General features: G+C 51.6%; 51 protein-coding genes and 1 other annotated feature (2 of these 52 cut by a window edge). Of the genes, 42 read left to right on the forward strand and 9 right to left on the reverse strand.

From position 1 onward, the window contains the following. Positions 1-980, reverse strand: partial view of an acetoin utilization protein AcuC gene (locus AC0YNX_RS02380; RefSeq protein ID WP_475814047.1) — the 5' portion only. It extends 199 nt beyond the left edge of the window; the window shows 980 of its 1,179 coding nt (coding positions 1-980); its start codon is at positions 978-980; its stop codon lies off the left edge, out of view. A 42-nt stretch (positions 981-1,022) separates the two neighbouring features. Then, complete coding sequence (locus tag AC0YNX_RS02385) at positions 1,023-1,655, reverse strand: GNAT family N-acetyltransferase (RefSeq protein ID WP_475814048.1); 633 nt, start codon at positions 1,653-1,655, stop codon at positions 1,023-1,025. A 181-nt stretch (positions 1,656-1,836) separates the two neighbouring features. Between AC0YNX_RS02385 and acsA the strand changes: the two genes are divergently transcribed. After that, positions 1,837-3,561: an acetate--CoA ligase gene (acsA, locus tag AC0YNX_RS02390; RefSeq protein ID WP_475814049.1), complete on the forward strand. Its 1,725-nt coding sequence runs from the start codon at positions 1,837-1,839 to the stop codon at positions 3,559-3,561. A 105-nt stretch (positions 3,562-3,666) separates the two neighbouring features. Here acsA and AC0YNX_RS02395 read toward each other — a convergent pair whose 3' ends face one another. Then, positions 3,667-6,813, reverse strand: a complete 3,147-nt coding sequence (locus tag AC0YNX_RS02395) for a transglycosylase domain-containing protein (RefSeq protein ID WP_475814050.1) — start codon at positions 6,811-6,813, stop codon at positions 3,667-3,669. Positions 6,814-7,000: 187 nt separating this feature from the next. Continuing rightward, positions 7,001-7,286: a binding site (T-box leader), on the forward strand. A gap of 48 nt (positions 7,287-7,334) precedes the next feature. Here AC0YNX_RS02395 and tyrS point away from each other — a divergent pair. The 4 genes from tyrS to AC0YNX_RS02415 all read left to right on the forward strand — a co-directional run bounded on the left by tyrS (position 7,335) and on the right by AC0YNX_RS02415 (position 13,005). Then, positions 7,335-8,591: a tyrosine--tRNA ligase gene (gene tyrS / locus AC0YNX_RS02400; RefSeq protein ID WP_475814051.1), complete on the forward strand. Its 1,257-nt coding sequence runs from the start codon at positions 7,335-7,337 to the stop codon at positions 8,589-8,591. A 169-nt stretch (positions 8,592-8,760) separates the two neighbouring features. Then, positions 8,761-9,294: an NfeD family membrane protein gene (locus AC0YNX_RS02405; RefSeq protein WP_475815156.1), complete on the forward strand. Its 534-nt coding sequence runs from the start codon at positions 8,761-8,763 to the stop codon at positions 9,292-9,294. A gap of 29 nt (positions 9,295-9,323) precedes the next feature. Continuing rightward, complete coding sequence (locus AC0YNX_RS02410) at positions 9,324-10,877, forward strand: flotillin family protein (RefSeq protein WP_475815157.1); 1,554 nt, start codon at positions 9,324-9,326, stop codon at positions 10,875-10,877. A 157-nt stretch (positions 10,878-11,034) separates the two neighbouring features. Beyond that, complete coding sequence (locus tag AC0YNX_RS02415; RefSeq protein WP_475814052.1) at positions 11,035-13,005, forward strand: glycoside hydrolase family 127 protein; 1,971 nt, start codon at positions 11,035-11,037, stop codon at positions 13,003-13,005. 50 nt (positions 13,006-13,055) lie between these two features. On the opposite strand, the gene rpsD is transcribed toward AC0YNX_RS02415, so the two are convergent. Then, entirely contained in the window at positions 13,056-13,655 is a 600-nt protein-coding gene (gene rpsD / locus AC0YNX_RS02420) for a 30S ribosomal protein S4 (RefSeq protein WP_475814053.1), read from the reverse strand. Positions 13,656-14,009: 354 nt separating this feature from the next. Between rpsD and AC0YNX_RS02425 the strand changes: the two genes are divergently transcribed. The 5 genes from AC0YNX_RS02425 to AC0YNX_RS02445 all read left to right on the forward strand — a co-directional run bounded on the left by AC0YNX_RS02425 (position 14,010) and on the right by AC0YNX_RS02445 (position 18,690). Beyond that, a complete protein-coding gene (locus AC0YNX_RS02425; RefSeq protein ID WP_475814054.1) occupies positions 14,010-15,866 on the forward strand; it encodes a sensor domain-containing diguanylate cyclase in 1,857 nt (618 codons plus the stop codon). Between the two features lie 159 nt (positions 15,867-16,025). Further along, positions 16,026-16,766, forward strand: a complete 741-nt coding sequence (locus AC0YNX_RS02430; RefSeq protein WP_475814055.1) for a hypothetical protein — start codon at positions 16,026-16,028, stop codon at positions 16,764-16,766. A gap of 71 nt (positions 16,767-16,837) precedes the next feature. Continuing rightward, complete coding sequence (locus AC0YNX_RS02435; RefSeq protein WP_475814056.1) at positions 16,838-17,953, forward strand: aminopeptidase; 1,116 nt, start codon at positions 16,838-16,840, stop codon at positions 17,951-17,953. A 71-nt stretch (positions 17,954-18,024) separates the two neighbouring features. Further along, a complete protein-coding gene (locus tag AC0YNX_RS02440; RefSeq protein WP_475814057.1) occupies positions 18,025-18,264 on the forward strand; it encodes an HPr family phosphocarrier protein in 240 nt (79 codons plus the stop codon). 141 nt (positions 18,265-18,405) lie between these two features. Beyond that, a complete protein-coding gene (locus AC0YNX_RS02445) occupies positions 18,406-18,690 on the forward strand; it encodes an Fpa/YlaN family protein (protein WP_475814058.1) in 285 nt (94 codons plus the stop codon). Between the two features lie 77 nt (positions 18,691-18,767). Here the strand turns inward: AC0YNX_RS02445 and cax are convergent, their stop codons facing one another. Continuing rightward, on the reverse strand, positions 18,768-19,829 hold the full coding sequence (cax, locus tag AC0YNX_RS02450; RefSeq protein WP_475814059.1) for a calcium/proton exchanger: 1,062 nt from the start codon (positions 19,827-19,829) through the stop codon (positions 18,768-18,770). 281 nt (positions 19,830-20,110) lie between these two features. Between cax and AC0YNX_RS02455 the strand changes: the two genes are divergently transcribed. Next, positions 20,111-20,491 (forward strand): Asp23/Gls24 family envelope stress response protein, encoded by a 381-nt coding sequence (locus tag AC0YNX_RS02455; RefSeq protein WP_475814060.1) that lies wholly within the window; start codon positions 20,111-20,113, stop codon positions 20,489-20,491. A 55-nt stretch (positions 20,492-20,546) separates the two neighbouring features. Here AC0YNX_RS02455 and ftsW read toward each other — a convergent pair whose 3' ends face one another. Beyond that, positions 20,547-21,779 (reverse strand): putative lipid II flippase FtsW, encoded by a 1,233-nt coding sequence (ftsW, locus tag AC0YNX_RS02460; protein WP_475814061.1) that lies wholly within the window; start codon positions 21,777-21,779, stop codon positions 20,547-20,549. A gap of 6 nt (positions 21,780-21,785) precedes the next feature. Next, entirely contained in the window at positions 21,786-22,130 is a 345-nt protein-coding gene (locus tag AC0YNX_RS02465; protein WP_090573059.1) for a YugN family protein, read from the reverse strand. Positions 22,131-22,407: 277 nt separating this feature from the next. Between AC0YNX_RS02465 and AC0YNX_RS02470 the strand changes: the two genes are divergently transcribed. From AC0YNX_RS02470 to AC0YNX_RS02510, 9 genes are all read left to right on the forward strand, one after another. Next, a complete protein-coding gene (locus tag AC0YNX_RS02470) occupies positions 22,408-23,556 on the forward strand; it encodes an amidohydrolase (protein WP_475815158.1) in 1,149 nt (382 codons plus the stop codon). 99 nt (positions 23,557-23,655) lie between these two features. After that, positions 23,656-24,105, forward strand: a complete 450-nt coding sequence (locus AC0YNX_RS02475) for a CBS domain-containing protein (RefSeq protein ID WP_475814062.1) — start codon at positions 23,656-23,658, stop codon at positions 24,103-24,105. 125 nt (positions 24,106-24,230) lie between these two features. Beyond that, entirely contained in the window at positions 24,231-25,976 is a 1,746-nt protein-coding gene (locus tag AC0YNX_RS02480) for a DNA repair helicase XPB (protein ID WP_475815159.1), read from the forward strand. Then, on the forward strand, positions 25,973-27,832 hold the full coding sequence (locus AC0YNX_RS02485) for a helicase-associated domain-containing protein (RefSeq protein ID WP_475814063.1): 1,860 nt from the start codon (positions 25,973-25,975) through the stop codon (positions 27,830-27,832). Before AC0YNX_RS02480 ends, AC0YNX_RS02485 begins: the two co-directional genes overlap by 4 nt. Positions 27,833-27,955: 123 nt before the next feature. Next, on the forward strand, positions 27,956-28,444 hold the full coding sequence (locus AC0YNX_RS02490) for a YlbF/YmcA family competence regulator (RefSeq protein ID WP_475815160.1): 489 nt from the start codon (positions 27,956-27,958) through the stop codon (positions 28,442-28,444). 30 nt (positions 28,445-28,474) lie between these two features. Next, on the forward strand, positions 28,475-28,738 hold the full coding sequence (locus AC0YNX_RS02495) for a YlbG family protein (RefSeq protein WP_475814064.1): 264 nt from the start codon (positions 28,475-28,477) through the stop codon (positions 28,736-28,738). Between the two features lie 182 nt (positions 28,739-28,920). After that, positions 28,921-29,358 (forward strand): hypothetical protein, encoded by a 438-nt coding sequence (locus AC0YNX_RS02500; RefSeq protein ID WP_475814065.1) that lies wholly within the window; start codon positions 28,921-28,923, stop codon positions 29,356-29,358. Positions 29,359-29,486: 128 nt separating this feature from the next. Continuing rightward, the gene (locus tag AC0YNX_RS02505; RefSeq protein WP_475815161.1) at positions 29,487-30,398 is read left to right on the forward strand and encodes a selenium metabolism-associated LysR family transcriptional regulator; all 912 of its coding nucleotides are present in this window, start codon (positions 29,487-29,489) and stop codon (positions 30,396-30,398) included. Then, positions 30,389-31,234, forward strand: a complete 846-nt coding sequence (locus AC0YNX_RS02510; protein ID WP_475814066.1) for a PHP domain-containing protein — start codon at positions 30,389-30,391, stop codon at positions 31,232-31,234. Before AC0YNX_RS02505 ends, AC0YNX_RS02510 begins: the two co-directional genes overlap by 10 nt. Before the next feature lie 79 nt (positions 31,235-31,313). Here the strand turns inward: AC0YNX_RS02510 and AC0YNX_RS02515 are convergent, their stop codons facing one another. After that, complete coding sequence (locus tag AC0YNX_RS02515) at positions 31,314-33,158, reverse strand: Rqc2 family fibronectin-binding protein (RefSeq protein ID WP_475814067.1); 1,845 nt, start codon at positions 33,156-33,158, stop codon at positions 31,314-31,316. A gap of 155 nt (positions 33,159-33,313) precedes the next feature. Between AC0YNX_RS02515 and AC0YNX_RS02520 the strand changes: the two genes are divergently transcribed. The 20 genes from AC0YNX_RS02520 (at position 33,314) to spoVM (ending at position 55,782) form a co-directional block, all read left to right on the forward strand. Beyond that, the gene (locus AC0YNX_RS02520) at positions 33,314-36,109 is read left to right on the forward strand and encodes a calcium-translocating P-type ATPase, SERCA-type (protein ID WP_475814068.1); all 2,796 of its coding nucleotides are present in this window, start codon (positions 33,314-33,316) and stop codon (positions 36,107-36,109) included. A gap of 121 nt (positions 36,110-36,230) precedes the next feature. Continuing rightward, positions 36,231-37,256, forward strand: a complete 1,026-nt coding sequence (locus AC0YNX_RS02525; RefSeq protein ID WP_475814069.1) for a MerR family transcriptional regulator — start codon at positions 36,231-36,233, stop codon at positions 37,254-37,256. Between the two features lie 83 nt (positions 37,257-37,339). Then, on the forward strand, positions 37,340-38,038 hold the full coding sequence (locus AC0YNX_RS02530) for a class I SAM-dependent methyltransferase (RefSeq protein ID WP_475814070.1): 699 nt from the start codon (positions 37,340-37,342) through the stop codon (positions 38,036-38,038). Between the two features lie 590 nt (positions 38,039-38,628). After that, positions 38,629-39,459: a diaminopimelate epimerase gene (gene dapF, locus AC0YNX_RS02535; protein ID WP_475814071.1), complete on the forward strand. Its 831-nt coding sequence runs from the start codon at positions 38,629-38,631 to the stop codon at positions 39,457-39,459. A 29-nt stretch (positions 39,460-39,488) separates the two neighbouring features. Continuing rightward, entirely contained in the window at positions 39,489-41,351 is a 1,863-nt protein-coding gene (locus AC0YNX_RS02540; protein ID WP_475814072.1) for a bifunctional homocysteine S-methyltransferase/methylenetetrahydrofolate reductase, read from the forward strand. A gap of 308 nt (positions 41,352-41,659) precedes the next feature. Next, positions 41,660-41,920 (forward strand): extracellular matrix/biofilm regulator RemA, encoded by a 261-nt coding sequence (gene remA, locus AC0YNX_RS02545; RefSeq protein WP_020615370.1) that lies wholly within the window; start codon positions 41,660-41,662, stop codon positions 41,918-41,920. A gap of 14 nt (positions 41,921-41,934) precedes the next feature. Beyond that, entirely contained in the window at positions 41,935-42,552 is a 618-nt protein-coding gene (gene gmk, locus AC0YNX_RS02550; protein WP_475814073.1) for a guanylate kinase, read from the forward strand. A 13-nt stretch (positions 42,553-42,565) separates the two neighbouring features. Beyond that, positions 42,566-42,775, forward strand: a complete 210-nt coding sequence (gene rpoZ / locus AC0YNX_RS02555) for a DNA-directed RNA polymerase subunit omega (RefSeq protein WP_475814074.1) — start codon at positions 42,566-42,568, stop codon at positions 42,773-42,775. A gap of 91 nt (positions 42,776-42,866) precedes the next feature. Next, positions 42,867-44,090: a bifunctional phosphopantothenoylcysteine decarboxylase/phosphopantothenate--cysteine ligase CoaBC gene (coaBC, locus tag AC0YNX_RS02560; protein ID WP_475814075.1), complete on the forward strand. Its 1,224-nt coding sequence runs from the start codon at positions 42,867-42,869 to the stop codon at positions 44,088-44,090. Further along, positions 44,087-46,609 carry a primosomal protein N' gene (priA, locus tag AC0YNX_RS02565; RefSeq protein ID WP_475814076.1) on the forward strand — a complete coding sequence of 841 codons (2,523 nt, stop codon included), beginning with the start codon at positions 44,087-44,089 and terminating at the stop codon, positions 46,607-46,609. The genes coaBC and priA overlap by 4 nt, the downstream gene beginning before the upstream one ends. A 28-nt stretch (positions 46,610-46,637) precedes the next feature. Beyond that, entirely contained in the window at positions 46,638-47,123 is a 486-nt protein-coding gene (gene def, locus AC0YNX_RS02570) for a peptide deformylase (protein ID WP_475814077.1), read from the forward strand. 4 nt (positions 47,124-47,127) lie between these two features. Next, positions 47,128-48,072 (forward strand): methionyl-tRNA formyltransferase, encoded by a 945-nt coding sequence (gene fmt / locus AC0YNX_RS02575; RefSeq protein WP_475815162.1) that lies wholly within the window; start codon positions 47,128-47,130, stop codon positions 48,070-48,072. Then, positions 48,069-49,571, forward strand: coding sequence for a 16S rRNA (cytosine(967)-C(5))-methyltransferase RsmB (gene rsmB, locus AC0YNX_RS02580; RefSeq protein ID WP_475814078.1), 1,503 nt, complete (start codon positions 48,069-48,071; stop codon positions 49,569-49,571). Before fmt ends, rsmB begins: the two co-directional genes overlap by 4 nt. Positions 49,572-49,704: 133 nt before the next feature. Continuing rightward, a complete protein-coding gene (gene rlmN / locus AC0YNX_RS02585) occupies positions 49,705-50,751 on the forward strand; it encodes a dual-specificity RNA methyltransferase RlmN (protein ID WP_475814079.1) in 1,047 nt (348 codons plus the stop codon). A 6-nt stretch (positions 50,752-50,757) separates the two neighbouring features. After that, entirely contained in the window at positions 50,758-51,513 is a 756-nt protein-coding gene (locus AC0YNX_RS02590; protein ID WP_475814080.1) for a Stp1/IreP family PP2C-type Ser/Thr phosphatase, read from the forward strand. A 5-nt stretch (positions 51,514-51,518) separates the two neighbouring features. Next, positions 51,519-53,693 carry a Stk1 family PASTA domain-containing Ser/Thr kinase gene (pknB, locus tag AC0YNX_RS02595; protein ID WP_475814081.1) on the forward strand — a complete coding sequence of 725 codons (2,175 nt, stop codon included), beginning with the start codon at positions 51,519-51,521 and terminating at the stop codon, positions 53,691-53,693. Continuing rightward, positions 53,614-54,606, forward strand: coding sequence for a ribosome small subunit-dependent GTPase A (rsgA, locus tag AC0YNX_RS02600; RefSeq protein WP_475814082.1), 993 nt, complete (start codon positions 53,614-53,616; stop codon positions 54,604-54,606). Before pknB ends, rsgA begins: the two co-directional genes overlap by 80 nt. A gap of 1 nt (position 54,607) precedes the next feature. Continuing rightward, the gene (gene rpe, locus AC0YNX_RS02605; protein ID WP_475814083.1) at positions 54,608-55,252 is read left to right on the forward strand and encodes a ribulose-phosphate 3-epimerase; all 645 of its coding nucleotides are present in this window, start codon (positions 54,608-54,610) and stop codon (positions 55,250-55,252) included. A gap of 12 nt (positions 55,253-55,264) precedes the next feature. Next, complete coding sequence (locus AC0YNX_RS02610) at positions 55,265-55,537, forward strand: hypothetical protein (protein ID WP_475814084.1); 273 nt, start codon at positions 55,265-55,267, stop codon at positions 55,535-55,537. 164 nt (positions 55,538-55,701) lie between these two features. Continuing rightward, complete coding sequence (gene spoVM, locus AC0YNX_RS02615) at positions 55,702-55,782, forward strand: stage V sporulation protein SpoVM (RefSeq protein WP_010345573.1); 81 nt, start codon at positions 55,702-55,704, stop codon at positions 55,780-55,782. A gap of 108 nt (positions 55,783-55,890) precedes the next feature. Here spoVM and rpmB read toward each other — a convergent pair whose 3' ends face one another. Beyond that, a complete protein-coding gene (gene rpmB, locus AC0YNX_RS02620) occupies positions 55,891-56,079 on the reverse strand; it encodes a 50S ribosomal protein L28 (protein ID WP_475814085.1) in 189 nt (62 codons plus the stop codon). Positions 56,080-56,299: 220 nt separating this feature from the next. Between rpmB and AC0YNX_RS02625 the strand changes: the two genes are divergently transcribed. Next, a complete protein-coding gene (locus AC0YNX_RS02625) occupies positions 56,300-56,659 on the forward strand; it encodes an Asp23/Gls24 family envelope stress response protein (protein ID WP_475814086.1) in 360 nt (119 codons plus the stop codon). 16 nt (positions 56,660-56,675) lie between these two features. Next, on the forward strand, positions 56,676-57,671 hold the 5' portion of the coding sequence (locus AC0YNX_RS02630; protein WP_475814087.1) for a DAK2 domain-containing protein. 849 nt of this gene lie beyond the right edge of the window; the window shows 996 of its 1,845 coding nt (coding positions 1-996); its start codon is at positions 56,676-56,678; its stop codon lies off the right edge, out of view.

Genomic DNA, 57,671 nt, shown 5'->3' on the forward strand with positions numbered 1-57,671 from the left:
GGGTGATTGGTCATCTCGAGCCATACGAGCGCCCATGCGCGCGGAACGACGCGCCAGATGTCGTAACCGCCGCCGCCGACGGCGATCCAGCGTCCGTCTGTATAACGATGTGCAAGCTGATGGATAAGTGCGGGCATTGCTTGATAAATTCGCATACTGCAATGAATATGCGACAGCGGATCATAGGCATGAGCGTCACAGCCATGCTGGCTGACGATAACATCCGGCTTGAACGCATCTATGACCTTCTCTATCGTTGTGGCGAAGCTTGCAAGCCAGGATTCATCCTCGGTGTACGGTTCGACGGGCACATTAATGGTCGTCCCGTAGCCAGCGTCTATGCCGCGCTCGGATACGAATCCGGTGCCTGGGAATAAATATTTGCCTGTCTCATGAATCGAATAGGTACAGACATCAGGGTCGGCATAGAACGTCCACTGAACGCCGTCGCCATGATGGACGTCCGTGTCGATATAGAGGACGCGCGCGCCGTACTGCTTCCGAATGTGGGCGATCGCGATGGCCGCGTCATTATAAACGCAGAAGCCTGCTCCGCGATCTGGAAAAGCATGATGCAGCCCTCCAGCCATGTGATACGCGTGCTGGGCTTGCCCGCTCATCACAAGATCTGCCGCAAGGACCGAGCCACCAACGATGGCTGCTGTTGCATCGTGCATACCGGGGAAGAAGGGCGTATCCTCCGTATTCAGCCCGTATTGCTCAGCTCGATTGATGGCTTCAGCAGCAGGTTTGTCAGTGCTCAAGCTGCGCACGGCTTCAATATAATCAACACGATGGACGAGCTGCAACTGCTCGTCATCCGCAGGAGCAGGCTGTCTGCATTGTGTATCAGTCAGCGCACCTACTGCTTCGAGAAGGCTGTGCGTGAGCGTCAAGCGCATCGGGTCGAACGGATGGTCTTTATTAAATTTATACCGACTTGCATCTTGATGATGGATATATACGGCATTGTCCGTCATAATGCGTTATTCGCTTCCTTTCTACGTTTGCTGCACCAGCTGCTAATACATAAAGCGTTGTCTGAAGCGAACACGGTCGAATTGTTCGATCGAGCTAAGCGGTACTTCACGTCCGATTCGTACCATGAGGCAGTTAGCCGGATGGGCACAGATCTCAGGATCATCGGTCGCCACCCATTCCATGTCGACGGACTTCATCAGCCGCTCCATCATGGCGCGGTATTCCCACACGCTGAGGCCTGTTCCTTCCAGGTCCCAGTGCCAATAATATTCGGTTGTATACACAATGACATTTTCCAGTTGATCATAGGCAAAAGCGTTCTGGATCATTTTCTTGCCGAGACCAAGCGAGCGGTAATCGTCCGCTACTTCTACGGCGCCGAGCTCGACGAGATCCGTCATGCCGCCTTCAGACCAGCGCTCCAGCTCGTCCGGATAGTGAAAGGTGACATAGCCGACGATGACTTCACCGTCTCTTGCCGCGATAATGCGGCCTTCCGGCAGTTCCGCAATTTCAACCAGCGCTTTGTGCTGCTCAACTGGTCTTCGGAATGCATCGAGCTGCGGGTGAAGGGTGAGCCCGGTCAGCGCTTCAGCGGGGAGCGGCCCTTCGATGATAATATCGCGTTCGATGTTCGGGACAACCTGCGCATGAATTCTTTTGCGATGCTCCAACAAGTGATGGCTCCTTTCCCGTTCTACACTACTTATAGCAAAAAAAACAAGACATGAAAAGAATGGTTCAACGTAAGCAAGCATGATATAATGTGAAAGCGTATTCCTAGTAAGAGCGTCATTACGGGGGCTGCTCCCGCTAGAAACGGTTGTTTGCAAATTGGGTAGGAGGATGATGGAAATGTCAAACATGCATCAAGAACGGATTCCGGTGACGGCATCTGGCTCCAACATGACAAGCTATGAAGAAACCTATAATGCGTTTAGTTTTGATCAGCTTGAACAGCAGTTCTCCTGGCATGAAACAGGCAAGGTCAATATGGCTTACGAAGCGATCGACCGTCACGTTGCAGAAGGCCGAGGCGATAAAGTCGCCCTCTACTATAGCGATAACAGCAGAGACGAGTCTTATACGTACCAGGAACTATCCAAACAATCGAACCGTTTCGCGAATGTGCTTCGCGGACTCGGAATCGGGAAGGGCGAGCGCGTATTCATTTTTATGCCGCGTACGCCGGAGCTTTACTTCAGCTTAATTGGCTCGCTTAAAGTCGGCGCAATCGTTGGGCCGCTCTTTGAGGCGTTCATGGAGACGGCGGTTAGAGACCGTCTGATTGATAGCAGCGCTACGGCGATCATTACAACGCCGGCACTTCTCTCACGTATTCCGCGCAGCGAGCTGCCTGATCTGAAGCATGTCATCGTATTCGGCGACAATGTGGAAGCAAGCGAAGGCATCGTTGATTTCAAAGCCGAGATGGCAGCAGCTTCGGATGAAGCAGAGATCGAATGGCTCGGCCGCGAAGATGGTTTGCTGATCCACTATACATCCGGATCGACAGGCAAGCCGAAGGGTATTTTGCATGTGCAAAATGCGATGATTCAGCATTATTTTACAGGGCGGGTCGTGCTCGATCTACAGCCTGATGATATTTATTGGTGTACAGCCGATCCAGGCTGGGTTACAGGCACGTCGTACGGCATCTTCGCACCATGGCTTAACGGTGCGACGAATGTAATCCGCGGCGGTCGTTTCAGCCCTCAGGATTGGTACTCGACAATTGCACGCTACGGCGTAACGGTATGGTACAGCGCACCAACTGCGTTCCGTATGCTGATGGGTGCAGGCGACGATGTTGTGAAACAGTTCGACCTGTCGAGCCTGCGCCACGTGCTTAGTGTTGGTGAACCGCTCAATCCGGAGGTTGTACGTTGGGGACTTAAAGTGTACAACCAACGTATTCACGATACTTGGTGGATGACAGAGACCGGCGCGCAGCTGATCTGTAACTATCCAAGCATGGAGATTAAGCCAGGCTCGATGGGCAAGCCGATTCCGGGCGTGAAAGCAGCCATTATCGACGATAGCGGCAATGAGCTTCCACCATATCGGATGGGTAACCTGGCTATTCAGACGCCATGGCCTTCCATGATGCGCAAAGTATGGAACAACCCAGCCAAGTACGAGGAGTACTTCCGTATTCCAGGCTGGTACATTTCTGGTGACTCCGCATATCGCGACGAAGATGGATACTTCTGGTTCCAAGGCCGGATCGACGATGTTATTAATACGGCAGGCGAGCGGGTAGGTCCGTTCGAGGTCGAGAGCAAGCTGGTCGAGCATCCAGCCGTTGCTGAGGCCGGCGTAATCGGCAAACCTGACCCGATGCGCGGAGAAATCATTAAAGCGTTTGTCGCGCTTCGTGAGGGCTTCACGCCGTCTGAGGAGCTGAAGGCGGATATCGCCAAGTTCGTCAAAGAAGGACTGTCCGCGCATGCTGCACCGCGTGAGATCGAGTTCAAGGATAAGCTGCCGAAGACACGCAGCGGCAAGATTATGCGCCGTGTTCTGAAAGCTTGGGAATTGAACTTGCCGACTGGCGACCTGTCGACAATTGAGGACTAATCAGCGTTAGCTGATTAGTGCAATAAAGCGTTAGCTGATTAGTGCAATAAACAATAAGCGAGGGCAGCATCCTAGGATGCTGCCCTCGCTTATTTATTTTACATTCTATTGCACACTTGCCGTCGCAGAGGCGGCGGATTCGCCGGCCTCATTGACAGCAGTGACGCGGAAGAATCCGCTCGTCATTGGCGATACATATTCAAATCTGGCTTCATTCGTAGAGCCGATTTTTTTGTATCTGCCTTTCTCGCTAGTGCTGAAATACACATCATACTGTGTGACCTGTTCAGACGTCGCATTATCGGACCAAGTTAGCTTGATGCCGATATCGGTACGCTCGATTTGGACATTCATTGGCGCAGCCGGTTGTGTAAGTCCTGTTGGCTGTTCGTTCCCCGTGCCTTGGTCTCCGTTCGAGTTACTGCCATCGCCAGGCAAGATGATGCTTGGGTCGTCGCCCGTATTCAGTGAGCCTGATTGTGAGCCGCTAGGCGTCTGTGCAGGAGGCGACGTCGTGCCGTTACTGCTGACAACTAAGCTAGGCGCGGATTCCTTGCCCGCTACGTCAACTGCAGTTATGTAGTAGCTGTACACGCCAGCGCCAACATAATTAACGAATCTTGTTTCTTCACCTGTAAGAACAGGTTTGTTCGTATTGACGAATGAACCGTCGTTCGCCTTGCGGTACAACCGATATCCGACAACATCCTTCTGAGGAGATGCTGCGAATGTTATCCGGTATGCGCTCGAGCCTTCAACAGGTACAAGTCGTACGCTTGTTGGAGCTGAAGGAGCCGCTCCATCATCTACACGAGGGTCAACGATGGAAGGGGCATCTTGCTTGGCATCCGGCGGCAAGTATACAGACATTGGCCGGCGGCTGTCCGCAGGAAGCTTCGCTTGTGCGGCTTCAATTTCTTGCATGAGCTCATCGAGAGGCTTCTCGCGTTTCACGAGCGTCATCTCTTTGATCATGTCAGCAGGAGTCGAAGGCTGCGGGATATAATTGACGCCATTGAAGGAGATAACCGCCATCTTCACGAGCGCGTCATCCGATTCCTTCGGTAAGAACTTGCTGTTGAACCAGTCTGTCACAAGCTTGCCGCTCGCTCTAGTCAGCTGTGTCGGCAGTTTGCCACTTACGCTCGACACGGTCGACTTGACGATCCCCGAAGGCATTGAGAATTGCTTCGTCGGGAACAAGTTTGGTTGTAGATCGGTTACTTCGTTCATAATCTTCGCCCAGATCTGTTTAGCGTGATTTCGGCCGTCTTTGGACAAGGTATTGATCTGCTTCTCGTATCCGACCCAAACGCCTAGCGTGATGTCAGGAGTGAATCCCATGAACCAGACGTCGCCATAGCTTTGGGTTGAACCTGTCTTGCCGACAACAGGGATTTTGCCATATTTGTTGAACAACGATGCAATCATATGACCAGATCCGTTCCTCTCCGAGATAACGGTTCTGAGCATATCCGTCATCAGGAATGCCGTCTGTTCGGAGAAGACGCGAAGCGGCTTCTTCTCATGCTCATAAACGACGTTACCGTTCGCATCGGTAATCCGGCTGATCATATAAGCGTCATTGAAAACGCCGTCGTCTGCGATTGCGCCATATGCATTCGTAAGCTCTTCAACAGATACTCCGACGCTAAGTCCGCCGATTACGCCTGTTTGCGCATAATCATCTTCAGGTTTGAGCGTCGTAATACCAAGCTTCTTCGCGAACTTCCACGCTTCTGGGATCGTCACCATATTGTTGAAGATCTTGAGCGCCGGCAAGTTCAACGAGCGGTTCAGCGCATCACGCGCCGTAATCAAACCGTAGAACTTCTTCGTGACGTTCATCGGAATGTGATAGCCCTTCTGGCCATCTTTAAGTACCATCGGCGTATCGTCTACGATACTCGCCGGTTGGATGAGACCCGATTCGATAGCAGGTAAGTAAGCCGCGATTGGCTTCATCGTCGAACCTGGCTGACGCGTCATCTGAGTCGCATGGTTCATCTGCTCGGCATAGAAATCTCGTCCCTCAAGCATGCCGAGAATCGCGCCTGTCTTATGATCCAGCATAACGGCGGCCGTTTGCTCCATCCCTTTGGTCTTGCTGTCCGGATCAAAGTTGGATGGATCGGAGCCGACCTTATGCATCGCGTTGTAGACCTTCTTGTCAATCGTCGTATAGATATGATAACCGCCGCGTAGCAGGTGCTCACGGGCTTCTTCGACGAGCGGAGCGTTCTCTTTCTTGCGCACGTCGCTGATCGTCAAGTTCGGGTCTTCCTGCATCAGCAAAATTTCGGCTGCCTGACGCTCGGATTCCAGCATGAGAAACGGGAATGTCGAGTAAGCTTTCTCCGTCGGCTTCGCGAGCGATGCGCGAAGATCGAAATTGAGCGCTTCATTATACTGTTCACTGCTGATGCGGCCCGTTTCAAGCATCCGCTTAAGTACGATATGTTGGCGATCGACCGCCAGCTTAAAGCCCGATTCGTTGAACTTCCCTTTGCTCGTAAAAGCGGTATAAGCAGAAGGGCGCTGCGGCAATCCAGCCAAATATGCGGACTGCGCAATGTTCAGCTGGGTCAAGTCTGTGATATTGAATATCCCTTTGGCAGCTGCTTTAATCCCATATAGGTTATAACCGCTGTTACCTGTACCGAATTGAACTTTGTTCAGATAAGCAGTCAGAATCTCGTCCTTAGTCATGAACCGCTCAAGACGAAGCGCGAGGAAGATCTCCTTCACCTTACGGCTGTCTGTCTTGTCCAGCGTAAGGAACACTTGCCTTGCCAGCTGCTGAGTCAGCGTACTGCCGCCTGTCTGTGTATCTTCATTAAGCACCTTCTGCTTGACTGCGCGGGCAAGACCGTTGAAATCGACGCCGATATGCGTATAGAAGTTGTTGTCCTCTGTAGCTAGTACGGCATTGATAACTTGCGGAGGAATATCGCTCCGCTTAATTAGCCGCCGATCCTCCTGCGTACGCAGCTGACCGACTGGTGTTTGTCCATCATTGAAGTAAACGAATCCTGTGATGGCGTTCTCATTTATTTTATTCTCGATATCAGTGCGTGGACGTACAGGCTCGTCCTTGACGAAGGAAGCGACATAACCAGCGACGGTTGCTCCGGCAAACAACCCGATTAATAAACCGAAGATGAATAACCATTTCAAGGTAATGAGCGTCACGATCCCAAAAGTCCGCCATTTGCTGTATCCTTTTGTCTTCTGCTCACGTTCTTGTTCCATATAATGATAAGCCTCCTCTGATTAACAGAGCTATTATAGCATAAATCGCCAGCCTGATTGCAGCTTCGGGAGACGTATTTGTCTAAGAATTCACTAATTTGGCAATGGAATGGCTGCTCAAAATGGGATTTCATTGACTTTTGCAAGCCGCTTATGGTATAAGAAGATCAGCTAAAAAAGTTCATATTCCAACGTGTTGACAGGCTTCAGTAGAGCTGCAGATGGAACGTTTCAGAGAGCCGGTGGATGGTGCAAACCGGTACGCGCTGCAACTTGAATTACCGCCTCGAGCTGATCAGACGAACGACGCACAAGGTGACTTGTGACGTGCCAGTAGTCTGTTTCCGGATAGAATCCGTTATGAAATGAAGTGAGAGCCGCCTTATTCGTAAAGGCTCGTACCCTAATTTAGGTGCGATTGCCGGCGACTCTAACGAGGGTGGTACCGCGAGCAAATCCTTCTCGTCCCTTGAGGACAGAAGGATTTTTTGTATTTTCCGGATAAGAGAGGACAAATCGAAATGGTTAAATGGGAAGAGCTAACAGCTGCGCAGCAGCAGGAAGTCGAGCGCCAAATGGAAGTTATCCGCCGCGGCGTTGTGGAGATCGTGCCGGAGGATGAGTTGAAGGCGAAGGTAGCGAATGCGGTTGCAACGGGCAAGCCGCTCAAAGTAAAGCTTGGACTAGATCCATCCGCGCCGGATATTCATATCGGTCATACGGTCGTTCTGCACAAGCTGAGACAGTTCCAACAGCTAGGACACGCCGTTCAGCTCATTATCGGTGACTTCACAGGCCGGATTGGCGATCCGACAGGCAAATCTGAGACGCGCAAGCAGCTGAGCGAAGAAGATGTGAAGCGCAATGCAGAGACGTACAAGAAGCAAATCTACAAGCTGCTTGATCCGGAGAAGACGACGGTGTACTACAACTCCGAGTGGCTTGGCCCGATGAATTTTGCTGATGTCGTTACTCTCTCGGCGAAAGTAACGGTAGCTCGGATGCTGGAACGCGATGATTTCACGAAACGTTACACGACCGGCCAACCGATCAGCATCCATGAGTTCTTCTACCCGCTCATGCAAGGCTTCGATTCCGTGGCGCTGGAGAGCGATGTCGAGCTTGGCGGTACAGACCAGAAGTTCAACCTGCTGATGGGTCGCACGCTGCAGAAGGAATACGGCAAAGCAACGCAAGCGGCGATTATGACTCCGCTGATCGAAGGCCTTGACGGCGTGAACAAGATGAGCAAGAGCCTTGGCAACTACATCGGTATTGACGAAGAGCCGAATCAAATCTACGGCAAGTCGATGTCCATCCCGGATGAGCTGATGCTCAAGTACTACGAGCTTGCTACGGATATGAGCAACGATGAACTCGCTGCATTGCGTAGCGGTCTTGCTGACGGCACCAAGCATCCGCGTGATGCCAAGATGGCGCTGGCTCGCACGTTCGTGCGGATGTACCATGGCGAAGAGGCAGCAGAAGCAGCTGAGCAGCATTTCGTGACGGTGTTCCAGAAGCGTGCCCTTCCAGATGATATCCAAGATGCGGTGCTGTCTGCAGCAGATCTGGATAACGGTTCAATCTTGATCACGAAGCTGCTGACGACGCTTGGCATGCAAGCTTCCATCAGCGAAGCGAGACGGAGCGTTCAGCAAGGTGCAGTACGTATCAATGAAGAGAAGATTGAAGATCCGGCAATCGCGGTTACACCGGCTGACGGAGATATCATTCAAGTCGGCAAACGTAAATTTGTTAAATTAGTGCTTCAATAGTATGGAGAGAAAGCTTACTGTGCATCGTTTCTGCGGCAGTAAGCTTTTTTTTGACCTTAAATGGTGGAAACTAGGGGAAGCGAAACTTCTCGTGATATGTAGCGTAATACATAACATGAAGAATTCTTCTAATTTTTGGATACTGTGATAATAGAAGGGAGGGAGGGCGCTGGAAGGTTTATTTATCGGCTGTTTGACATTAGGCATCCTATTCGCCATTGTGAGCGTTATTCTTGGCGACTGGCTGAGCGCCTCCCTTGATGGGATGCTCGATTTCTTATCACTCGATGGTTACCCTGTGGTGCAGCCGACGACCATCGTTAGCGGGATTACCATCTTCGGCGGTACAGGGCTTCTGCTTGAGCATCACACCTCATTGCATGCTGCCCTTGTGATTCTCACTGCTGTTCTCATCGGAGCAGCCGGAGCTGTCCTTATGTTCTTCTTCTACGTAAGGCCGATGGCTCGCAGCGAGAACTCGACCAGCTATTCCATGAAGGAACTGACTGGCACGATAGGCGAAGTCAGCGTAACGATTCCGGGGAAAGGCTTCGGCGAGGTACTCATTAAAGTCGGCGCGGGAATCACGAATCACATTGCTTCGAGCGTGGATGGCGATCAGATTCCGACTGGTGAGCGAGTCGTCGTCGTTGGCGTAGACGTTGCTGGCCACACGCTTCAAGTTACCAAGCTAGAGCTGTAAGTACGGACAAGAGAGGGGATTTTCAATTGATTCCAGATTACTACGTTATTCCAGCAATCGTCGTTGGCATACTGATTGTACTCGGTCTTGCTTTCTGGGCGAGATACCGTACGGTTGGACCAGACAAAGCAATGATCGTAACCGGTTCTTTCCTTGGCATTAAGAATGCAACTGTCGATGAGACAGGACGCAAAATCAAGATCGTACGAGGCGGCGGTGCCTTCATTCTGCCCGTGTTCCAGAAGTCTGACTTCCTGTCCTTGCTGTCGCATAAGCTGGATGTCACGACGCCTGAAGTGTACACCGAGCAAGGCGTGCCTGTAATCTGCGACGGCGTAGCGATCATCAAGATTGGCGGTGCTGTCGAAGATGTTGCTACCGCAGCAGAGCAGTTCCTCGGCAAGCCGACGGAAGCTCTGAAAGGCGAAGCGCAGGAAGTGCTTGAAGGACATCTGCGGGCGATTCTCGGTTCCATGACTGTTGAGGAAGTGTACCGGAATCGGGATAAATTCGCCCAAGAGGTGCAAGGCGTTGCTGCACGCGACCTTAAGAAAATGGGATTGCAGATCGTCTCGTTCACGATCAAGGATTTGCGCGATAAGCATGGTTACCTTGATGCGCTTGGTAAGCCACGAATTGCCGCAGTTAAGCGCGACGCTGATATTGCCGAGGCGGAAGCGGTTCGGGATTCGCGGATTCAGAAGGCAAGAGCAGAGGAAGAAGGCTTGAAGGCTGAGCTGCTGCGCGATACGAATATCGCGGAAGCGTCCAAAGCGAAGGAGCTGAAGGTGGCGTCCTTCAAGAAGGAGCAGGATTCAGCGAAGGCGGAAGCTGACCAAGCCTATGCGATTCAAGAAGCGCGTGCGAAGCAACAAGTGGTTGAAGAGCAGATGCAGGTTGAGCTCGTCCGCAAAGAGCGTGAGATCGACCTTGAAGGCAAGGAGATTCTACGCCGCGAGAAGCAGTATGACGCGGAAGTGAAGAAGAAGGCGGATGCTGATCGCTACGCGGTAGAGCAGGCGGCAGAAGCCGACAAGTCGAAGCGGATGCGTGAGGCGGATGCGGCGCAGTACAAGATCGAGGCGGAAGCGAAGGCGAATGCCGAGCAGAAGCGGCTCGAGGGTCTCGCGATTGCAGACGCGGAGCGTGCGAAAGGTACGGCAGAAGCCGATGTCATCCGGCTGCGCGGTCTTGCAGAGGCGGAAGCGAAAGAGAAGCTCGCAAAAGCGTTTGAACTGTTCGGCGAAGCGGCTGTACTCGATATCATCGTGAAGATGCTGCCTGAGCTTGCCGGTAAAGTCGCGGAGCCGATTAGCGCGATTGATAAGCTGACCGTAGTTGATACCGGTCACGGCGAAGGTGCCGCTCGTATAAGCAACTATGTAACAACGCTTATGGCGACTGCGCCAGAGATGCTGAAGAGTGTGTCGGGCATTGATCTGAACGCGTTTGTTCGCGGATTAACCTCGAAGACGGCTGCCGGAACAGCAGCAACAGCAGCAGCTGCTGCAATGTTGCCTGAGAGCTTGCCTTCGGCGGCAGCGCCTGCAACGAATAACATAAAGCCTGACCCAATGAGCTAATTTTAAGTGTAACGTTTCACCTAAATGATCCGAAGCAGAGGCTTCGGATCATTTTTTTTGCCCGATTTACCTTCTCGACGAATGTCCATATACCAGTTATACTTCATTTAGAGTGCCGATCTACTAAAATTTTCTAGCGAGAGAAGGGGAATTGAACATGAATAAACTTACTCAGGTTCCTTGGCGAAACGTTTCGATTAAAGATGGCTTCTGGGGAACATGGCAGCAGACCAATTCCAGCTCTACTGTAAATGCAGTTTATAACCGATTCTACGAAACGGGACGAGTCCACGCCATGCGTCTTGACTGGCAGGAAGGACAACCAGATAAGCCTCATGAGTTCTGGGATTCGGATGTAGCGAAGTGGATGGAAGGCGCTGCTTATATTCTGTACTATCATCCAAACGAAGAATTGAGTCAGAAGCTGGAGAACATTATAGATCTCATCGAGAAGGGCCAGGATGAGTCCGGTTACTTCAACTCGTTCTTCTTAACCCTTGAACCGGACAACGTCTTCACAGATCGTAGTGCCCATGAGCTTTATACTGCAGGTCACATGATAGAGGCTGCTGTGGCTCATTATTATTCCACAGGAAGTAAGCGCTTCCTTAACGTGATGTCCCGTTTTGCCGATTGTATCGAGCGAGCTTTCGTCATCGATGGAACGGCCAAATATTCGACTTGCGGCCATCAGGAGATTGAGCTTGCACTCGTTCGGCTCTGGCAAGCAACAGAGGATGAACGCTATCTGCTGCTCTCGAAGCACTTCGTCGACTCTCGCGGACTGGATCCGAAGGAGCGGGTGTTCTCGGTGCCGAACGGTACTCCACCGGCTGATCCGAAGGTGCGCTGCTATGTTCACTATAATGACAGCTATGCGCAAGACGACGCGCCGGCTCGCGAGCTGCCTGCAGCGGCAGGTCATGCCGTGAGAGCGATGTATTACTACTCGTCCATGGCGGATCTCTCCAGAGAGTATGATGACAAGGAGCTGTACGATGCTTGCTTGCGTCTGTGGAACGATGCCACTCTGCGTAAAATGTACGTAACAGGCGGTGTAAGTGCGGATCGATACGGCGAAGCGATCGGAGCTGCATTTACGCTTCCGAATGCGGGGTCTTATGCGGAGACATGCGCTTCAATCGCAATGGCATTTTTCGCACAACGGATGTTCTCGATGGAGCCTGATGCACGTTATACCGATATCGTCGAACTGCAAATGTTTAATGGTGCACTGGTCGGATTATCGCTGGATGGAACAGGCTTCTTCTACGATAATGCCCTGCAGTCGTCTCCGGCTTACAATGACTTCTCGAGAGGCATCAACGATAAGCGCCTGCTGTTCCCTCATTACCGGCGCGAACGCGTATTTGAATGCTCATGCTGCCCTCCGAACATCTTGCGCTTCATCGGAGCGCTTGGCGAATATATTTACTCGACGGAGAACGACACGGTCTATGTGAATCAATATGCGCAGAGCGAGGCGAATGTCCGACTAACCTCCGGTACATTACAAATCTCACAGGTGACCAACTACCCGTGGACGGAGTCTGTCACGTTCAAGATGGACGCAGATCAGGCGCCGAATGCGGTTGTTGCCTTCCGGATGCCGGGCTGGTGTACTGCGCCAAGCGTTACGATTGACAGTACGGTCGTGTACGACAACACAACAATCGCACAAGGGATTGTCGCTTCTCGAGGCTATGTCTATGTCCCTGCATCGATGATTGCAAGCGGTACTGTCGTGCTGAATTTCCCTATGACGGTCGTCGAGCTTGAAGCGAATCCGCTTGTTGCAGAGGACACCGGTAAAATTGCGATCATGCGTGGTCCGATTGTTTATTGCGTAGAAGCTGAAGACAACGCAGGCGTGAATATATTTGATATGACTGTACTTCGCAATCCTGAGTATGGGCATCAGATGGGGCAAATTAGCGGGGTACCGATGGTTCTGCTGAATGGTAAAGCGGCGGTGCGTTCGACAGAAGGCTGGACAAATACGCTGTATCGCTCCAGCAGCTCCACATTTATGAATGTTGATTTCACGGCTATTCCGTATTTTGCTTGGGCGAACCGCGAAGCTGGCGATATGTCAGTGTGGTTGAAGAAAGAAACGGCGATCTCATAAGAATACAAAAAAAGCGATCCGGAGCATAATGCTCTGGATCGCTTGATTTATTAACGGCTGTAGAACTCGACGATTTGTTTCTCGTCGATCTCTTGTGGAAGCTCAGCACGCTCTGGAAGACGAAGGAACTTGCCTTCAACAGCTGCTTCGTTGAACTCAAGGTAGTTTGGCAGGTAGTTGCGGCCAGCCAAAGCTTCTTTAATGGATTTCTGTGCACGGCTGCGCTCACGCAGACCGATTACATCGCCGATCGATACTGTGTAAGAAGCGATGTCGACTTTCTTGCCGTTTACTGTAACGTGACCGTGGGATACCAATTGACGAGCTCCTGCACGGGAGTTAGCGAAACCAAGACGGTAAACCAGGTTGTCCAAACGGCTCTCAAGAAGGGCCATGAAGTTTTCACCGGCAATACCTTTCAGTTTCGAAGCTTTATCGAACAAGTTGCGGAATTGTTTTTCGTTCATTCCGTACATGTGACGAAGCTTTTGCTTCTCTTGCAATTGGATACCGTAACCGCTCATTTTTTTACGTTGGCCAGGACCGTGTTGACCTGGAGGGAAAGCGCGTTTCAATTCTTTGCCTGTACCGCTAAGGGAGATGCCGAGTCGACGGCTAAGTTTAAATTTAGGACCTGTATATCTTGACATGTGTCGTAAAACTCCTTCTTCAAATGGGATGTTTGAAAATGGGTGTTTCGCCGAGTGCTGTCGATCGCCGCATTGTATTAACAATGAAAGCCTAATATGCATGTTCAGCCGCAGGCATATCAGCGACAGTCTCTTGAGGGTGACACAAAACCGTTCCCATGTATTCAACTATAAATATTATATAAACTCAGTGCCTAAAGTCAAGCGATTTGCATGATTAAGTGATGGATAATTTATAACATCCAGGCTGTGGGTTGTAAGGCCTATGAATCGTTTCTACTAATAGTGCATTTACTCTATGAATCGGGTATAGTTAGAGAATAGTCATGACTGACAACAAAGAGGTGGCTGCTGATGGTAAGAAACAGTGACTCGCAGTGGAAGAACATATCGAATAATATGACACACAGCACAGTACAGCAGCCTAATCAAGAGCTCTTTCATATAGATGTACATGAAAGGGATGAGCACGACGTTAACGATTTGCTGAAGGAGTGCTTTCAGCAATGGCTGGATGAGACGAAGCAGACACGCTCGCCGCTCCTCCAATATAGGTTGGAATTATGCGGGGCAGGAGGCCAGCTGCTTGTGCATGAGGGCCAACCAAATCCCGAAGTTCCGTATCCGTTCATTGAAGTACCGATTACGAAGCGATCTGATGCTTCACAGCTGCTTGGTCAGTTGCGATTCATGAAGCAGGATATAAGCGATGAGATGGTTGCTCTCTTGCATGCTGCTGCGCTGCATATCAAACAGATTTTCTATCACCTTTATGATCTGAATCATGCTTCTCAACTGCTCCGGCAGCACGAGAAGCGCGTGCTGGATCAACGCAGCCGCGACACATTGTTTCTGATTGCCAAGCGTCTCCATGATCAGAATGACGTCTCAAGCGTCCTTCAAGTGCTTCTGGAAGACTTCGCGCAGCTATACCCCTATGCAGAATTTCAACTGTATCTTTCCCAGGACCATGTGAATGTAGATCCGCGTGTAAAGCCGCTCCTTCTGCGACATGCAATGGAAGATCTGAATGCGACAGCGTTCCTGACCGGCCAGCCGAATCTAATGGAAGATGAGCTGGGTAACATGAAGCTCGCGGTTCCGATGTGCGGCAAGCAAGCGGTGTACGGCGTACTCAGCATCGGTATGCGAGGTGAACAATGGGACGAGTCGGAGCTGGACGCATTGATCATGCTTGCAGATACGGCAGGCTCTGCCTTCGAGAATGCGAAGCTATTCGAGCAGTCGAATTTGCTTATTAGCGAGCTCCAGCTTATTAATGAACTAGCAAAGCGCTTAAATCAATCGCTGCGGCTAAGCGAAGTGTTTGAGTTTGCCGTCAGTGAGTTGCTGTCCATATTTAAGGCGGATTACTGCAATATTTTGCAGCTGAATACAGATGAGAAGTTCCAGATCGTCGCGAGCAACGTGCCGCATGAGGCGAAAGAATTGTATTCCACCCGTTACGGATTCTGCGGAATGGTATACAGCACGAAAGAACCGCTCATTATCGCGGACTATTGGTCAACGCGCATTGTGGACTCGAAGTTGATGGACGCGACTAGCTCCAGATCACTGATCGCCGTGCCATTGATGGCTGGTCAAGACGTTGTTGGCGTTATTATGGTTTCGCATCAGAATGCGAATTATTTCTCTTATGAGAACTACAAGCTGCTGCAAGTGCTGTCCACGCATATTGGGCTTGCAATCTCCAATGCATCGCTGCATGCGGAGGTGCGCCGTATGGTCATTACCGATAATTTGACCGGACTGCATGCACGGCATTACTTGAACGAGAACATTCAAAGCAGGCAGCGCAAAGATCCATTCGGTTCACTCGTCCTTGTCGATATTGATCATTTCAAGAAAGTGAATGATACGTACGGTCATTTGCACGGCGACAGTATCCTGGTGAAAGTGAGCGATGTCATTCGCGCTTGTATCCGAGATAGCGATATCGCGGCACGATGGGGCGGCGAAGAGCTTGCCGTATATTTGCCTATGATTCGCACAGCGCAGGCTTACCGTATCGCAGAACGGATTCGCAGTATGGTAGAGCTTCATACGAATCCGGTTGTAACCGTGTCGTGCGGCTTGTCGGAATGGACGTTTGAAGATGACAAAATCAGCGTAGAGTCGCTCTTCAATAAAGCAGATATGGCGTTGTACGAAGCGAAGAAGAAAGGCCGCAACTGCATCGTCATTGGTTAATAGTAATGAGCAGTCAACGGGAGCACCTATGGTGTTTCCGTTTTTTTGTCGTTTCTTTGGAACGGGATAGAATTGGCGGCAGCCGTTTACACTTGCATAAAGCAATGCTGTGCTACAGACGCTATAAGAAGCATAAAAGTTGTGTGGAGGAATGACGAGTTGAGAATGCTGCGAATTGTAACCTTTGGTTGTGTCCTGCTCATGCTGCCTGGCTGCGGCAATGCATCTGACGATAAATCACCGCAAGAACTGCTCACCCTCTCGGTGTCCGGCCTATCCGGCGTTGATCGGTATGCTTTCTCAGGTAAGACGGGCATTGGCTTTGGCAGCAGTGTGATGGAGAGCAGAGCGACCGCATTCGAAGGAACTGTCGAGAATCATAATCAGGTGCAGCTGAAAGCAAATGAGAACGACAATTTAAGCACGAATGTTCGGCCACTTGAGCTGCTTACTGAGGTACAGAAGACCGCGCAGACGACAGAGCTGGTCGAATCAGAGTCAGGCAACCGGACTGCTGTGCTTCGCATCAAGGCGAATGAGAAGCTTGCGAGCGAGAACTGGCGCAATAAGCTGCGCAGTGAATTCAGCGCGCTGGAGCAGAAGGTGCCTGCCGCCATTAGTGCCAAGATGAAGAGCACACAAGCGAGTGACAATGGCAAGAAGACAGAGCTTGAGAAGGCATGGCAAGATGAACTTGTGAAGTCGAAGAGCGAACTTGAGAGTATGCTGTCCACACTGAGCGTACAGTCGAGCTACCGGCTAATCATTGACCGGAATAAGCTGCTGCCGCTGCAGCTGGAGGAGCAGACTATGCTTCGCTACAAAGCGGAAGGCGCACAGCAGCAGGAGTCGCGGAAGACAGTGGTCAAGTTTATGCGCCTAGGCGGGGGGAATCTATAGCTTCGTGCATCCGAGACAAAAAAATGGTAGGATAGAATTGAAATTCTTAAACTTTGGAGGTTTTATTAACCATGCGTGATCCCCGTATGCAGAAGCTTGCTCAGAACTTAGTTGGATACTCCATCAGTGTACAGCCTGGAGAGAATGTCCTCATCGATATGATTGGCTCAGAGCGTGAACTTGCAAAATGTATCGTCGAAGAGGTGGCAAAGGCAGGAGGACGTCCGTTTGTAGAAACAAGCGACCGTTCCGTGCTTCGTTCGATGCTGATGAACGCGACAGAAGAACAAATCAAGCTGTGGGCTTCGTTTGATTTGGAGCGTATGAAAGCGATGCAAGGCTATATCGCGATCCGTTCCGGCGAGAACGTCAACTCGCTTGCCGACGTGCCAAGCGACAAGATGCGCCTCTACGAGAAGTACTACCGTCATCCAATTCACTCCGAGCAGCGCGTAAAACACACCAAGTGGGTCGTTCTGCGTTATCCGAACGATTCGATGGCTCAGCTGGCTAACATGAGCACGGAAGCGTTCGAAAACTTCTACTTTGATGTATGTAACCTTGACTATGCGAAGATGGATAAGGCTCAGGACCCGCTTGCTGATCTGATGGCGAAGACGGACAAAGTCCGCATCGTATCGCCAGGAACGGATTTGACGTTCTCGATTAAAGGCATTGGCGCAAGCAAATGCTCCGGCGAGCGCAATATTCCCGATGGCGAAGTGTTCAGCTGCCCGATCAAAGACTCCGTCCAAGGCACAATCACATACAATGCGCCTTCGGTATACTCCGGCATCACGTTCGAGAATATCAAGTTCACGTTCAAGGACGGCAAGATCGTAGAAGCGACGAGCAACAATACAGAGAAGCTGAACGAAATTCTCGACACGGACGAAGGCTCTCGTTATATCGGAGAATTCGCCTTGGGCTTCAACCCTTACATCCTGAACCCAATGAATGATATACTGTTCGATGAGAAAATTTCCGGCAGCTTGCACTTCACGCCTGGTCAAGCTTACGAAGAGACGGATAACGGCAACCGTTCCGCGGTTCATTGGGACCTTGTCCTTATTCAAAGACCGGAATACGGCGGCGGCGAAGTGTACTTCGATGACCGTTTGATCCGCAAAGACGGCCTGTTCGTCATTCCTGAGCTGGAAGGGCTAAACCCGAACAATTTGAAGTAAATAAATCTTGTATGTGTCTTTAAATCGGGTTATGATGAGGTAGTTAGCAACTAAATTATGGAGGGATTCCCATGTCCAATAACGCGGCAATCGTAGATATTTCCCAAACGGCGAATAAATTCGTATCATCCATCGTACTTCAAGCCGAGAATAAATACATTGACGTTAAGAGCATTCTCGGACTATTCACTACATTGGTCGGTGGACATTCCTATGAGCTTCACGTCCACGGCACAGATGCAGCGGAAGCGAAAGTTGCTCTGGCTGAAGTGTTCGCGAAACATAATTTGAACGTTAAAGTTATTGAATAGTCATTCGCTATAATGAATCGGAAGCGTTCCTGCTGAATAATCAGCGGGGCGCTTTTTTCGTTTGACCTTGTACATTCCGTTCATTTCGACTAATATAAGATTATAAAATGTTTCGTAAGTAGCGCGAGAAGGAGGAGTACGATGTCTTCATCCGATGTTCTTATTCACCTGCATCAAAAAGCGATCAATCTCCTTCACGAGGATGCCAATAAAATCGAGAAGTTAATCGAAGTGCAAATGGAAAATTTGGCAACGAGAAAATGTCCGTTGTATGAAGAGGTACTGGACACTCAAATATACGGTTTTTCCAAAGAAATCGATTTTGCAGTTCGTGCAGGACTTGTTTCAGAAGTGGCAGGCAAAGATTTGATTAGTAAACTCGAGCGGAACTTGGCACAGCTCTATGAAGCGCTAGGCAACGGTTAACCGCTTAAATAGTGCTACATAACAAAGACGCTCCCTCATGTGAGGGAGCGTCTTTGTTATGTAGCTGGCTTTCTCGTCTAGACGAGGTAGAACGAGATGCCGAGGATAATATAAACGATCAAGAGGAGTGAACCTTCGTACCAGTTGGTTCTTCCGTCATCCGAGATCGACTTCGCGATAAAGACGGAGACGGCGATAGCCGCAAGCTCAATCGGGGTGAAGACAATGTCCATCGTCTCGCCGAACAGCGCACTGACGAGAATCAGAACCGGAGCAACGAAGAGCGCGATCTGTAGGCTGCTGCCAATCGCGATCTCCACCGCGGCACCGATCTTGTTCTTCATTGCGAGCAGTACAGCTGCGCTGTGCTCAGCGGCATTACCGACAATGGCAATGAGGAATGCGCCGACGAACACTTCCGAGAGTCCGAACTTGGCCGTAAACGAGTGCAAAGTACTGACCAGCCATTCCGAGACGAACGCTGTCATCACAGTTGCCAATACGAGAAACATAATGGACTTGCCTTTAGACCAGGAAGGCTCTTCGCCATGGTCAGGCGTAGTTTCTACTTCATCCGCAAGCACGTCTTTGTGCGTAACCATGGAGAAGATGAGCCACAGGATGTAGGCAACAATGAGAATGCCGGCAATGATCAAGCTAAGCGTATTTGTCTTATGCGTCGTAAAATGCTGCGTAGAGATGAAGATCGCAGGAATGCCTAGCGCGATAACGGCAAGAATCATCAAGGAAGCATTATGGCTGGCAAGCTGCACGTTAAAGCGCTGCTCCTTGTATTTCAGCCCGCCGAGCAGGACGCTCGCTCCAAGAACAAGCAGCAAGTTACCGATAATGGAGCCCGTGATGCTTGCTTTAACCATGTCGAACAAGCCTTCACGTACCAGGAAGATTGCAATAATGAGCTCGGCTGCGTTGCCGAACGTGGCATTCAAGAATCCGCCGAGCCGCTGGCCAGCATAGTGTGCTACACTTTCTGTCGCTTTTCCGAGAAAACCGGCAACAAACAGAATCGCAGCTGCGGAAATAATAAATTCAATAATGGTTCCGAAGTGGGCGTAATGGCTTATACCGCTGAGTACAAATAGAGATAGAAGCAGTGTGAAAAACAATTTCTGGTTCAACGAAGAGCACCTCTCATGCGCATTTTGATGAAAATGGAAATCTGATAACACTATAGCTGAAAAAGGAAGTTGTGTAAACGCCGAAACCGTAATTGACAACTTTCGACCTGATGGGCAAAACATTGCATGATTGTAGTGTTAGGTTTGCTTTCTCTTCTTATTCCATGAAGTTCATAAGATAAGCAAGGTGAACATTCGTTCCTAATTTTGGGGCACTAGCCTTGATTCAAAAGTGGTGTTCCATTACAATGGAAACATAAGGTGAACAAGGAGTGAGTGGCATGACAGAAGAACTTCAAACAGGCATTATTCGTATTTCCGACGACGTAGTTGCCACAATCGCGGGATTGGCTGCACTTGAAACTCCAGGTATTGCTGCAATGTCCGGAGGGATCTCTGAAGGATTAGCGAAGCGTCTGAGCGGAAAAAACGTACAAAAAGGCGTATCTGTTGAGGTTGGCCAGCTGGAAGCGGCAATCGATCTGCGCATTATTGTGAAATATGGTATCCCGATTCAAGAGGTATGCCGCCAATTGCAGGAGAATGTCCGCGAAACGGTAACGAATATGACAGGGCTTCACGTCGTTGAAGTCAACATCAAGGTGGAAGGCGTGGCCTTCAAGGAAGACGAAACAGCGGAAGATACCGCTCGTCTGAAGTAAAGTGAGTTCTGTAGAATAACCAAAAAGGCATGCTCTGATGAGCATGCCTTTTTGGTTATTTGCGAGCTGAGTGCTGCGGTCGTAAGGTTTGGGTATGCGTTGTAGTTGATCTCGTCTGCTGTTGTTGCTTCTCCGGGCGATTGTACTCGCGAGAGATGCTGAGCAATACGCCCATGCCAAGCAAGGAGACAATCAGAGACGAACCGCCGTGGCTGATGAATGGAAGCGTAACGCCTGTTAACGGCATCGCTCCGGTTACACCGCCGATATTGACGAGTGCTTGTACCGCAAACATTCCGACAATGCCGACGCCAACGATAGTGCCATAGCTGTCCGGACACCTTAGCGCGACAAGCAAGCCTCGCCATAGGAAGAACAAGTAGAAGAGCAGGAACAACAAGCTTCCGATAAATCCGAATTCCTCGGCGATGATGGAGAAAATAAAGTCGCTGTATGCATATGGCAAGTAATGCAGCTTCTGTACGCTATGACCGAAGCCAGCGCCAGTAATGCTGCCATGGCCAAGCGCCTGCAAGGAACGCGACAATTGGTAGGTGGTGTTCTGCTCGTCCGATGTCGGATCCATAAAAGCGGTAAATCGGTTAATCCGGTATTCCCAGCCCGATGGATCTTTCATGATGGAGATGCTGGCCCATGCTGCGACAAGCGACGAAATAATAATGCCTGCGAGAAACAGCTGCTTCAGGTTGGCTCCGCCTGCAACGATAATAAGGATCGAACAAGCGGCAATCACGATGCATGCTCCAAGATCGGGCTGCAGCATAATAAGTCCGCAGATGAATCCGATGATGATGAAGACGGGAACAAGCCCTTTCTTGAAATCCCGGAAGTTCTCGCCTTTCTTGGAGATCAATGAGCCTAAATAAAGGATAAGTCCAAGCTTTGCAAACTCTGTCGGTTGTATGCCAAGTGATCCGACGCCAAACCAGCTTCGTGCGCCGTTCAATTCCTTTCCTATGAAAGGTACGAGAATGAGCATAATCAGAACGGGGATAAAGTAGAGGATGAACCCTTTTTTAAAAACCGTATAGGGTATGTTCATGATGACGAACATGGAGATGATGCCCATAACGGCCCACATCAACTGGCGCTTCGTGAAATACAAGGCATCAAAATTGGAGCTTTTGGAAATGACCGCTGTGTTCGAGCTGGCGCTGAATACCATAACCAGGCCGAAGCCGACGAGCAGCAGCGTAAGCACGAGTAATAAGAAATCAGGCCTGCCGCGCAGGCCGTTTGACTTCTGTTTAATGGGTTGTGGACTCATCGCCCATTAAGCAAGCAATTTCTTCAATTCTTGCAGACGTTGATTAGCGGAGTTCAGAATCGCTTGCGGTACAGGCGATTCGTAGTCCAAGCCGTGCGGGAATGTAGCGCGTCCGATATAGACGGATTCCACTTGAAGCACAGCATGCGATGATTCCAGCTTGCCCTCAATTGCGCGGACATTGAAGCGCAGGAAGTAATCTTCGCGGTTAGTGCGGTCTTCCAGCTTCAAATCATAAGTAGCGCGATAATATTCCCATTGCCAACGAACGAAGCCAAGCTTCTCCGAGGACTCATCAAGATGCGCAAGGTCACTAGTCATGCCGTTCAGGCCTGTATTCTCAATAATCATGTGGGGTGCGTCCTCCTTCAAGCTACAAAACAAGGTTTTCTTCTTATCCATGATAGTATTTTTCCATTGCCAGTGCAAGCCTTCCTCTTGCGGCAACCATGCGGCAAAAGTGACATTTTAGCGAAAAATGTTCCCATTATTTAACCAAATCATATCTTTCAGTACGTTCGCACAATCTGCTACAATAGGGAGATAAAGTCATAAAGGCGTAAGGAGGTTTGTAAGCGTGGAGATTATAGCAACAACAGAAGCACAGCTGCAAACTGTCTTTCCTCAAATGGTGAAGTGGCGCCGTTATTTGCATCAGCATCCGGAGGTTTCTTTTCACGAGAAGGAAACATCGCGTTGGATTGCAGAACGACTTAAAGAAATGGGTATTGTCGTGAAGGAACGTGTTGGCGGGGGCTATGGGCTGATCGCTTCAATTAAAGGCGACAAGCCAGGTCCAGTCGTAGCACTGCGTTGCGATATTGACGCCTTGCCGATTCAAGACGAGAAGAAAACGGACTATATCTCGACCGTTCCTGGCGTCATGCATGCTTGCGGACATGATGCGCATACATCGACGATGCTCGCGATAGCGAGTTACTATAACGCGAATAAAGCGGCAATTGCCGGAGAGCGCAGGCTGATCTTCCAACCGGCTGAGGAAGTGTCTCCAGGCGGTGCGAAGAGCATGATCGAAGCAGGAGCACTGGATGGGGTCGATGCGATCTATGGCGTGCATCTGTGGACGCCGATGCCGTATGGAACAGCAGCTACGAAGCCAGGCCCGTTCATGGCAGCGCCGGATGAAATCTATATTGAGATTGTCGGGAAAGGCGGACATGGCGGACTGCCGCATGAGACCATTGATGCGGTGCTGATCGGGTCGGCGATCGTACAGGCTATTCAATCCGTTGTCAGCCGCAATGTGAATCCGCTTGATCCGGCTGTTGTATCTATCGGTTCCATTCAAGCCGGTTCAACCGCGAACGTGATCGCAGAGCGGTGCAAGATGACAGGAACGGTGAGAACGTTCACGGAAGAGATTCGTGCCTTTATTAAGGAACGGCTGAATGTCATCGTGAGCCAAACGGCGGCGATGTACGGCGCTACAGCGACATTCGAATATCGGGACGGGTATCCGCCGGTGGTGAACGATGCGAAGGAAGCGGCTCGCTTCTTCAAGGTCGCGCCATCCGAGTTCGGAGAAGAAGGCGTATCGGAGTCGCCGCTTATTATGGCAGGCGAAGATTTCACGTATTATCTACGCGAGGTTCCGGGCTGCTTCATGTTCGTCGGAGCAGGCGGGGAAGCAAGCGGTGCGACATATCCGCATCACCATCCACGCTTCGATATCGATGAGCGTGCAATGCTGCGCTCAGCCAAGCTGATGATTGCTATGGCTGAGGATTTTGCAGCGGAAGCTGCTTCAGGCGCGTAAGCTATGCGATGCATGAGGGAGTCTCGTCAAGGCTAACCTAACAGATGGGAGCAGTGCTGCAGATGCAGCTACTTCATCTAAGGAAGGAGCAATAGCCAAGTGACGAGACTTGTGAAAGATCTGATGTCCACGAACTGTGTGACAGCCACTTTACTTGATAACGTGTATGAGCTTGCTGTTTTAATGAAGGACCATGATATCGGGTTTGTGCCGATCGTTGACGGGCAGAAGCTGATCGGCATCGTAACGGACCGTGATTTGGTCGTTCGCGGGTATGCGGAGAAGCATTCCGGCTCGACGGCGGTATCCGAAGTCATCACGACCGATATACGAACGATTGATGCCAGTACGACTGTTGATGAAGCCGCTCGGATTATGGCCGATCATCAGATCAGGCGGCTGCCAGTTGTGCAGGATGGCAATCTAGTTGGCATCGTCTCGATTGGGGATTTGGCCGTGCGCGAAATATTCGTGAACGAAGCGGGCGATGCGCTGAGCAGCATTTCGCAGCAGCATGGCGGTGATACACAACAGCATACTTTACATTAACGTGAACGCGATTTAGCCGATTGGGCTGGATCGCGTTTTTTTTGCATAATTTTGTACGAATCATTGGATACTGAAGTCATAGGAACATTAGGACAACTATGGGCAAAATGCCACGATTCAGGGGGATGATGCAGGTGATGAAACGTGAAGACAAGCCCTTGTGCGTACAGGCTGACTTTACTGTACTGCTGGATGATCGGCACGCGGATGCGGAGGCTGCCCGCGAGCAGCTAAGCCGCTTCGCGGATCTAACGAAGCGGCCGGGACATATCCATACGTACCGGATAACGCCAATGTCGATTTGGAACGCCGCTTCGGCAGGCATGACGCCGAAAGAGATGATTCGGGCGCTCGGCGAGTACAGCTGCTACGAGGTACCTCTGCAGGTGACAAGCGGCATTCGAAAGCTTGCGGAGCGCTATGGCAAGCTGATGCTTCAGCTAACCGCTGAAGGCAAGCTGCTGCTGCTTGGTGAAGATGAGCTGTTAAATACGCTGCGCGTGAATAAGACGATCAGCGGGTTTTTGCAGGATTCGGAAAGCGGTGACGCTGAAGACAACCTCGTCGTCCGTCCTGAATCTAGAGGGCTGCTGAAGCAGGAGCTTACTCGGCTCGGCTATCCAGTGCTCGACCTGGCTGGATACCGGCATGGCGAAGCGCTTGAAGTTTCTCTTCAGGAGCGGACAGCGTCAGGCAGAGCATTCGAGCTGCGTGATTACCAGCTGAGAGCTGTCAATTTATTCTATTTGGAGGGACAGGCTGATGGCGGCAGCGGCGTGCTTGTCCTGCCTTGCGGAGCGGGCAAGACGGTAATCGGTATTGCGGCTCTTGCGCGGCTGCGCTGTGACACACTAATACTGACCTCGAACGTAACCTCTGTGCAGCAATGGAAGGCAGAGCTGCTTGATAAGACGACGCTGAGGGAAGGCGAGATCGGTACCTATGCGGCTGATTCGAAGGATGTTAAGCCGGTCACGATTGCAACTTATCAGATATTAACGAGCCGCAGACAGAAGACCGACGAATACAGCCATATGCGGCTGTTCCAGGAGCGGAACTGGGGGCTCATTATCTACGATGAGGTGCATCTGCTGCCAGCACCTGTTTTTCGGATGACGGCAGATTTGCAAGCGACGAGGCGGCTTGGCCTTACGGCGACGCTTGTCAGGGAAGATGGGCGGGAAGAGGATGTGTTCTCGCTGATTGGGCCGAAGCGCTTCGACTTGCCGTGGAAGACGCTGGAGCAGCGGCAGTACATCGCTTCGCTGACATGCACCGAAATCCGGATCCCGCTGGCGCATGAGGAGCTTGAAGATTATGTAGCTGCGGAGGAGAAGGCTAAGGTGCGTATGGCTGGCGAGAATTCCGCCAAGATCGAGGTCGTGCGCGAGCTGCTGCGTTACCATAAGGGCAAGCCAGCGCTCGTGATTGGTCAGTATCTGACTCAGCTGCATAGGCTTGCGGAGGAGCTTCATGCGCCGATCTTGACCGGCGAACTGCCGCATGAGGAGCGGGCGAAGCTGTACGAGCAGTTCAAGGCGGGTGAAATCCCTGTGCTTGTCGTATCGAAGGTGGCGAATTTCGCCGTAGATCTCCCAGACGCAGCAGTAGCGATTCAAGTATCGGGCAGCTACGGCTCAAGACAGGAAGAAGCGCAGCGGATTGGACGGATTCTAAGACCGAAGTCTGGTGACAATCAGGCTTGGTTTTATACGGTTGTTTCGCAGCATACGAAGGAAACCGAATATGCGAGCAGACGCCAGCTGTTCTTGCTCGAGCAGGGCTACCGGTATTCCCTGCGGGAATGGGATGAGATGAAAGGCGAATGGGCTTATGAGGATGACGCAGTGAGCCGGGAGGCAGCGCAGTGAAGCTTGATGAGATTGCCCGGAAGCTGACTGAAGAGCAGAGGCTTAGGTTTGTTGCGCATCCATTGTGGAACGAGATGAGCAGCTTCGTGTGGCCGGAATCACTGACAACAAGCACGTGCGCGACAGAGGCATGGCTAAGGCTGGATGACCCGGCACACTATGTTCTTGAAGTGATTCTGCTCGGATTCGGGCGGTCGCTGTTCAGCGAGGAACAGCTCTTGCAGGCAGCGAAGCCGCGGCTCTCCGGGTCCGAGCTGCGAATTGGCCTGTTTAATTTGCAAGAAGCAGGCATTGTGTTTGCTGTCCGCAGAGGTTGGGGCGAGAAGTTGTATGGAGTCCCGAGTGACATGTTTATGGTCTGGTATCATGCCATGCAAGCTGGGAAGCGGTTGCCGGCCATGCCAGTGATAGATTCATATGATATTGTTCCAATAGAGGGTAACGAAGGCTACGTTCCGCCATTAAGTGTTCAGCTGCTTCATGCCATGGCAGTGCTGCAGCATGTGGGATTGAAGAGAACGGCACGAGGCGTCCTCACGAAGCGCGCTATCGAGAGCGCAGCTGCGCAGCTGCAATACGACAGCGAGCAGTTGCTTGGCGTTGCGGAGCTGAGCCAGTCGGATGATGCGCAGCAGTATCCGCTGCCGCTCGCGATTATGCTTCAGCTCGCCGTGCAAGAGGGCTGGCTCATCGAACGAGCAACCTCCTATTATTTCAATCAATCGGCGTGGGAGAATTGGCTGAAGCAGCATTCCTCTATACGTGAAGAGAAGCTTCTTCAGCAGATACTTGAGCTGCTCAGCAACCAGAATGCTGCTGCAGCAGTTGCAGCAGCTGAGTTATGTACACAATCGCTTGCTTATACCTGGTACAGCGCTTCCGATGTGGAGGAGCGGCTGAATCATGCAAGCAGTGCAGTCTTGACGAAGCTGCATCACAATGCGATTGCTCAATGGTGCGGGCTGCTTCGCACATTAGGGTGGATAGAACTCGCGGAGGAGGAGGCTGGCGCTGCTGTGTTTCGATGGTTGATTCAACCGTTCGAGCACAGCGTGAGCGAAGCGGCCGGCGATCAGAATGGCTTCAAGCCCAGCACCAGCAGCGAAGCGGTAGCGATTCAGTTCACGCCTGATGGTGATATCTACGTACAAGAGGATTGTCCCTATGAGGTCAGGTGGCAGCTCGAAATTATTGCGGAGCGCCGTAGAACGGATCGTGTTACCGTCTACCGGATGACAGAGCGCAGTTACAAACGCGCGGCTGATCAGGGAATTGGTGCAGATGAGATCATTCAAATGCTGGAAACAGCTGCAGATGAGCCTCTTCCAGAGACGATGCGAGCAGCGATATCGATCGGGATGAGCGTACATGCGGTGGTGGCACTCTCTCCTGCTACATCTACAGAAGAGGCCATGTCTGTTACGCTGCACGGATCAAACCCGAGCGAACACGAATCGTCTCTTCTGGTCCTTCAAGGAGGCAACGGAAGCGGCAGAAGCAGCAACAGTAACCATGGAACTCAATCATACGAGCTGATTCTCGAACACAAGGCTGTCCGCTCACTGTTTATCGGCATTGAATCCGTCCCCGCGATGTGGCTGAAACAATTCCGCGCCTATCACCTTTCGACGCGAAGGGAACTGATGGAACAGGCGTTAAGCTGGCGGACAGCGGTTAAACTAAGCTGTGAAGGCATAATCAAGCCTTTTATTCCCGAGCGAATTGTTGATGAAGCAGGCCAATGGGCAGTTGTCGGGCACTTGCAGGAGGGCGAGGATTGTGTGCCCGTGAAGCTTCAACCGGACATGTGGCAGGAAATGATGCTCGTGCTGCCGGAAGGCACGATCATTAATTAGGTTCTCCCGTTTCTTCTTATCTATCGTTATGATATGATATTGAAAGTAGGCTATAGCCTTCAAGTTCATAAAGGGGCGGATAGAATGAGAACGATATCATTATCAGACCCTCACAGCCTTGAAATGAACTTGCCCACCTATGAAGCATTCGATGCTTATGGAGGAAGTCACATTGAGGCGCTGGATATGGGTCAGCTGCTGTTAAACGCCTATGAAATTGGCGATATGATAAACCAGTCGGCAGAAGTAGCCGAATTCGCATATTGGAAACATGTTGTCGACCAGAATGCACAGGTGCATGAGCTTGTGAAGCAATTCAATAAAGCGAAGGAGCTGTTCACGGAATGCGAACGCTTCGGACGCTTCCATCCCGATTACAACGAGGCGAAGGATAAAGTTGTCGCGATCGAGCAGCAACTCGGGGAGATTGAATGCGTGAGCAAGTACAAAGCAGCTGAGCAGGCGGTAGATGATATGCTGCATGATATTGCGAAAGAAATTGCGTTCTCGGTGTCCGAGACGATTAAAGTGCCGAGCAATGATCCGCTGCCTAAAGGCGGCGGCTGTGGAAGCGGCGGATCGTGCAGCTGCGGAAGCGGCGGCTGCGGCTAGTTTGTACCAGAGGGGAAACGGGGGGCTTACATGTTTTCGGAACGTGTCGGTTATATCGTGTGGGTCAGCGACCTGAAGGCAGCCCGCACATTAGAGAAATACGGCACCGTTCATTACATGTCGCGCAAGATGCATTATGTGGTCATGTATATGAACGCGGATCGTGCAGAAGAGGTTGTTCGCAATATGGGCCGGCTGCCGTTTGTGAAGCGGATTGAGCGGTCGTTCCGCAATGAAATCAAGACCGAATATACGCAAGGCGTACCAGACAAAACGCGATTTTACAGTTTATAATGACACCATGAAAGTCTCGCCAGTGTGAATGGCGAGACTTTTTTTACAACTTTCCAATCCCAATTTGTCCCATAAATGGAGCAAGGTTATTTTAATGTTGAAATATCAGACAGGCATGCTACAATAAACTGGAAAGTACATATAGATAATAAGTCCTACTTCCAAAGGAGGAGTGGATTGCGGTGAAAGACAAGATGACAGAACGTTGGAGCACCTACGAGACTTTTCACATCGCACTTGGTGACAAGAAAGTGGCGGATATCGTCATCACGAACCACGCTAGGAGCCGATGGGGTGATCGTGTCGAGAGTGAGAAGACCGGATTCGAGGATATCGCCGATTTTATGTGGCAAACCTTAAAGCAGGGGCGTGTAGAGCCTTATTATCGCAACGAACAGGACGTATATTTAATTGATGATGATCTTGTGTTCGTCGCCGAGTTCACGGTTATTGAGAATGAAACGGATCTCGCTGGTGGACCTCTCCACAAGATGATTGTGGTTACTTTTCTTGGCAGAATGTCTGAGACTATAGAACTACGTGATCTGAAGTCGTATTATTCATGGCTGAGACATTCCAGAAGAATGACATTAATTAAAAATAGCAGGAAGCGGAAATAATAACTTACATTTAATGGGTAACGTAAAGCATGGGCGTCGCAGGCTCATGCTTTTTGCCTTATAAAGGCGATGACAGCTTCACGGATTGTTGTATAATGGTTCCAATGAGAAAGGAAGGGATGCCCTTCATGGCGCTTAATTTTCATCAGCTCCATATCTTCTATACGGTTGCGGAGCGGGGGAGCTTCTCGGCAGCCGCGCAAGCGCTTCACATGACACAGCCTGCTGTAACGATGCAGGTTCAGTCGCTGGAAGATTACTTTGGCACGAAGCTGCTTCAGCGTTCAACGAAACGAATTGAGCTTACCGAAGCGGGACGAGCTCTAATGCCTTATGCAAAACGCAGTATTGAACTTATTAGAGACACGGACGTTCAGATGTCTAAATTCACAAAACAGCTAAAGGGCCGGCTGCAGCTCGGCGCCAGTCTGACGATTGGCGAATATATTCTGCCGCGTCTGCTTGGGCCGTTCGGCTCTGAATATCCGCATATCGCCATCAGCATGAAAGTGATGAACACGGCGCAGATCATGGAAGATATTATTAACCATCAGCTAAATTTCGGTCTTGTTGAGGCTCCGGTTAATCATCCCGATATGCACATGGAAGCGGTTATGAGTGACGAACTGAAGCTCATTGTTGGCAAATCGCATCCGCTGGCAGGCTCGAAGGAAGTTGAGCTCGATGACGTCATGACCTATCCATTCGTACTCCGTGAGCAAGGTTCGGGTACCCGTCTTGTGATGGAAGATGTGCTGCGTGCGAAGAATATCGATTTGTCCGAGATGAAGATCGTCATGGAACTAGGCAGCACTGGCGCAGTCAAATCAGCAGTTGAGGCGGGCCTTGGCATCTCCTTTGTATCGAGCTCATCGGTGAAGCATGAGATTGCGCTTGGCCTTATTCAGACGATTCCGATTCGGGACGTTCAGTTCAAGCGGCAATTTTATTCGATCTTCTTGAAGTCTGCGCTGCTGCCCATCTCGGCGGTGACGTTCCTAACCTTTTTGAGAGAGAGGGATTTGCACCAATGGCTGTAGGAGATTTGAGTGGGAGAGCTGATCTGCACTCGCATACGACCGCTTCGGATGGTACGATGCGGCCATCTGAGGTCGTAGCGCTCGCGAAGGCGCGAGGGCTCGGCGCGGTTGCGATTACCGATCATGATACAGTAGACGGAATCAAGGAAGCACTGGAAGCGGGTGAACGGCTCGCGATAACCGTCGTTCCTGGTGTGGAAATTAGCACTGTTGCAGAAGGCCGAGATATTCATATGCTTGGCTACTATATCGACTGGCAGAACGAGGGTTGGCGATCGAAGCTGGGGACGCTGGTTTCGGTACGCGATCGCCGTAACGATATGATCGTCGAGAAGCTGTGCGAACTCGGCTGCACGATTACGATGGACGAAGTAATTGCTGAAGCTCGTGCGCGAGGCAAGGACGGCGGCTCGATCGGGAGACCGCATATTGCTGCGGTCCTGGTGAGCAAAGGCTACGTCAGCTCGATGCAGGAAGCGTTCGATCGATATCTTGGCAGTGATGGTGCTGCATACAGAAACCCGCCGAGGCTACATCCGTTTGACGCGATTGCTTGGATTAAGGAAGCGGGCGGCGCTTGTGTCATTGCCCATCCTGGCTTATACGGTAACGACGAGCTTGTTGAACAGATCATCGCAGCAGGTGCAGATGGCATCGAAGTGTACCACTCCGATCATTCCGAGGCTGATGAGGCGCGGTACCTAGAGCTTGCACAGCGTTATGGCTTAATTGTAACAGGCGGCTCGGACTATCACGGCGAGCGTCTTGGCGTTGTTTTTCATGGTGAGCTTGGATCGAAGTCAGTCGGCATTGAAGTGTTGGAGCAGTTGAAATAGGACTCTAATAAGAAATAAGAAAGACACGAGTTATGCGGCAGAGCAATCTGCCGCATAGGCTCGTGTCTTTTATTGTTTATTACTTGATGGCCGATGGGAGACCTTTGATGCGCTGCTCGTCCGGCGTAATGAACAGCGTCTTCTGATTGTCGTAGATGACATAGCCGGGTTTGGCGCCGCTAGGCTTCTTCACGTAGCGGATCAGCGTGTAATCGACAGGGACAAGACTGGACGACTTCGCTTGGCTGAAGTGTGCGGCAAGCATCGCTGCTTCCTCCAGCGTCTCGTCGCCGAAGCTAGTTCCCCGAATGACGACGTGGGAGCCTGGAATGTCCTTCGTATGCAGCCAAGTGTCGTTCGGCGCTGAAGATTTATTCGTTAGAAAATCATTCTGCGTATTGTTCTTCCCGACGAAGATCGGCACGCCTTCCGAAGACGTATAGCAGAGCAGCGCCGGTTGCTTCGGCTTGCGCTTCTTGGCGCCGCGCTTCTCGCGAGAACGCAAATAACCTTGCTCGACAAGCTCCTCGCGGATTTCGTCGAGGTCAGATAGCGATGCGCTCTCAAGCTGCTGAAGGAGCGATTCGAGATAAGACGTCTCTTCCGAAGTGCGCTCCATCTGCTCCGCGACAACCGTCAAGCTGTTACGATACTTCGTATATTTCTTGAAATACCGCTGAGCGTTCTGCGATGGGTTAAGCAGCGGATCGAGCGCGATCTTAATGATTGGCTGCTCTTCGTCGTAATAATCGATCGTCTCGACAAAATCGTCTCCGCGCTGGATGGTATGCAGATTCATCGTCAGCAGCTCGCCGAGACTGCGGAACTTATCCGCATCCTTCGCTTCCTGCAGCGTTTCCTCCAGCTTGCCTTGCTTCTTCGTATTTTTGTTCCGCTCATTTTGCAGAAATTTGATTAGATCATTCGCACGCTGTTTGACCGTATCGCGCTCCGCCTTATCGCCGTAGAAGGCCTCCAAACACCGGCTCACAGTTTCGAAGGTGACGACCTCGCCATCCAAGTGCGTTAGCGCCGTTACGGAGAATGCTGGCTTGGCCTTAGCGGATGCTGCGACAACCTGCGGCTCATACCGATTGGAACGGAATTGCTCCATCATGTCTCGGAATGCCGGCCATACCAACGCTGCATTCGTGACGATGTGTTCAGCGCCATTCGGTAGCGGCGATGCAGCTGTCGCGCTGCGGTGGATGATCTCCTTCGCCAGAAGCGGGCTAAGACCGCTGAATGCGCCGACAAGCAGCTGGCCTGGCGTAATCGAAGCAGGGTCTGCAGCCTTCGGCACCGATCCGAAATGAATGCTGTCCTCATCCGGAATCGGCGGGTTGATAAGCGAATCCGCCGTTTGTCTCAGCGCAACGGTGAAGGTTGCTTCATCTTCCATTGCCAGCGGATCGTCCTTGCCCTGCTCCGGCGGTGCGATATAGCTCGTACCTGGCATGATGACCCTGTAGCTGCTGATCATTGGCGTCACATGATGAATGCCGTCATGAATCGTCTCCGTCGCAGCATCGACGAGAATGATGTTGCTGTGCTTGCCCATCAGCTCGATGATGATTCTTTTGAAAGACATATCGCCCAGCTCATCGCGCTGCCTCACATCAAGATGAATGATGCGCTCATTGCCGACTTGGCGCACCGCTTCAATCACGGCCCCTTCGCAGTGCTTGCGAAGCAGCATGCAGAACATCGGCGCTTCCAGCGGATTGATGAACGATTGCTCCGTGAAATGCATGCGCGGATAAGTCGGGTTCGCGGATATCAGGAGCTTGCCTTGAACGCCTCCGCCGCGAATTTGCAGCACAAGATCATGAGGTCCAGGCTGATGTATTTTATAAATGCGTGCTCCTACGCATGCTTGCAGCTCGTGCGTGATGGCACGGGTAACGATTCCGTCCAAAGCCATACTAATCTTCCCCTTTACATCTGATTCACTCTCTATCATGCCATAACTTGTACAAAAACTTAAGTGCTCGCTGGGATATTTTGCAGTTTGTCCGAATACAAATAGCCCATAGAGGCTGTCCGTCAGGCGGCAGGTTAACGGGAGGGAGACGGGGCATGGAACATGGAAAGTGGCATCAAATGGAAACAGGCGAGCTGGCGCAAACGCTTGAGGCTAAATTAGATACCGGTCTTACGGCAAGCGCGGCTGCGGAGCGGCTCGTTCAGACAGGGCGCAATGAGCTGACAGAGGGGAAGAAAGCATCTCCGATTAAGCTGTTCCTAGGCCAATTCAAAGATTTTATGGTGCTTGTGCTTATGGGGGCAACGCTCATATCCGGGTTGCTCGGCGAGTATCTTGATGCAATTACGATCATTGCCATTATCGTCATTAACGCTGTGCTTGGATTCGTTCAAGAATTTCGTGCGGAGAAATCGCTTCGTGCGCTGAAAGCTTTATCGGCGCCAGTAGCGAAGGCGATTCGTGGCGGCGAGATCGTCATCGTGCCGGCGAGCGAGCTCGTGCCAGGTGACGTGGTTGAGCTAGAGAGCGGAGATCGCATTCCGGCGGACATTCGGTTTATTGAAGCGAACAGCTGCTATGCGGAAGAATCGGCGTTGACAGGCGAGTCGGTCCCAGTCGGCAAGCATTGCAATCCGATTGCCGCAGACGAGCTGCCGCTGGGTGATATGCGCAACATCGGCTTCATGGGCACGATGATTACGCGCGGAACCGCCAAAGGGATGGTTATTCGTACAGGCATGTCAACCGAGATGGGTAAGATTGCCAATCTCATCCAACAGACCGAATCGATGGAAACACCGCTTCAGCATCGTCTCGAGCAGCTAGGCAAAATCCTCATTATTGTGGCGCTGGCGCTCACAGTAATGGTAGTTCTAGCAGGTATTCTGCATGGTCAGCCGGCCTATGAAATGTTCCTGGCAGGCGTGAGTCTCGCAGTAGCCGCGATTCCCGAAGGTCTGCCGGCAATCGTTACCATTGCGCTCGCCCTTGGCGTACAGCGAATGATTAAGCGACGAGCCATCGTACGCAAGCTGCCATCCGTTGAGACTTTAGGCTGCGCATCGGTCATCTGTTCGGACAAGACAGGCACGCTCACGCAGAACAAAATGACCGTTACAAAGCTCTGGATCGGCGGGCACAGCTTGGACGTCACTGGTGAAGGTTATGAGTCTGCTGGCGGCTGCTTCGAGAACGGCAAGGCTGTCGATGTGAAGCATGACCAGTCGCTGCGCAGATTGCTGCAAGTTGCAGCGCTTTGTAATAACGCCGTTGTCACCAGAATGGAAGAAGATAGCGAAGCGGCAAAACGGAAGAAAGGCAAGGGCACGTTCATCCAAGATGAATGGGTATTGAAGGGCGACCCGACAGAAGGCGCGCTCACGGTGCTTGCATCCAAGCTTGGCGTATCAGCGAAGTCGATGGAGGGCATCTACCAACGTGTCAAAGAGTATCCGTTCGACTCCGAGCGGAAGCGGATGTCAGTTCTCGTCACGCATCAAGGCGGACGCCTGATCTGCACGAAGGGCGCGCCGGATATGCTGATGGAGCAGTGCTCCTATGTGCTGTGGGATGGCAAAGTCGTACCGTTCACAGGAAGCCTTAAGCAGAAGGTGACGGATTCGGCAGAGACGATGGCGCAAAATGCGCTCCGCGTGCTTGGTTTCGCTTACCGCGAGCTGCGTTCGCATGATGCAACCGAAGCAGAGTCGGATGTAGAGAATCAGCTCATCTTCATCGGTCTCTCAGGTATGATTGACCCGCCTCGTCGCGAGGTACGCGAGTCGATTGCGAACTGCCGCCGCGCAGGCATCAAGACCATTATGATTACAGGCGACCACCAGCTGACAGCAGAGGCTATCGCAGGACAGCTTGGCATTATGCCACGCGGCGGGCTGGCTATTAGCGGCCAGCAGTTGAACGGCATGAATGAGGAGCAGTTGGATCGGTTGATCGATAATATCTATGTCTATGCTCGCGTATCTCCAGAGCATAAGCTTCGGATCGTCAAAGCGCTGCAGCGCAAAGGCCATGTCGTGGCGATGACCGGCGACGGCGTGAATGACGCTCCTGCGATTAAAGCCGCGGATATCGGGATTTCGATGGGCATCACCGGCACGGATGTGTCGAAGGAAGCATCGTCGCTTGTCCTTAGTGACGATAACTTCTCCAGCATCGTCGCTGCGATTGAAGAGGGCCGCGGCATCTATGAGAATATCCGCAAATTCATTCGATATCTGCTCGCTTCCAACGTTGGCGAGATTCTGACAATGTTCCTCGCGATGATGGCAGGTCTACCGCTCCCGCTCGTGCCGATTCAGATTCTATGGGTCAACCTTGTAACGGACGGTCTGCCGGCAATGGCACTCGGCGTCGACCAATCGGAGAAGGATCTAATGCAGCAGAAGCCGCGTTCTGCGAAAGAGAATATCTTTGCAAGGCGGCTTGGCTGGAAAATCATTAGCCGGGGCATTCTGATCGGCGTCTGTACGCTCGGCGCATTCTGGATTACACTGCAAATCGCACCTAAGAGTCCGGCGAATCTCGTTCATGCGCAGACGGTTGCTTTTGCCACACTTGTCATGGCTCAGCTCATTCACGTCTTCGACTGCCGCAGCTCGCGCTCGATCTTCCACCGCAACATGCTGCAAAATAAATATTTGCTCTTCGCGGTGCTCTCATCGGTGCTGCTCATGCTCGGCGTGCTCTATATCGACGCTCTGCAGCCGATCTTCAAGACGGTGCCGCTTGGCTTCCGCGACTGGTGTCTTGTCCTCGTAGCCGCAGGTATTCCGACGTTCTTAATGGGTATCGGCAGCGTGCTCGGCACGACAGAGAAGAAGAAAAAGTCCAAATGGCCGCTTCAAGGGCCGAAATCAGTTACAAGATAATGGGAAACATACAGGAAAGCCAGCGCTGGTCGCTGGCTTTTTTTGCGCTGCTCGTTTCGCTTAACCTTCACCTAAGGTTATCGTTTATACTTGTTTATTAGGAAGAGGTGGAGCGGGATATATGAAAATCAATGAACTGGCGCAGAAGCTTCATATAACGCCGAGAGCAATCCGATTGTACGAAGCGAAAGGGTTGCTCAGCCCGGCACGCGGTGAGGATAATGGATACCGCTATTATTCGGATCAAGATGCATGGCGGCTGCAAACTATCGCTTCACTACGCGAGATGGGACTAAGCTTGGAGCAAATAAAAGCGTTGATGGAGAAGCTGGATGAAGGCGACGATGCATCTGTTCATCACTATCTGGAAATGCAGCGAATGGCGCTCTATGAGAAATGGACGAACTGGAAGCATATCATCGGGTCGCTTGATGAGCTGATCGCGCGACTGGAAATGAAGCAGACGCTTGTGCTCGATGATTTGTTCCAGCTCTCCGGCGATTTGCAGCTCATTCATGAAAGTGTATCGACGTGGAAGGATACTTGGAATTTCGACCGAATCGCGGCTGGATTTGATGGCTCGCCGGCTTTGCTGTCTAGCGGATCGTCATTATCGCAGAGCGAATATGAGACAGTGCTTGATTTTATCATGCAATGGGTCGCTCCGAAGCAGGGCGAGGAAGGACTGGATATTGGCACAGGGACTGGGAATTTGGCGGGAAGATTGCAGCTTGGCGGAGCGATAATGTCGGCGATAGACCAGTCGAAGGAGATGCTTGCACGGTGCCGAGAGAAGTTTCCCTCCATCGCAACGAAGCTTGGCAACGCGCTGGCGCTGCCTTATCTGGATAAACAATTCTCGTTCCTCGTATCGGCGTTCGCTCTGCACCATCTGGATGCCAAGCAGCAGGAGCTGGCTTTTGCGGAGATGGACCGAGTGTTAATGCCGAACGGACGGATCTGCGTGGCAGGTCTTATGTACGAAGGCATCAGTGTGGACGAAGCGTATGCAATGGAAAAGGTAAACGGCAAGCATCCTATTAATCGAACGAAGCTGCTTGAATGGTTCCATGCTCATGATTACATAACCGTTCAGCATGCTGTGAATGAGTGGATTCATGTCGTTTATGCGGTTCGCAAACATTAGGTCGTCGAGGGTATTGACCTTAACCTTAAGTCAGCTTCTAAGGTGAAGAGGCGAGTTACTTAAACTTAGAGGAGTGCTTATGAATGCCGAATCATGATGAGATTTACCAAACCGAAGCTGAGCGGTACGATCTGTTGGTTTCAAGGGAAGATGTCACAAACAACCTGCTGGAAACGATTCGCAAAATCTGTCCAAACCTTTCTGATCTAAACGCAGCCGATCTCGGCGCTGGCACGGGGAGATTGACAACATTGCTCGCTCCACTAGTCCGTTCAATTGTTGCCATTGATTCCTCGGCGGCGATGCTAGAAATCGCAACAGCCAAGCTTCGCGGCAAAGGCGCTGAGAATTGGCTGACGAAAGTTGGGTATCACGATGCAATGCCAATGTCCGACCATTCTGTCGACCTTCTAACAGCTGGATGGACAATCTGTTACTCAACAAGCTCCAACGTAGCAGACTGGCGTGAACAACTGGAGCGTATTATCGCTGAAATCCGTCGTGTTATTCGTCCAGGGGGCGCAGTGATTATCTTCGAAAATTTCGGCACAGGCACGGAGCAGCCAAGTCCGCCGGATTTCTTAACGAGCTACTACTCTGCTCTCGAGCAGCAATATGGTTTCGAGCATATCGCGATTCGAACAGACTATCAGTTCGAGTCGATAGAAGAAGCGATTGCTCTTACAAGCTTCTTCTTCGGCGAAGCAATCAGCGGCGAAGTCGCAGCAAGCGGCAATACGACCGTCCCTGAATGGACGGGGGTATGGTGGAAAAGGTTTTGAGGTTGTGCAAGGTCGGTAGGGTTACGTCTTTTCCGCCGAGGGAAGGGGGGCAAGATTACGAGGAGTGGCGCAGCCTCTCCGGTGTAATCTTTCACTTGCTCTTCGCTTTACCAACTAACCTATCCGCCAGTAAGACTAGGCGGCCCCAAGATTACCGGGAGTGGCAAAGCCGCTCCCCTGGTAATCCTCAACATCCCTTCCGCTCTCAAATTAAAGTGTGTCCCGCCAGGGACGAAAACGAGCCCCAGCACTCACCTCACTCCAATGCATCTCTCTAACTCCACACGTTCCGATGGTCCCGCGAAGGCGGGACACCAGGTAGCTCGCGAGCGCCAAACGTCAAAGTGGGTCCCGCGAGGGACGTAAACGAGGCTAGCACGTATGATCTCAACCGCGCTTCTCTCTAGCTCCAACGTTATCCCATTCGGGTGTCCAGAGGGTGAAACCCTTGGGGTCCCCCTTCGGGAAGGGGGATTTAGGGGGAAGCTTATGAGGATGAGTACAAGGAAGTGTTCCAAAAATGCAAAGATTAAAGTACACTAAATAAATTATAATGGTTGCAACAATAGTTTTCAGGGGAGTGCGAGTAGATGAACTTTACGAAAATGCATGGACTAGGAAACGACTTCATCGTCGTAGCAGGGGAAACGCAATTACCAGATAACGTAGCACAGCTCGCAGAACAGCTTTGCAACCGCTTCTTCGGCATCGGTGCAGACGGTCTTGTATATATTTTGCCTTCAGAGAAAGCGGACTTCCGGATGCGCATTATTAATTCGGACGGCTCGGAAGCGGAGCAATGCGGCAACGCAATCCGCTGCGTAGCGAAGTACGTTTACGATAATGGCTTAACAGATAAAGAATCACTCACGATTGAGACGCTCGGCGCTGGCGTGCAAGCAGTGCAGCTGACAGTCGACAATGGCAAAGTGGTGCTTGTTCGCGTGAACATGGGCCAACCAATTCTCGAAGGCTTGAAAGTGCCGACGACGATCGATGCCAACCCGGTGATCAACCAATCCATCGAAGTGGACGGCCGTGAGTTCAAGTTCACAGCTGTATCGATGGGCAACCCGCACTGCGTCATCTATGTTGACGATGCAGTGAATTTCGACCTTGCAACATGGGGGCCGAAGCTCGAAGTACATCCACTCTTCCCGCGCAAAATCAACGTGGAATTCGTAACGGTACGTTCGAAAGACTTCACGGATATGCGTGTATGGGAGCGCGGCGCAGGCCCTACGCTGGCATGCGGAACTGGCGCTTGCGCAACAGTTGTAGCATCGGTGTTAAACGGCTACACTGATCGTACAGCAACCGTATCGCTTAAAGGCGGCGACCTGCTGATTGAATGGGATGAAGAAAGCAACTACGTATATATGAGTGGTCCGGCAGCAGAAGTGTTCCGCGGCACGGTGTAAGCAAGCGATAGAAGAAGGAGTTTATGAATATGAAACCGGATCTAAGAGAAGCGCTCTCGAAGCGCATCTTGACCGGGGACGGCGCGATGGGAACCTACCTGTATGGGATGGGGTTCCCTGTCGGCGTTTCATACGAAGAATTTAATTTGATTCGTCCCCATGTCATCGAAGATGTGCACCGCCGTTATTATGAAGCAGGGGCACGCGTAATTGAAACCAATACATTCTCAGCCAACCTTGCTAGTCTCTCGAACTATGGTTTGGACAGCGAAGTTGAAGCGATCAACCGGGCAGGCGTTCGCATTGCACGGGCAGCGGTCGGCAGCGATGCTTATGTAGTCGGTGCGGTAGGCTCGATAAGAGCGGGCAAGCGTAAAAATATAGCAGAAGCGCAGCTTGAGCAGCTGTTCCGTCAGCAAATGGATGCCTTGTTACAAGAAGGTGCCGACGGACTGCTGCTTGAGACGTTTTATGATCTGGAAGAGGCTCTGCTAGCTCTTCGCATCGCGCGTTCGTTATCGGATGTGCCGGTCATTACCCAATTTGCGGTTGAGAAGGACGCTGTCACGCAAGACGGCGTGCCGCTCGCGGAAGCATTCGAGCAGTTGAAGCAAGCTGGAGCAGATGTGGTCGGTTTTAACTGCCGCAGCGGCCCGAACGGCATCCTCCGCGCAATCGACGCGATTGTAGGCGACATTCCATTGCCGCTCTCGGTATTCCCGAATGCAGGTATTCCGGATTATGTGGACGGTAAATATACGTTTACAGCATCGCCGGAGTATTTTGCAGAATCGGCACGGAAGTTCGCAGACCGCGGAGCGCGCATTATCGGAGGCTGCTGTGGGACGACGCCTGAGCATGTTGCGGCGATCTCGGCTGCACTTAATGGCTATGTGCCGCAGCTCGCTGTTGAAACTCGCGAAACAGCTTCAGCCGTACAAACAGAATCGATTCAAATCAAAGACTCATTCACGCCGCCGGTACAATTGGAACCGAACATAGTCGACCTCGTCAAGGAACGGCACACGGTTATCGTCGAGCTGGACCCGCCGCGTGATCTCGATATTCAGAAGTTTATGGCTGGCGCCAAAGCGCTCGCTGAAGTGAAGGCAGACGCCGTTACGATGGCAGACAACTCCTTGGCGGTCACGCGCATGAGCAATATCGCCCTTGCCGCGCTCGTACAGCAGCAAGCAGGCATCCGACCGCTCGTCCATATCGCTTGCCGAGATCGTAATCTCATCGGTACGCAGTCTCATATGATGGGACTCGATGCGCTCGGCATTGACCATGTTCTTGCTGTAACCGGAGACCCTGCAAGATTCGGCGACTTGCCGGATTCCAGCTCGGTCTATGATCTCACTTCATTCGAGATGATCCGCATGATCAAGCAGTTGAATGAAGGGATTGCTTTCTCCGGCAAACCGCTCAAGCAGAAAGCGAAATTCGTTACGGGAGCAGCATTCAATCCGAACGTCAAGTATTTGGACAAGGCGATCCAGCGTCTAGAGAAGAAGATCGAGTCCGGCGCGGATTACATTATGACGCAGCCTGTCTATGATAAAGAATTGATCATTCGTGTAGCGGAAGCGACGAAGCATCTGTCCGTTCCGGTGTTCATCGGCATCATGCCGCTCGCAAGCGGTCGGAACGCCGAGTATCTTCATAATGAAGTGCCCGGCATTCAATTGTCGGACGTAGTCCGCAAGCGGATGGCAGGGCTTGAGGGCGAGACAGGACGCGCTGAAGGCGTAAGAATCGCAGAAGAATTGCTGGATACAGCGCTGGAACATTTCAAAGGCATCTATCTAATAACTCCGTTTATGTTCTATGAGATGACGGTTAAGCTGACCGACTATGTTTGGCGAAAAACGAGCAAATTAACGAGGTAAGCTCGTAATTTCTCCTGTTTACGCTTTAACACTTGTTCGTCTGTCCAAAATGGATTAGAATAGACCTTGGATGCACTTGCCATGCCGCCCCGAATGCGTTAGAATAGGGGACCTGACCAAGTGTCTTAATGGACGGGTTTAATCGGCTGGGTTACGTATGCTCCGGACTTTTTTCGTCAAGAATAGTGCAATATTCTACCAATTCATTTGGGATATGCAGGGGATTCGACTCCATCATTCTTGCGCTTATCTATACATCGTGTTCTTATTGCATACTTATGCACGAGAGATACCGGAGGGGAACTTAAATGGCCATTAAGCTCATTAATATCGGTTTCGGAAACATCGTTTCCGCCAATCGGATCATTTCGATTGTAAGCCCTGAATCGGCACCGATTAAACGTATTATTCAAGAGGCACGCGACCGACATATGCTGATTGACGCTACATATGGACGCCGCACACGCGCTGTTATTATTACGGACAGCGATCACGTTATTCTATCGGCTGTGCAGCCGGAAACCGTTGCGCACAGACTATCGACCAAGGATGACGATCACGACGAATAGTGACGGGGAGTTATATGAAAAGAGGATTGTTAATTGTACTTTCGGGCCCTTCTGGCGTAGGCAAGGGTACGGTTTGCGCAGAACTGCGGCATAAGCAGAATGATCTTGTTTATTCGGTATCTGCGACAACACGGTCGCCTCGCCAAGGTGAGACCGACGGAATCAATTATTTTTTTAAGACGAAAGAACAGTTTCAAGAGATGATTGCGAAGGATGCGCTGCTCGAATTTGCAGAGTATGTCGGCAATTACTACGGCACGCCTCGTGATTTCGTGGAACGCACGCTTGCTTCGGGCAAAGATATCATTCTTGAAATTGAAGTGCAAGGCGCACTTAAGGTCAAGGAGAAATTCCCACAAGGTGTCTTTATTTTCTTGGTGCCGCCATCACTCGATGAGCTGAAATCGCGCATTACAGGACGCGGTACGGAGAATGCCGATATTATCGACCATCGCATGAACGTTGCGGTGGAAGAGATGAACCTTATTCATTATTACGATTATGCTGTCGTTAACGATCAAATTGACGCGGCTTGTCATCGCATTCAATCCATTATTGTAGCCGAGCATTGCCGGAAAGAACGGTTTATCGAGCAGCTTGAAGAAGTGAAAGAAGCTTCTGAGAAAGCATAAGAGGTGAAGGAAAATGCTATATCCATCTATTGATGAAATGATGAAGAAGGTTGACAGCAAGTATTCCCTTGTTGTTGCAGCATCCCGTCGTGCAAGAATGTTGCGAGACGGAAGCAAGACGGATATCCGTTCGCCGAAGTCGCACAAGTTCGTTGGTGTGGCGCTTGAAGAGATTTATCAAGATATCCTTGTTGTAGAGAGTACGCTTAACAAGAAGGACTAACTAGGAAAGACATGATGGCAACGAATAACAACCCTTGAGGTTGTTATTTTTTTAGCGTCTGAATGTATGCGAACTTGAGAGGAGGGCTGTCATGCTGCAAGGCAAAACGATTGTGCTTGGGATTTCCGGCGGAATTGCGGCTTACAAGGCGGCAACAATCTGCAGTAGATTAGTCCAGGCAGGTGCGCAGGTTCGCGTCATCATGACCGAATCGGCGACGAAGTTCATTGCACCGCTGACGCTGCAGACATTGTCTCGGCATCAGGTCTACTTAGATACATTCGATGAGTTCGATCCTTCGGTCGTCGCTCATATTAATGTTGCCGATAGCGCGGATCTGGTCGTAGTCGCACCAGCGACTGCTAATATATTGGCGAAAATGGCGAACGGATTGGCAGATGATATGCTCAGCACGACGCTCCTCGCCACGACAGCACCGATCATGGTCGCTCCTGCGATGAATGTCCATATGTATGAGCATCCTGCGGTTGCACGCAACATGGATATTTTGGCGGAGAGAGGCGTTCGTTACGTTGAACCGGGAACAGGCTTGCTAGCTTGCGGATACGTTGGGAAAGGTCGGCTTGCTGAGCCGGAGGATATCGTGTTTGCGGTGCAGCAATGGTTCGCCCAGAGCCAAGAGCTTAAAGGCAAGAAGGTGCTTGTTACTGCGGGGGGAACGATGGAACGGCTTGATCCCGTACGCTATTTGACCAATGATTCTTCGGGGAAAATGGGGTTTGCGTTAGCGGAAGCTGCGGCGAATCGAGGCGCAGACGTCACTCTCATTGCAGCGCGTACAACAGCTGCGCCTGTAGCTGGCGTGAACACGGTCTATGTCGAGTCAGCCGAGGATATGCTGCAGGCTGTGCTTGAGCGGTATGAGACAGCGGATCTCGTTATCAAGGCAGCTGCTGTAGCGGACTACCGTCCAGTGACGAAGGCGAGTACGAAGATCAAGAAGGGCAGCGAGAAGTTCGTACTTGAACTGGAGCGGACAACGGATATTTTGAAGACGCTCGGCGAACGCAAGTCGCATCAGTTCTTGGTTGGCTTTGCCGCGGAAACAGAGCAATTAGAGCACTATGCAATGGACAAGCTGAAGCGCAAGAATTGTGATCTCATTGTCGGCAACGATGTGTCGCAAGCCGGCGCTGGTTTTAATGTTGATACGAACATTGTTCAGATCTTCGGCGAAGAAGGACTTGCCTTGTCATTGCCCATGCTGAGCAAACGTGAAGTGGCTGACAGGCTGATGACGATGATTACGCAGAGGATGAAAGCGGCCCAGGGGGCTAAGGGGGCCGCGGAATGATCGCGAAAGTCATTGTCGATGTGCCGAGCCGGGCAACGGATCGGCCTTTTGACTATAAAATCCCGCCGCAGCTGTTAGGCTGGGTGGAAGTTGGCAGCCGAGTTGGCGTCCCATTCGGCGGACGCGTGCTGCAGGGGTTCGTGGTCGGCATTACGGATTATGCCGATATTGATGTGATGAAGCTCAAGCCAATTGCTGAGCTGCTCGACCATATTCCTCCGCTATCGCCAGATCTTGTCGAGCTTGCAAGCTGGATTAGCGATAAATATTGCTGCACGATGACGTCTGCGCTCCAAGTGATGATTCCTGCTGCTTTGAAAGGAAAAGCAGATTCCGTCGTCACGCTTGTAGAAGAGGAGCTGGAGAGCAGCTTGGTCTTCGAAGAGCCTTGGCTTCAATACATACGTCTTAATGGCGGTTCAATGCGAATGGCTGCGCTCCAGGAGAGGTATCCAGAAGACGCTGCTGCCATCAAAGCAGCAGTCAAGCAGGGGCTGTTAACGGAGCAAGTTACGATTCGGGACCGATTGTCCGTTCGGAAAGTACTAACCGTCTTCCCACCCGACAATGAAGCCCTCGCGCTTGAGGCACTGGCGAATTATCCGGCTAGGGCGGCGAAGCAACAGGAAGTTCTCCGTTACATGCTGGAACACCGCGAGCCAATTGCGATGACGGCGCTTGTTGAAGCGCTGTCGACGACGTCCAGCACCGTTCGCGCTGTCGCGGAGAAAGGCTTGCTCACGATTCAAGAGATGGAACAGAGCCGTGACCCGTACGCAGGCCGCGAGTTCAAACGTACGGTGCCGCTATCGCTAACAGAAGGTCAGCAAGCCGTGTATGAAGAGATTGCCGCTTCGCTGGATGCGGAACAGTCTCGCGTCTTCTTGCTGCATGGCGTAACCGGCAGCGGTAAGACAGAAGTGTATTTGCAAACGATTGAACGCAGCCTGCAGCATGAGAGGCAGGCGATCGTGCTCGTACCGGAGATTTCGCTGACCCCCCAAATGGTGGAGCGGTTCAAAGGCCGCTTCGGCGATCTCGTTGCTGTACTGCACAGCCGATTATCAAACGGAGAACGATATGACGAATGGCGCAAAATCCGCGAGGGACGCGCGCAGGTTGCAGTTGGCGCACGCTCCGCGATTTTCGCGCCTTTTGATCGGATCGGCCTCATCATTATAGATGAAGAACATGAATCCTCGTATAAACAAGAGGAAACACCTAAGTATCACGCGCGTGATGTCGCGGTGAGAAGAGCAAGGCAGCATGGCGCTGCCGTTGTGCTCGGCTCAGCGACGCCGTCGCTGGAGAGCTTCGCGGCGGCTTCGCGAGTCGTATCCGCCAGCAGCGAAGCAAACGACGCGACGGCAGCAAGGGCATCAAGCGGCGCAGCATTGCTGCCGATGCCTAGCCGGGTCGGCGGCCGGCCGATGCCGAAGGTGCATCTCATCGACATGCGCGATGAGCTGAAGAACGGCAACCGCTCGATGTTCAGCAGGCAGCTGCATGAAGCGCTGCTTGATCGGCTTGAGCGGGGCGAGCAGTCCGTGCTGCTGCTGAACCGAAGAGGCTATTCGACGTTCGTAATGTGCCGTTCCTGCGGGTATACCGCGCAGTGTCCGCACTGCGATATTTCGCTGACCTATCATCAGAAATCACGCGTCCTACGCTGTCATTATTGCGGTCATGCGGAGCAAGCGCCGGAGAAATGCCCATCTTGTGAGAGCGAGCATATCCGCTTCTTCGGAACAGGCACGCAGCGCGTGGAAGAGGAACTGGCGAAGCTGTTCCCAGGGATCCGGGTCATTAGGATGGATGTTGATACGACGACCGAGAAGGGCTCCCACGAGAAGTGGCTGACCATGTTCGGCGAACGTAAAGCAGATGTGCTGCTCGGCACGCAAATGGTAGCCAAAGGGCTCGATTTTCCATACGTTACGTTAGTTGGCGTTATTGCCGCGGATACTTCTCTGCATCTTCCGGACTTCCGGTCTGCGGAGAAGACGTTCCAGCTGCTGACCCAAGTTGCGGGACGCGCGGGCAGGCATGAGCTGCCGGGCGAAGTCGTTGTCCAAACGTACAACCCCGAGCACTATGCTATCGTTACAGCGCAGCATCATGATTATGCGGCTTTCGTGCAAGAAGAGCTGAAGCATCGGCGCTTTATGGGCTACCCGCCATTTTGCCGGCTTATCGTGGTAACGCTCTCTGATGAGCAGCTGCCGCTTCTTATCACGACAGGCGAAAAATTGGCATCAGCGCTGCGCCAGCTCGCATATGAATCAGGAATCAAGGGTTCAATGGATAGCGATGGTACTCGTTTTATCGATATTCTGGGACCTGTCGCTTCGCCTATTCCGCGGATGAAAGATCGATATCGTTTTCAATGTATGGTAAAATATCGTGGAAATGTGAACGCTAACGAGCTTCTGAAGCAGGCAATCAGCCAGCTCTCGGGGCCGCAAGGGCAGCCTCCAGTTCAGATTAGCGTGGATGTCGATCCACAAATGATTTTATAACATGAATGTTAAATAGGGGGACTCTACTATGGCGATCAGACTGATTGTTCAAGATCCAGATCCGGTTCTGCGAGAGCGGGCTATTGAAGTAACGAAATTTAATTCCAATTTGCATAAATTGCTCAATGACATGGCGGCAACGATGTATGATGCGGAAGGCGTAGGCCTTGCAGCACCGCAAGTAGGCATCTCCAAACGAGTCATCGTTGTCGATGTCGGTGACGATAACGGCCTCATCGAGATGGTCAATCCGGAAATTATCGAAGCATCCGGCGAGCAGCTCGGACCGGAAGGCTGCCTCAGTATCGCGAAGCTGAACGGCGAGGTGAAACGTGCTCAGCACATCAAGCTTAAAGGTCAGGATCGCGACGGCAATCCGATTGAAATCGAAGCAACGGACTACCTGGCTCGTGCATTCCAGCACGAGGTTGACCATTTGAACGGCATTCTATTCACAGACATTGCCGTATCGATCTATGATGTATCAGCTCGCCAGCGTCAAGACGGAGAGTGATCAGATGCGTATTGTGTTTATGGGTACACCCGAGTTCGCCGTTCCATCGCTGGAAGCGATCTTGGAAGAAGGACATACAGTTGAACTAGTCGTCACTCAGCCAGATCGGCCAAAAGGTCGCAAAAAAACGTTGACGCCGCCTCCGGTCAAGGATGCGGCGCTTCTGCGCGGTCTGCCCGTTGCTCAGCCTGAGCGACTTCGCAGATCGGAGACAGTCGATCAGATTGCGGCGATCAAACCGGACCTTATTGTAACCGCCGCGTATGGACAGATACTGCCGAAAGCGGTACTGGAAATTCCTCGCCTAGGCTGTATTAATGTTCACGGCTCGCTGCTGCCGAAGTATCGCGGCGGCGCTCCGATTCAGCGCTCCATTATCAACGGTGAGACAGTGACAGGCGTCACGATTATGTATATGGCGGAAGGCCTTGATACGGGCGATATGATTAGCGTCGTGGAAGTGCCGATCTCGGATGAAGATACGTCGGGCACGTTGTTTGAGAAATTGACTATCGCAGGTGCGCAGCTGCTGCGCGAGACACTTCCGAGCATAGAAGCAGGGACGGTTCAAGCAGTTCCGCAGAATCATGATGAAGCGTCATATTCACCGAACTTAACGCGTGAAGATGAGCGAATCGACTGGAGCCGTCCTGCCCGCGCAATCTATAACCAAGTTCGCGGACTTTCGCCGATGGCTGGTGGCTTTACGATCTGGAATGGCGAGCCGTTCAAGGTATGGGGCTGCAAGCCGGTAGACCAGAGCCGTACGAAGGCTGAGCCGGGCACGGTGCTCGAAACGACGGACGCAGGCATTGTCGTCCAGACAGGCGAAGAGGCGCTTCTTCTGACGGTTATTCAACCGGCTGGGAAGAAAGCGATGAACGCTGTGGAATGGCTGAAAGGTGCGCGTCTTGAGGCGGGTACGGTGTTCGGCGGAGGTGAAGCGTGAGCGGTCGGGACAAGCAGGGAAGCGGCGGCTCAGCAGGCGCGAAGTCTGGTGGAGGAGCTGGCGCTGCTGCGCGAGGCAATCGCAACAAGAAGCCTCAGAATAAGCAGCAGCAACAGCCTCAGCGTAAGAAGACTGCACGCGAAGTCGCGCATGAGACGCTTGTGAAAGTCGCGGAAGCCGGCGCCTATAGCAATTTGCAGCTTAATCGTGCGCTGCAAGACGCGCAGCTGTCGAGGCAGGATGCAGGGCTTGCAACAGAGCTGGTATATGGCACGATTCAGCACCAGCGGCTGCTGGATGAACGGCTTAGCGAGCTGGTGACAAAAGGCTTTAACAAGCTTACGCCTTGGGTACTCGTGCTGCTGCGCATGAGCGCTTATCAACTTCTAATGCTTGACCGGATTCCTCCGCATGCAGCCGTCAACGAAGCGGTGGTCATTGCGAAGCGTCGCGGTCATAGCGGCATCTCGGGTATGGTGAACGGCGTGCTCCGCAATATGGAACGCAGTTTGGCAGAGTTCAAGAAACCGCTTGTTATCGCTGATCCAGTGAAGCGGATCGGCATCACATATTCGTATCCGGACTGGCTCGTGAAGCGCTGGATCGACAGCTATGGCGAAGCGATCACCGAGCAGATCTGCGCATCAGGCAATGAGCCTCCGCACAATAGCGTGCGCGTCAATCCGCTTAGACTGTCTCGCGACAAAGCGGCTTCGATGCTTGCAGAAGCAAGCGGAGGAGAGGCGTCCGTAGAGCCCTCGCAGCTGTCCGAGCATGCGCTTATTGTAAGCGGCGCGGGTAATATCGCGGGCACCGAGGGCTATCGCAGCGGGCTCTGGTCGCTGCAAGACGAGAGTTCGATGCTCGTCGCTGAAGTGTGCGCACCGAAGCCGGGCATGAAAGTGCTTGATTGCTGCGCGGCTCCTGGCGGGAAGACGACGCATCTAGCAGAGTTGATGGAAGATCGCGGACAGGTCATCGCCAATGACGTGCATCCGCATAAGAAGCAGCTCATTGAAGAGCAAGCGACGCGGCTCGGTCTGACCTCTGTACAGGCGGTTACAGGCGATGCGGCTGAACTTTCTTCTCGATTCGAGCCAAGCAGCTTCGATGTGGTGCTGCTTGATGCTCCTTGCTCCGGCTTTGGCGTCATCCGGCGCAAGCCGGAGATCAAATGGACGAAGAGCGCCGAAGATGTCCATGCGATTGCTGCTCTGCAAGAGCGGCTTATGGATGAGGCGGCGAAGCTCGTTCGCCTTGGCGGCACGCTCGTGTACAGTACATGTACGATCGAGCGTGAAGAGAACGAGCGCCAAGTGGCGAAGTTCCTCGAGCGCCATCCGGCCTACAAGCTCGATGCAGAGTGGCCGGCGCAAGTGCTTCGCCCTCTGCAGGAGGCGCATGCCATCGCTGAGCCTTTCAGCGGCATGGTGCAGCTGCTGCCGCAGCAATTCGGCAGCGACGGCTTTTTTATCGCGCGTTTGACGCGTCAGTCGTAGCAAGCAAAATAACGCCCATGACAGCACAAAGTGGTCTGTTATGGGCGTTTGTGGTAAAATAATCGAAAGGCGCTAACCTTGCAGTATTAGGCTTGGCAGCGTCAATATTTTCAAAAGAAACAGGTGCAATCTGATGAAACCATTCATCTATGACTATACGTTAGAGCAGCTACAAGATTGGATGAAAGAGAACGGCGAATCCGCATTCCGCGGCACGCAGCTGTTCGAGTGGCTCTATGTGAAACGCGTGAAGAACTTCGAAGAGATGAGCAATCTGTCGAAGGGACTTCGCGAGAAGCTGGGCGAGCATTTCCAATTCGTCACGCTAACTGAAATTACACGCTTCGAATCAAAAGACGGTACGGTGAAATTCTTGTTTGGCTTGCATGACAACCATGCAATCGAGACGGTTATTATGCGGCACAGCTACGGGAACAGCATCTGCGTCACAACGCAAGTCGGTTGCCGAATCGGTTGTACGTTCTGTGCATCGACCCTTGGGGGCTTGAAGCGCAACCTGACTGCAGGCGAGATTGTCGCTCAGGTTGTTGTCGCACAGCAATTGCTTGACGCAACGAATGAACGCGTATCGAGCATCGTAATCATGGGCTCCGGCGAGCCATTCGAGAATTATGACCCCACGATGACTTTCCTGCGTCTCATGATTCACGAGAAAGGGCTTAACATCGGACAGCGCCACATTACGGTGTCGACAAGCGGTATCGTTCCGAGCATGTACAAATTCGCGGAAGAGAACACGCAGATCAATCTTGCGATCTCGATCCATGCGCCGAACGACAAACTTCGTTCCAAGCTGATGCCGGTTAACCGCCGCTACCCATTCGAAGAAGTAATGGAAGCTTGCCGGAACTACATCGCGAAGACCGGACGCCGGATTACGTTCGAATACGCGTTGATAGGTGGCGTAAACGACCAGAGCGAGCATGCCGAAGAACTCGCGCAAGTGCTCAAAGGTATGCTTTGCCATGTGAACCTTATCCCGGTCAATCACGTACCGGAGAGGGATTATGTGCGCACGCCGCGTGAACAGATTTTCGAGTTCCACCGCATTTTGGAGAAAAACAAAATTAATGCAACAATCCGCAGAGAACAAGGCCACGACATCGCAGCGGCGTGCGGACAGCTTCGTGCTAAACATATGGAGTCTACGGCGGGGTGATGAGTTGTGATAATCGCTTATCGAAGTGATGTTGGGCGAATTCGAACAATTAACGAAGACACAGCGTGGTCGGAACTATTAGATTCCGGCCTCGCCCTGGCGATTGTTGCCGATGGCATGGGCGGGCATAAGGCTGGCGAAGTTGCCAGCGGGCTCGCTGTTGATACTTTCCGTGAAGCGCTGGAAGGCATCCCTGCCACGCTGACGCTGGAAGAGCGCAAGACATTAATGAGCCAAGCGATTCTGCAAGCGAATGAAGCTGTTTATGAAACGGCTTCAAGCAACGAGCAGTACCATAATATGGGTACGACGGTCGTTGCCGCACTTATTCAAGATGATAATGCAGTTATAGGTCATATCGGCGACAGCCGGGTATATAAATGGCGGGACCAAGTGCTCACGCAATTGACGGATGATCATACCCTTGTCAATGAGCTAGTGAAGTCCGGTCAAATTACGCTTGAAGAAGCGGCAACACACCCGCGCCGCAACGTCATAACACGAGCGCTCGGAACAGACGAGCAAGTGGAAGTGGACATTATTTGCACGGGCTGGCGCGAGGATGATGTGCTGATGCTGTGCAGCGATGGGTTGACGACAATGGTCAGTCCTTCCGAAATCATAGGTACCTTGGAGCAGAATGAACTAAGCTTGGATCAGAAGGCAGAGAAACTCTTACAGCTTGCCCTGCAAGCCGGCGGAGACGATAATATCACGGTCATTCTGCTGCATCATGCCGAAGACACAAAGCAAGAGGAGTGATCGACATGATAGGACATGAACTCGGCGGACGTTACGAAATTATAACGCGTATCGGCGGAGGCGGCATGGCGCTTGTTTACAAAGCCCATGACATTCTGCTGAACCGCAATGTTGCGGTGAAGGTGCTGCGTCAGCAGTTCGTGCATGACGAAGAATTTATTCGCCGTTTCAGACGCGAGGCGCAATCGGCTGCCGCGCTGTCGCATCCCAATGTCGTCAGCATATACGACGTTGGGCAGGAAGACGATACGCATTATATCGTCATGGAATATGTTGAAGGCAACAATTTGAATGAAATCATTAAAGAACGTGCGCCGCTTCAGGCGGATGAGGCTGTTCGAATTGCGACTCAAATCTGCGATGCTCTAGATCATGCGCATCATAACCAAATCATCCATCGCGATATTAAGCCGCACAACATTCTCATTGGGAAGAACGGACGTGTGAAGGTTACAGATTTCGGCATCGCGCGTGCAGTGACGTCCTCGACGATTACGCAGACTGGTTCTGTTGTAGGATCGGTGCATTATTTCTCGCCAGAGCATGCAAAGGGTGTCGTCACCGGCGAAAAATCTGACCTGTACTCACTCGGTATCGTACTTTACCAGATGGTTACGGGGAAGCTGCCGTTTCTAGGCGAAAGCCCAATTAGCGTTGCACTGAAGCACTTGCAGGAAAACTTCGCGGAGCCGCGCGCCATTAATCCGTACATACCGCAAAGTGTAGAGAATATCATCCTTAAAGCGATGCGCAAAAATCCGAATGAACGCTATACATCGGCTTCCGAAATGCTGAATGACCTGGAAACAGCGCTGCACCCAGAACGGCTGACAGAACCGAAGATCACGTTCGGTAATCCGGATTTCGACGAGACTCGCGTCATGCCTGCGATTCGGGGCAGCATTGTGGATAAACTCGAAGCTTCGACTGTAGCTTCGATGACAGAGCCGGTGGAAATTGCTCAGATTTCTGCGAAACCGGATGATGACAGCGATAAAGCTGACCGTTGGAACTCCGATGGACTTGCTGAGACTCGTAAGAAAAGATGGGTCAAGCCTGTCGTGACTGTGCTCATTACATTCCTCGTTATTGCTCTGGTCTACTGGGGAGCAATGAAAGTACTCAGCTGGTTCGATATTAAGGAAGTCGACGTGCCGTATGTCGTCAATATGACAGAGGCGGAAGCGCGGACAACACTTGAAGCAGCTGGCTTGAAGGTTGAGGAGCCATCGATCTACACGGATAAAGAAGATGTGGCCAAAGATGTGGTCTACGAGCAATCGAAGCCGAACCAGCGAGTGAAGGTCGGCTCGTTTATCAAGCTCTATGTCAGTAAGGGGCCGAAGCTTGAAACGGTGAACGATTATCAAGGCAAGAGCTACGAAGATTCGTATAATGCCCTCGTTAGCCTTGGTGTAGCAGAAGAGAATATTGAGAAGCACGAAGTGTTCAGCGATGAGACGCCAGGAATCATTCTCGAGCAAACGCCGGCTTCCGGAGAACAATACGATCCGAAGACTGCCAAATTCAGTTTCACGGTAAGCCAAGGCAAAGAGACGTTCCCTATGCCGAAGCTGCTTGACTTGTCGGAGAAAGAGGCGATCGCGCTCTTGAAGTCCAAGGGACTCAAGATTAACGAAGCCGACATCGTTCGGGAGCCAAGCTATAAAACGGAAGGTACCGTTATCGCACAGTATCCGTTCGATCCGCAAGCTGCGGTATCTGCTGGTGAAGCGATCACGCTGACCGTAAGCTCGGGCTTGCCGCAAGAGGCGCTGGAATATACGTTCAATATTGTTATTTCTCCAGCGGTTGCGGGCAAGACAAGCGAGATTCGGATTACGTATACCGATGCTCGCGGCGAGAATATTGAATGGGGCAAACGCAAAATCAAAGATACTCAGACCTTCCCGGTCAAGGTTGTTCTGAGCCCGAATACGGAAGCAAGTGTCACGATCTATCGTGATAAGCAGTTTACCGATACGTTCTCCAAGACGTATGAGGATGTGAAGTCGGGAGCTGAAGGGGCGCCGGAGACGGTGCCAGGCACTGAAATGCCGCCAGCTGATCAGCCGGCACAAACCGAGGAGAGTCCAACTGATGGCAATACGAACACCACAAACGAGCAGCCAGCGAACACAGAAGAGCAACAGCCGGCCGACCAAACAGCAGGGCAATAAAGAGCAAACAGGGCGAATCGTCAAAGCATTAAGCGGCTATTACTACGTGCGGCCGCTTGATGCAGCTTCTGATGAGCCGCCGATTCAGTGCAGAGCGCGCGGCATATTCAAGAAGCGGGGCGAATCGCCGCTAGTTGGCGATGTCGTGGAGTTCGAAGAGACGGAGAACGGCGAAGGCGCGGTCAATTCGATCGCGGCTCGTACTTCGGAACTCATTCGTCCCCAAGTTGCGAATATTGATCTGGCTGTTCTCGTTTTCTCGGTGACCGAACCGACGCTTAATCTGCAGCTTCTCGATAAGTTCCTCGTTCATATCGAGCATGCAGGTATTGACGCGTTACTTTGTCTCAGTAAACAGGATTTGACGGAAGATGGCGAAGAAACGGAAGAAGCGCGGAAGGCTCTAAGCGATGTACTGCGTATTTATGAGCCGATTGGCTACGAAGTGCTCGTGACTAGCTCCAAGCAAGGCGAAGGGACGACGGCAATGTCTGAACGGCTGAGAGGGCACCTTGCGGTGTTCGCAGGCCAATCCGGTGTTGGCAAGTCGTCGCTCCTTAACGCCCTCGTTCCGGGTTTGACGCTGGAAACGAATGCAATTAGCAACCGGCTCGGCCGGGGCAAACATACAACACGTCATGTAGAGCTTATTGATATTGGCGGCGGATACGTTGCAGACACACCTGGCTTTAGCCAACTGGATTTTGCCGAGCTTGGCATTGAAGAGCTGGGCAGCTGCTTCAGAGAAATGAAGGAGCTTTCTTCTTCCTGCAAATTCCGCGGATGCACACACCTTCATGAACCGGAATGTGCCGTCCGAGAAGCGCTGGAGAAAGGTGAGATCGCTCCAAGCCGCTACAGCAACTATGAGATCTTCATGGCTGAAATGAAAGAGAAAAAGCGGAGGTACTGAAATGTCTATCATTGCACCATCCATTCTGTCGGCGAATTTCGCGACACTTGCAGAAGAGATTAAAGACGTTGAACGTGCCGGCGCCGATTGGATTCATATCGATGTCATGGACGGTCATTTTGTGCCGACGTTAACATTTGGCCCGATCGTCATCGGAGCGGTTCGTCCTGCAACGAAGCTAACGTTCGATGTTCATCTCATGATTGAACGTCCGGAGCTGCATATTGCTTCTTATGTCGCAGCAGGCGCGGATCGGATTACGGTCCATGCGGAGGCTTGCGTCCATCTGCACCGCGTTATCCATCAAATCAAGGAAGCAGGTCTTCCAGCTGGCGTAGCGATTAATCCAGCGACACCGCTAAGCGTTCTGGAGCATGTTCTGGACGATCTTGATATGGTCCTTATTATGACGGTGAACCCGGGCTTCGGTGGGCAGCAGTTCATCCCTCAGTCGATTCAGAAGCTCAGGCAGCTGCGTGCGATGCTGGAACCGCGCGGATTGGGCGATATGCTCATTCAAGTCGATGGCGGCATCAATGCGACTACAGCGCCTCTAGTAACTGAAGCTGGAGCGAATGTGCTCGTGGCAGGCAATGCAGTCTTCACAGAACGGGATCGTGCGGCTGCTATCGCGGCTTTGCGCTAAAGGGGGGACATCATGGGCGACAATATGAAGAAAGGGCTCTGGATGGCCCTTTACAGCGCTGGCTGTGGACTCACGCTCTCGATCTTTCCATTTATGAAGAGCGGCATTAATATGATCTTCTCATTGATTGCAATTGTCATTGCAATCTTCTATTTCAAGCGGTCCGCATCGCTGCGTTCACGGATCACTTTCGTGATCTTTGCGCTGTTCTTCTTTATCTTCTTCACCCTGGTTATCGCTATTGTCCTCTATACCAAGAACCAGTCGCTGCCGTCTGCAGCTTGACCTTGGAACTACTGTCCCGCAGGAATAGGACAGTCATCTATCGCATAGGATGGTTACATGAACGAACGTTCTTGTAACCTTTTTTATTTGGAAGGTGAGAGAGCTGTTACGGATGGAGTGAACAGAAGTTTTGCTGCCAGCAAAACTTTCAGGAGGGGTGGAGCATGAAATTTTACACCATCAAGCTGCCGAAGTTTTTGGGAGGCTTTGTGAAGGCGATTTTGAATACGTTTCAGAAGAACTGAGCAACGGATGCAGGCAGCTTCTCGTAGAACGGAGTGCGACGAAGTGGCTGAACATGCAAAAAAGCACCTGATCGAAATCAGGTGCTTTTTGTCCATGGCTTTATGCCGTTATACACGAGTAACTTTGCCGGATTTCAGAGCACGAGTGCTGACATAAACGCGTTTTGGCTTGCCGTCAACGAGAATTCTAACTTTCTGTACGTTAACGCCCCAAGAGCGGCGAGTTTTGTTGTTAGCGTGCGAGACATTGTTACCTACTCCTGGACCTTTGCCCGTAATGAAACATTTGCGAGACATGGAATACACCTCCCTTGAAGATTCACTGCAAACAAACAGACTCCAATATAATATCATATGTCCATGCATTCATCAAGCATAAGCTTATTATGAATATAACCTAAGAAAACGCTTATGATGTAGAATATGGTCGAAAAACGGGCTCTGGACTTCAAAAACGTCGTTATTTATAGTACAATGCTATTTAGTCCATAATAATAACGGTGAAGGAGTGGTATCCATGCCTCTGCAGATCAATTCGGAAATCGGAAGTGTTTTCATTACGGACCATGTCATCTCCGTCCTTGCCGGTTCGGCGGCTATGGATTGTTATGGACTGGTAGGTATGGCTTCGAGAAAGCAGCTGAAAGACGGCATTGCCGAGCTGCTTGGTCGAGATAACTTGTCGCGCGGTGTCGAAGTCCACCGAGAGAACGATTACTTACACATAGATTTGTACATCATCGTGAGCTACGGCACAAAAATATCCGAGGTCGCACATAACATTCAATCCAAAGTGAAATATGTGATGAATGAGGTTCTCGGCGTCAAAGTAGACGTCGTCAATATTTTTGTCCAAGGCGTACGGGTATCTCGGTAGGAAGGGGTAATTTCGTTTGACTAAACGCTTTATTAACGGCTCGGATTTTATAGCAATGGTTCTGAGCGGAGCGGAAAACTTACAGAACAATGTAGAGCGCATTAACGCGCTAAATGTGTTCCCGGTTCCAGATGGCGATACCGGAACGAATATGAATTTAACGATGACCTCCGGCAAACGGGAACTGCAAAGCAAGCCTTCTCCAGCAGTAGGCAAAGTTGCGGAAGCGCTTTCTAAGGGGTTATTGATGGGCGCTCGCGGCAATTCGGGTGTTATTCTGTCGCAGCTGTTCCGTGGCTTCTCGAAGAGCATAGGCCAATTAGAGCAGATTGATACGAATCAATTTGCGGCTGCCTTGCAGAACGGTGTAGACATGGCGTACAAAGCAGTCGTGAAGCCTGTTGAAGGAACGATTCTTACTGTAGCCAAAGATGCAGCGAAGCATGCAGTGTTCTATGCGAAGCGCACGAATGACATGACAGAGCTGATGACGGAAGTGCTGGAGAAAGCGAATGAATCGCTAGCCCGCACGCCTGACTTGCTGCCGGTCCTGAAGCAGGTAGGCGTCGTTGATTCCGGCGGTCAAGGCCTCGTGTGCATCTACGAAGGCTACTTGCGTGCGATTAAAGAAGAGCAAGGGATTAACGCTGATCATTCACTCGGAACGGAAGCGGCTTTCCCTGAACTGTTCAAGGCAGCGAATCTGCAAGCGCATGTTGTCACCGCGCCTGCGCCACAGCGTCCTGCACACGCGAATGCAAGCGCGCAATCGCGCCTGGAGACCGAAGATATCGAATTCCTATACGATATGGAGTTCTTTATTAACCGCAAGCTGGGAGACCGCAGTAAACTTCGGTTCGACGAAGCCTTGTTCAAAGGCATGCTCAGCAGAGACGGCGATTCCATTCTGGTTATTGCCGATGACGATATTATTAAAGTTCATGTCCATTCGCGCAAACCGGGAGATGTGCTGAACTACGCGCTTCCGTACGGCGAGTTGACCGACATTCAT

The organism is Paenibacillus sp. J31R98 (genome assembly GCF_056269245.1).

What these genes read in the sequence shown, in the direction of transcription:
- acsA (WP_475814049.1), top strand. Translation starts at nt 1,837, where the DNA reads ATGTCAAACATGCATCAAGAACGGATTCCGGTGACGGCATCTGGCTCC.
- AC0YNX_RS02455 (WP_475814060.1), top strand. Translation starts at nt 20,111, where the DNA reads ATGACAGAAGAACTTCAAACAGGCATTATTCGTATTTCCGACGACGTA.
- ftsW (WP_475814061.1), bottom strand. Translation starts at nt 21,779, where the DNA reads ATGAGTCCACAACCCATTAAACAGAAGTCAAACGGCCTGCGCGGCAGG.
- AC0YNX_RS02610 (WP_475814084.1), top strand. Translation starts at nt 55,265, where the DNA reads ATGGGCGACAATATGAAGAAAGGGCTCTGGATGGCCCTTTACAGCGCT.
- AC0YNX_RS02490 (WP_475815160.1), top strand. Translation starts at nt 27,956, where the DNA reads ATGAACTTGCCCACCTATGAAGCATTCGATGCTTATGGAGGAAGTCAC.
- def (WP_475814077.1), top strand. Translation starts at nt 46,638, where the DNA reads ATGGCGATCAGACTGATTGTTCAAGATCCAGATCCGGTTCTGCGAGAG.
- AC0YNX_RS02415 (WP_475814052.1), top strand. Translation starts at nt 11,035, where the DNA reads ATGAATAAACTTACTCAGGTTCCTTGGCGAAACGTTTCGATTAAAGAT.
- rlmN (WP_475814079.1), top strand. Translation starts at nt 49,705, where the DNA reads ATGAAACCATTCATCTATGACTATACGTTAGAGCAGCTACAAGATTGG.
- coaBC (WP_475814075.1), top strand. Translation starts at nt 42,867, where the DNA reads ATGCTGCAAGGCAAAACGATTGTGCTTGGGATTTCCGGCGGAATTGCG.
- AC0YNX_RS02445 (WP_475814058.1), top strand. Translation starts at nt 18,406, where the DNA reads ATGTCTTCATCCGATGTTCTTATTCACCTGCATCAAAAAGCGATCAAT.
- AC0YNX_RS02505 (WP_475815161.1), top strand. Translation starts at nt 29,487, where the DNA reads ATGGCGCTTAATTTTCATCAGCTCCATATCTTCTATACGGTTGCGGAG.
- AC0YNX_RS02465 (WP_090573059.1), bottom strand. Translation starts at nt 22,130, where the DNA reads ATGATTATTGAGAATACAGGCCTGAACGGCATGACTAGTGACCTTGCG.
- AC0YNX_RS02480 (WP_475815159.1), top strand. Translation starts at nt 24,231, where the DNA reads ATGATGCAGGTGATGAAACGTGAAGACAAGCCCTTGTGCGTACAGGCT.
- fmt (WP_475815162.1), top strand. Translation starts at nt 47,128, where the DNA reads ATGCGTATTGTGTTTATGGGTACACCCGAGTTCGCCGTTCCATCGCTG.
- AC0YNX_RS02540 (WP_475814072.1), top strand. Translation starts at nt 39,489, where the DNA reads ATGAAACCGGATCTAAGAGAAGCGCTCTCGAAGCGCATCTTGACCGGG.
- AC0YNX_RS02470 (WP_475815158.1), top strand. Translation starts at nt 22,408, where the DNA reads ATGGTGAAGTGGCGCCGTTATTTGCATCAGCATCCGGAGGTTTCTTTT.
- spoVM (WP_010345573.1), top strand. Translation starts at nt 55,702, where the DNA reads ATGAAATTTTACACCATCAAGCTGCCGAAGTTTTTGGGAGGCTTTGTG.
- pknB (WP_475814081.1), top strand. Translation starts at nt 51,519, where the DNA reads ATGATAGGACATGAACTCGGCGGACGTTACGAAATTATAACGCGTATC.
- AC0YNX_RS02495 (WP_475814064.1), top strand. Translation starts at nt 28,475, where the DNA reads ATGTTTTCGGAACGTGTCGGTTATATCGTGTGGGTCAGCGACCTGAAG.
- AC0YNX_RS02530 (WP_475814070.1), top strand. Translation starts at nt 37,340, where the DNA reads ATGCCGAATCATGATGAGATTTACCAAACCGAAGCTGAGCGGTACGAT.
- gmk (WP_475814073.1), top strand. Translation starts at nt 41,935, where the DNA reads ATGAAAAGAGGATTGTTAATTGTACTTTCGGGCCCTTCTGGCGTAGGC.
- AC0YNX_RS02625 (WP_475814086.1), top strand. Translation starts at nt 56,300, where the DNA reads ATGCCTCTGCAGATCAATTCGGAAATCGGAAGTGTTTTCATTACGGAC.
- rpoZ (WP_475814074.1), top strand. Translation starts at nt 42,566, where the DNA reads ATGCTATATCCATCTATTGATGAAATGATGAAGAAGGTTGACAGCAAG.
- rpsD (WP_475814053.1), bottom strand. Translation starts at nt 13,655, where the DNA reads ATGTCAAGATATACAGGTCCTAAATTTAAACTTAGCCGTCGACTCGGC.
- rpmB (WP_475814085.1), bottom strand. Translation starts at nt 56,079, where the DNA reads ATGTCTCGCAAATGTTTCATTACGGGCAAAGGTCCAGGAGTAGGTAAC.
- priA (WP_475814076.1), top strand. Translation starts at nt 44,087, where the DNA reads ATGATCGCGAAAGTCATTGTCGATGTGCCGAGCCGGGCAACGGATCGG.
- remA (WP_020615370.1), top strand. Translation starts at nt 41,660, where the DNA reads ATGGCCATTAAGCTCATTAATATCGGTTTCGGAAACATCGTTTCCGCC.
- AC0YNX_RS02435 (WP_475814056.1), top strand. Translation starts at nt 16,838, where the DNA reads ATGCGTGATCCCCGTATGCAGAAGCTTGCTCAGAACTTAGTTGGATAC.
- AC0YNX_RS02510 (WP_475814066.1), top strand. Translation starts at nt 30,389, where the DNA reads ATGGCTGTAGGAGATTTGAGTGGGAGAGCTGATCTGCACTCGCATACG.
- AC0YNX_RS02515 (WP_475814067.1), bottom strand. Translation starts at nt 33,158, where the DNA reads ATGGCTTTGGACGGAATCGTTACCCGTGCCATCACGCACGAGCTGCAA.
- AC0YNX_RS02525 (WP_475814069.1), top strand. Translation starts at nt 36,231, where the DNA reads ATGAAAATCAATGAACTGGCGCAGAAGCTTCATATAACGCCGAGAGCA.
- AC0YNX_RS02395 (WP_475814050.1), bottom strand. Translation starts at nt 6,813, where the DNA reads ATGGAACAAGAACGTGAGCAGAAGACAAAAGGATACAGCAAATGGCGG.
- rpe (WP_475814083.1), top strand. Translation starts at nt 54,608, where the DNA reads ATGTCTATCATTGCACCATCCATTCTGTCGGCGAATTTCGCGACACTT.
- tyrS (WP_475814051.1), top strand. Translation starts at nt 7,335, where the DNA reads ATGGTTAAATGGGAAGAGCTAACAGCTGCGCAGCAGCAGGAAGTCGAG.
- AC0YNX_RS02440 (WP_475814057.1), top strand. Translation starts at nt 18,025, where the DNA reads ATGTCCAATAACGCGGCAATCGTAGATATTTCCCAAACGGCGAATAAA.
- dapF (WP_475814071.1), top strand. Translation starts at nt 38,629, where the DNA reads ATGAACTTTACGAAAATGCATGGACTAGGAAACGACTTCATCGTCGTA.
- rsgA (WP_475814082.1), top strand. Translation starts at nt 53,614, where the DNA reads ATGGCAATACGAACACCACAAACGAGCAGCCAGCGAACACAGAAGAGC.
- AC0YNX_RS02425 (WP_475814054.1), top strand. Translation starts at nt 14,010, where the DNA reads ATGGTAAGAAACAGTGACTCGCAGTGGAAGAACATATCGAATAATATG.
- AC0YNX_RS02520 (WP_475814068.1), top strand. Translation starts at nt 33,314, where the DNA reads ATGGAACATGGAAAGTGGCATCAAATGGAAACAGGCGAGCTGGCGCAA.